Genomic DNA, 57,671 nt, shown 5'->3' with positions numbered 1-57,671 from the left:
ACGAAAGCTTATTCCCGATGCCAAGGGACGTATTGTTACAGCCTTTCTTGAAAATTTTTTTAATCGCTATGTAGAATATGGTTTCACAGCAGATCTTGAAGAAAAGCTGGATCTTATCTCTGATGGCAAACTTTCTTGGAAAGACGTATTGCGAGATTTTTGGGATGGATTTAATGCATCTATTAGCAATATCCAAGAACTCCGTATAACCAATGTTCTTGATGCTTTAAATGTAACATTAGCACCTCTCGCCTTTCCTGAACGCGAAGATGGAAGTGATGTGCGTTCCTGTCCTCTTTGTAAAAATGGTCAATTATCATTAAAACTTGGGCGTTATGGTGCTTTTGTTGGCTGTTCCAATTATCCCGAATGTAAATACACACACCAACTTGGTACAGATACTGGAGAAGAGAATGAAGCTGTACGCAATGATGAACCTGTTATACTTGGTATTGACCCTGAAACAGGAAAAGAGATCTCTCTTCGTAATGGCCGGTTTGGTCCCTATATTCAACTTGGTGAAAGCAAAGAAGTTAAGCGTGCAGGATTACCAAAAGAATGGCAGGCAGAAAATGTAACCCTTGATAAAGCCTTGGCTTTACTATCCCTTCCCCGTGAAATTGGCATTCATCCTGAAACCGGAAAAACAATCACGGCTACGATTGGACGATATGGTCCCTATCTTAGCCATAATGGAAAATCTGCGCGCCTTCTTCATGCAGATGAAGTTTTTGATATTGGTATCAATCGTGCTATTACAGTATTAGCAGAACAACAAGAAAACAAAACCAGGCAAAGCAGAACAACACCTGAAGCATTGGCAACATTAGGAGAGCATCCCGAAGGAGGAACCATTACCGTGCGCAACGGGCGTTATGGTCCTTATGTCAATTGGGGTAAAATTAATGCAACATTGCCAAAAGATAAAGATCCCATTAGTGTAACACTTCCAGAGGCACTAGAACTTATATCGGCTAAAGCATCGAGTAAAAAAACAACTTCAAAAAGAGCTTCTTCTAAAACAAAAGCAAAAATAAAAGAGACATAAATTTTGGCTAAAGGTGAAAAAAACATAAAATATCTCTCTTCATTCAAGGGGAAAACTTTTCCCAATAAGGAAGCAATCCTTTCCTTTATAATTGAGAATCCTAACCACTCAAGTAAACGAGAAATCGCTAAAGCTTTTAACTTAAAAGGCGATTCTCGTATCTGGCTTAGAGATATGTTACGTGAGTTAAAGGATCAAAATCTCATATCTAAACACCACAAAAGAGCAATAAACAAAGGAAAATTACCCCCTGTTTCTTTAGTAAAAATTAGCGGACGTGATAAAGATGGAAGTTTTATTGCACAACCTCTTGAATGGGAAGATTCTCCAAAGCCCAATATTGAAATACACTCTTTTCATCACATAACAGGAAGTAATATTGGTGTTGGAGATCATATTCTTGTAAAAGTTTTTCGAAATAAAAATTCTGAAAGCTCAAGCCATCCTTATACGGGACGAATTATTCGTAAAATTGATGTATCTCCCAAAAGCGCATTTGCTATTGTACGAAAATTGGAAAATAATCAATGGCGCCTTGATCCTATAGACCGCAAAACCAATGAACTCATTGTTGAAATGTCTCCAGAAATGAAGATTCAAATTGGTGATCTCGTTGAAGTCGAAATAAAAAAAAATACTGGTTACGGATTAAAGAGCGCAAAAATAAAGAATGTTTTAGGGCACATTAAGAGTGAGAAAACACTCTCAATGATAGCGCTTCTTTCGAAAGGAATTCCTTATATTTTTCCTGAAAGTGTTCTTGAGCAAGCCAAACATATCAAAGCTGCCAATATGGATAATCGTGAAGATTGGCGACAATTACCCTTTATTACAATTGATCCACCAGATGCAAAAGACCATGATGATGCAGTTTATGCAACCAAGGATAAGGATCCAGCAAATAATGATGGTTGGATTATTATTGTAGCCATTGCAGATGTTTCTTATTATATCAAAACAGGAAGTGCTTTAGATAAAGAAGCATTGAAACGTGGAAATTCTGTTTATTTTCCCGATACCGTTGTGCCAATGTTACCTGAACGCCTTTCTCATGATTTATGTTCTCTGCGTGAAGGAAAAGAAAGACCAGCTTTAGCCGTTCGTATGATTTTTGATGCAAACGGTAATAAACGAAAACATAGTTTTCATCGTACTATGATTCGTGTAAGAGCCAAACTTTCTTATCAAGAAGTACAATTGGCAATTGAAGGTAATATAAATGAAAAAATAACCCCTCTTTTTGAGAGCATTTTGCACCCCTTATGGGAAGCCTATGCATGCCTTAAAGCTGCGCGAAATCGTCGCCAACCACTAGAATTAGAAATTGCAGAAAAAAAGATTATTCTTGATCAAAATGGATGCATAAAAGATGTTGTGAGTGAAACACAATTAGAAGCGCATCGTTTAATTGAAGAGTTTATGATACAAGCTAATATTGCAGCTTCTGAAACATTAAAACAACATCACCAGCCGCTCATTTATCGTATTCATGAAAAACCTTCTCTTGCTAAGCAAGAAATACTTCGGAGCTTTCTTCAAAGTTTGGGGATACCACTCTCCCGCGGAAGCGAACTTACCTCAGCGCGCCTTAATAGAATTTTAGAAAATGTCGCTCATACTCAACAACAAGAACTAGTCAATCAAGTTATTTTGCGTTCACAATCACAAGCAGAGTACAACCCTAAAAATAGTGGCCATTTTGGTTTAAATTTGCAGAACTATACACATTTTACATCACCAATCCGTCGTTATGCTGATCTCATTATTCATCGAGCACTCATTAAAGCTCTCAAATTAGGAAATGATCAATTAACAGATACACAAGAACAAAATCTTGCAGAAATTGCTACGCAAGTTTCTTTATACGAACGCCGTGCAATGATGGCTGAAAGAGAAACGATTGATCGGCTTGTTGCTCACTATTTAACGAATAAAATCGGTCGTATTTTTACAGGTCGCATTTCCGGAGTTACAAAAGCAGGTCTTTTTATCTCACTTGATAAACTCAATACAGATGGTTTTGTCCATATTTCTACACTTAAAAATGATTATTATCATTTTGATGAAGCACAACATGTTCTTGTAGGACAGCGTAGCCATAAAGGCTATCAGCTCAGTGATGTTGTAGAAGTAAAACTTATAACGGTACAACCTTTTGCTGGCGCTTTATGCTTTGAACTGTTAACAAAACCTCGTCCAATAAAATTTTCACCGACATCCTACCATAAAAACAAATTAAAAAAACAAAAGTATACTTTTTATGGGAAAAGAAAAAATTAAGCTTCTTGCCCTCCATTAAATATAATTTGAATAATAAATTCAATTTAAGAAATGGCTTATATTATATAATATTTATATTATTTTATATGTACAATCTTCTTTCTTTAGTATACAAGAGGATAAATTTTATTGTTAAGTCTATAATAACCATATAAAAATCTTGCAGTTTTTTATACTTAGGAAATAAGAGAAACTGCAAAGGATAGTTTTGGCTCCCTTTCATTTCAGCTCATCTTTTCATTGTTTAAATAAACAAGAGTACCTTAAGCCATTCTCATGAAAAAAAAACCTTTTGACTCTCAAAATAATTCTTTGCGTGCAATTATTGCCGCTATTGCAACCATTGGCACTGTTGGAACAGCATTGGCAATGGGAACACAACTTGTCTCTCTTCTTATGGCAGAGAAAGGACTTTCCAACAGTACAATCGGCTATAGTGGAACAGTTGGTGGAATCGCCACAATTATTGCAGCTATTTTTACGTCTCGAATTGCCTTATGCTTAGGAATCGCTCAAACAATATTGCTTATGATGGCGATAGGATCTTTAAGTTTTTTAGGATTCTATTTTTTTGATCCCATATGGGTTTGGTTTATTTTAAAGTTTATATTACATTTCAGCATGACAGTTATGTTTATCCTGTCAGAGTTTTGGATCAACAGTTATGCTCCTCCCAAAAAACGCGGTTTTATCCTTTCTATTTATGCTATTGTCTTAGGATTAGGGTTTATAATAGGTCTAACGCTGCTAGCAAAAGTGGGAACACAAGGATTTATTCCTTTTGCTGTTGGATATAGCCTTATTATACTTGCTACTATACCAATTCTTACCGCTTGGAAATTAAGTCCAGAATTTCAAAAAAATCAATATATGCCATTTTTTCGTTATTTTTTTCACGTTCCAAGTGCAATGATGGCGGTCCTTGTTTATGGGGCCATTCAAATGGGCGTATTAACTCTTATAATACCCTTTAGTTTATCCATTGGTTATAATGAGAATGAAGCAGCACATTTTATGGCAACCCTTGCACTTGGGAATATTTTCCTCTTAATTCCTATCAGCATTATAAGCGACTACGCCAAAGATCGACGCTACCCGCTGATGAGTTGCGCTATTTTAGGTTTTATAGGAACTTTTATAGTACCATGGATTCTTCAATATCCATGGATTCTGATGCTTGATTTGTTTTTTCTGGGTGGTGTATCAGCGAGCCTTTATACAATTAGTCTTGCACATTTAGGAGCCCGTCTCAAGGGGCAAGAGCTTGCTGCTGCTAATTCTGCTTTTATTTTTTGTTATGGAATTGGTATGCTCATCGGACCGACCTTTATCGGAAAATCCATGGATATCTTTAAACCCTTTGGTTTTTCAATAGCCATGGCTGTTTTTTTCGGTTTATATGTCATTTTCGTGTTTGTCCAACTTATGAGAAAATTAATCAGCTCTTGACTTTTTTGAGAACATCCGTAGTGTTGCGGGAAAATCTGATGATGTCGGAAATAAGTTTTGACAGCAATAATATTTTTTTCAGTATAAATAGGGTACTTACATTATGGCTAAAGCAGCAACCATTAAGATCAAGCTTTTATCAACTGCAGATACTGGTTTTTTCTATGTAACAAAGAAAAACAGCCGTACAATGACAGATAAAATGAGCAAGCGTAAATATGATCCAGTTGTAAAAAAGCACGTTGAATTTAAAGAAACAAAAATTAAATAAATAAAATTATTATTAAATTGATAGATTTTATACTCCAAAAGAAATGTGGAAGTATTGCTCTTCAAAGTTATTTTTTGAGGTGTGTTTTTTTATTTCCTTAAGTTTAAAAAGTTTACTTTAAACTTTGTATGTTTTGTACGGATTTGGATAAGTTGATTTATTATTTAAGTTGCTTACATATATTCTGTATGAGTATTTGATTATTGTGATATCTAATGAAAATTTTGTCATTAAAACGAAACATTGTTTCGTCATATGAATAAAGTTTCTCGATACTAAAATAGAGTTATAATAATGTTAGCAGTTTCTTTATTTCATGAAAAAATCTTTTTCTCATTTTAATCTAAGAAGCTTTAATCTAAAAGTTATCGGTTTCAGTATTTTTGTCGCTGCTAGCATTCTTATCATTATGTCAACTTATTTTAAGAAAACTCAGCTGTTGCCTCAAAAAGAAAAATTTCCTTCTCAAAACACTGTTGAAGGAAATGCATTAATCATTGATGGCGATACCATTATGATTTCTTCAATTAAGATTCGACTAGCTGGAATTGATGCTCCTGAACTCCACCAATTTTGTGGAAAAAAAGAAGCTCGCTACCCTTGTGGGCTTGAGGCAAAGAAATATTTAGAAAAACTATTAAAAAATCAAACTGTTACATGTCACTGGCAAAAAACAGATAAATATCGCCGTATTCTTGCAACATGTAAAACAAAACAAGTTAGCAATATCAACGCAATACTTGTACATAATGGTTGGGCTGTAAATTATTATGAATACCCCAAAGAAGAGCAAGAAGCTAGAAAGAAAAAGAAAGGAATATGGGCATCAAGTTTTCAACGACCAAAAGAATGGCGCAAAGCAAATCCTCGCACAGAATAAAAAAATATTTTTAAATTTTATTTACTAATGAAACAATGTAGCCCAATTATCAAACTTGAAAAAGAGATCTATTCCTGTCGTGTTTGCATCCAACAACCCCATTATTTTCCTCCTCTTCCTCATGAACCAAACCCTGTCGTTTATTTATCCGATACTGCTTCGATTGCAATTGCAGGCCAAGCACCAGGGTTGCGTGTCCATGAAACTTCTATCCCTTTTAATGATCGCTCTGGTGAAAAATTGCGTAATTGGCTGGGTGTCACGAAAGAAGAATTTTATAATAAATCTCTCTTTGCTATTGTTCCTATGGGATTTTGTTTTCCAGGTTATGACAAAAATAAAGCTGATTTACCACCAAGACGTGAATGTCGAGAAATATGGCATGAAAAGATATTTCAGGCAATGCCTCAAATAAAGCTTGTTCTTGCTATTGGCAGTTATGCGCAAAAGTGGCACATTACAGAATTAAAACATAAAACCGTTTCTGCAACTGTTGGTGATTGGAGAAATATTCTTTCCATTCCTCAACCTCGAGGCTATAATGTTATGCCTTTGCCTCATCCGTCATGGCGAAATACTTCTTGGTTACAGAAAAACCCATGGTTTAACGATGAGCTTATTGTATATCTGCGTTGTTTAGTGCGTAAATTTTTATAAATTAAAATATTGAGAAAAAATATGGATCGTCTTGACCGAAAAATTTTACATCTTTTGCAAGAAAATGCGACACTTTCTGTTGCTGATATTGCTAAAAAAGTGGGACTTTCGACCACTCCTTGCTGGCGTAGAATTCAAAAACTTGAAGAAGATGGCGTCATTCAGCGTCGTGTTGCTGTTCTTTCTCCAGAAAAAGTAAACGCACACGTCACTGTTTTTGTGTCTATTCGCACAAATACACATAGTCATGAATGGTTTAAGCGTTTTTCAAAAATTGTGCAAGAATTCCGTGAAGTCATTGAATTTTATCGAATGAGTGGAGATATTGACTATTTATTGCGTGTTGTTGTGCCCAACATTGAAGCTTATGATCTTTTTTATAAAAAATTAATTTCTAAAATTGACATCCGTGATGTCTCTTCTTCTTTCGCAATGGAACAGATTAAATATACAACAGAACTTCCACTTAATTATATTAAATTACACGACAAGACGCATGAACAAAGCTCTTAAGATTTTTTATATCCGTCTTATGATCTTTTAGGCATTCAAACTTTCTTGTTAAAAAACCACCATTTGTGCATGTGTTAAAACAGCAGCTTTGACAATACCAGCTGCCATAGCTGCTCCTGTCCCTTCACCAAGACGCATCCCTAAATCTAGAAGTGGTTCTTTGCCAATTTTTTTTAAAAGTTTACGATGAGCTGTCTCAGAAGAAACATGTCCAACAAGGGTATGATCAAGAGCTTTTGGATGCATTTTATAAAGAACCGCTGCAGCTGCTGTTGCCACAAAACCATCTAAAATAACGGGTATTTTTTCTATTCTTGCTGCTAAAATAGCACCAACCATAGCAGCAATCTCACGTCCTCCTAAGCGACGCATTATCTCAAAAGGATCATTAAAATAATCCTTATGCAAAGAAATGGCTGTCTTAACCGCTGCAATTTTACGCTGATAAAAATCACCTTCTGATTCCATACCATTTCCTGTCCATTCTTCCACTTCCCCTCCAAACAATGCTAAGCATAAAGCTGAAGCTATTGTTGTGTTTCCAATTCCCATTTCTCCAATACATAAAAGATCTGTCCCACCCGCAATGGATTCCATTCCAAATGCCATTGTAGCAGCCGCACTCCGCTCATCCATTGCGGCATCCTTCGTAATATTCATTGTTGGATATTCCAATGCTAAATCAAAAATTTTTAATCCAAGATCATAAGCAATACAAATTTGATTGATAGCAGCTCCACCAGATGCAAAATTTTCTACCATTTTTTGTGTCATAGATTGTGGAAATGGTGTAATATTCTCCTCTACAATACCATGGTTTCCAGAAAAAATAGCAACCAAAGGTCGCGTTACGATAGGTTTTTCTGTACCCCTCCACCCCGCATACCAAACAGCAATATCTCCTAGTTTTCCCAATGTTCCTTGCTCTTTTGTTAAGTTTTTTTGCCGTTTTTTTGCCAAAATTATAGAAAACTCATCAGCAACAGGTAAATTTGTAAGCAAAGCACGAAAATCATCAAATGGACTAGCGATCATAAGGATACCTTTTAAAATCTACAATATTTATGAAAATCACGTCATATATACAGGATATAAATAATTTATTGTTTTTTTAACAGTGCTTTAAAAAAGTTAAATACTATGAAGGCAATAATTTCTATATTCTATTTTCTACCCCAATAACAAACGTGCAAGATTCAAAATGTTATTAATATCTTATGACTACCTTTACAGTGATACCCTTAAACTATTTTTTATTTAATAGGCATAATCAGCATGCCGTTTAATATATAAATTCTAACATTCTTATTCATAATAAAAGTTATAAACTTTCAAAAACTTATAAAATTGAAGGGATCAAAATTATCGCAAAGAAATCAAAACGCAAAGGATCTCAACTTTAATATATGTTAATTGTCTGACTGTTATTAAATGAGAGCATAAAAAGCTTCTTTTAAAGTACATATATCTGCGTTTGGTTTTGTCGCATCATTTGATAGTATTTGCCGCCATCGACGTGCCCCACCCCGCCCATGAAATAAACCAATCATGTGACGCGTCACATGAGAAAGCCGCCCCCCCGATGCAATATGTCGAGCAGCATAATCACACATAACCTCAATAAGATCACTCTCACTTAGACTATTCTGCGACTCACCATAGAGTTCAAAATCAATATGTTTTAACAAAGTTGGATCATGATAAACTTGGCGACCAACCATGACAGCATCACAGAAAGTTAAGTGTTCTTTGATCTCATCAATCGATTTAATTCCACCATTTATCCCAATGAATTTATGAGAATATAGACGTTTTAATTTGTAAACCCTTTCATAATTAAGGGGCGGAATATTGCGATTTTCTTTCGGACTCAATCCTTGTAGCCATGCCTTGCGTGCATGTATCCAGAGCGCATCACATCCAGCATTCCAAACCTGATTAGCCAAAAGATCTAACGCTAACTCTTCATCTTGTTCGTCCACTCCAATCCGACATTTGACAGTTACAGGTATAGTAACCTCTCGTTTCATCGCTTCTACGGCATTTGCCACAATGTCTGGATGTAGCATCAAACAAGCTCCAAAGACACCTGCTTGAACACGATTTGATGGGCAACCAACATTGAGATTTATTTCGTTGTAGCCAAAATCCTCAGCAATTCGTGCAGCTTCTGCTAACTTTTTCGGATCTGCGCCCCCTAATTGTAATGCAACTGGACATTCTTTGTCGCTAAAAGCCAACAATTGTTCGCGAACACCATGAATGACAGCATCTGCTACCATCATTTCCGTATAAAGGAGAGCTTTTTTCGTTAAAAGACGATAAAAAAATCTGCAATGTCGGTCTGTCCAGTCCAACATTGGTGCTACTGCAAATTTTATAGGCGATGGAAGGTTGTAAAATATCATGAGGGTATTACTCTCATGTCCCTATAGCTCTCTCTTTATACATAAAAAAATACTTACTTTTAGTTTACGGAAAATTTTATTCTCTTATACTATCATGAGTATAATAACAGCTCATTATTTTCAATTGATATCAAGGTTTACTACAATCAATCATGCCACAACACAATATCGCATTTCTCATAGATTAGTGTTCAGGTATATAAACATGAAAAAAGAAGATTTTTACTATAATATAAAAAACTCATTTATAAGTTCTTCTTACGCTCTTCAAGCCTCTTCCCTTACATGATTTAGTACAGCGTTTAAGATAATAAATGCTAAACTAACACATTATAGAATTTTTCATGATCGATTTAATTTTCTTTAGATTTTTTTAACTCATTGTGTAAATAAACGATACAGAAAGTAGCTTTTATCTTCTCTTAAAGAAGGAAAAACCCTTATTTCACACGAATCTAATTATAAATTATTTTTTATCAATGAGTTCTTTTTGGTAATATTCTTAGATTTCACTTTATAAGATAGACAAATTTCATCTTAAATATTCTATCTAATTTTGCCATTTTGTGATTCTTGCAAAAAAAAACTAAAATCAGGGTATAGACAACCATTGCCTTTTTAATATCTATAACTAATATCAGTATCTCTCGAAGGAAAATATTTTACAATATTGCAGATACAATCTGTAAAATGAAATGATCATAAACGTTGTTCAATCTCTTGTTGGCTTTGCATATAGGAAGAAAGAGTATCAACCTCTTGTTCATTAAATAGGAGCCCCAGTTTTGAACGACGCCATAACACATCTTCACATACTTTAGCCCATTCTTTTTCCATCAACCATTTTACTTCTACTTCATAAAGCCCATGTCCAAAATTTTTTCCTTTATTTGCCTTACCATGTGCAAAGATCACCAATGCTTCCGTACCGTAGGAGCGTGCAAGCCTGCGATGTGTAAAAGCATCTAAATCTGGCATTAAAAGAGCAATCCTATTTTCGATTGTATCTAATTTGTTATAGGGAAAATCACCCCCTGGAAGTACTGCCTTAGCCGTCCATGATGCTCCCTTTTTACCAAGCTCTTTTTCAACAAATTTCATCGCATCTTCAGCCAACTTACGATAAGTTGTAATCTTTCCACCATAAAGATTAAGTATCTTTGGTGTCGTTCCTGTTCCCATTTCTTTTAAAACATAATCGCGCGTAATTTCTTGTGCTTTTGAAGCTCCATCATCATAGAGTGGACGAACTCCCGAGTAAGACCAGACAATCGTTTCAGGCAACACTGGTTGTATGAAATATTCACTGGCTGCTGCACAAATATAATCAATTTCTGTATCAGTAATATGAACGTCAGCCGGATCTCCTTGATAATTACAATCTGTTGTTCCAAGTAAGGTAAACTCTTCTTGATACGGAATAGCAAATATAATACGCCCATCACCATTTTGAAAAATATAAGCACGATCATGAGTATAAAGCTTGGGAACCAAAATATGAGAACCTCTAACAAGCCGTACTGGTGGATGTTCTTTACAATCTAATATGCTTGCTAAAACATGATCAATCCAAGGACCTGTCATATTCGCGACATAAGAAGCTGTGACACTATATTCTTTGCTACTTAACTTGTCTTGAAGAAAGATACGCCATTTATTGTCTTCTTTTTTTAAAGAGAGAACTTCTGTTCGTACTTTTATATCAGCTCCCCACTTTTCTGCATCACGAGCATTGCCAATAACTAAACGCGCATCATCTACTCTTGCATCAGAATATTCAAAACCTCTCTGATATTCTTTCTTCAGTGTAGAGCAAAATTTTTGTGAAAAATTAATCGTTTTACTGCGCCACAATTTCTGATTCCAATTCCCTAAATAATCATAAATAAAAAGTCCAAAACGCAACATCCAAGCAGGGCGCAATTCTTTATGATAAGGAAGGAGAAAACGCAAAGGACGCACAATATGTGGAGCCATACGTAAAATAATCTCGCGTTCTTTCAATGCTTCACGAACAAGTTTGAACTCATAGTGTTCAAGATAACGAAGCCCACCATGAATAAGCTTTGTTGACGCACTTGAGGTCCCAGATGCAAGATCGTTCATTTCAGCCAATCCCACTTTAAATCCGCGTCCTGCTGCATCTCTTGCCAATCCACAGCCGTTTATCCCTCCTCCAATGATAAACAGATCATAATGTGTTGTGGTTTTCATAATTTCACTTTTCATTATTTAATTTTGTTTCTCAGTACTCAATAAAGCAACAGGAAAAAATAATACAAATGTTCTTCATTGTATTATCAACGTACTTTTTCCTAAAATAAACACGCACAAAAAGCTTTTGATACCCTTATACATCAAAACAACATTTGACAAATTAAAGAGAATTTTTTTATCTTTTACAAAACATAATCCTTACCAAGCCAAGGTTTATCATATGAAATCTTTTTAGAGAAAAATTGATGTTTTTTCTCATTCTTAAAGATACACTATAACTAAATGCTTCATTGCACATAGATAGCGCTTTTCATATAGTTCACTCAATGACACCCTAAAAAATGTGAAGGTATACAAATGAATTATCACTCTCAAAACTCGAAAATAACACTTTTTTCAAAAATTTTAGTCATAGTTATGTCGAGTATTTTAATCTTTTTACCTTCTTTATCAAACGCAACATCACACTCAAAAACAGCAAATGATTTAAGCTTAGAAAAGCTTAAATCACAACTTTTGGAAGATTCTAGCTTTTTATCTAAGCTTAAAGAAAAAATGATACCACATACTGATTCTCATCATATTCAACAAATCGTCAGAGAGTATCTTCTTACTCATCCAGAAATTATGATTGAAATGCAGCTTATTCTTCAAGATAAGCTGGAAAAACAGAATGAATACGAAAGCCAAAAACAAACTTCTGTCATTCATTCATTAGAAAAAGAGATTTTTCATTCTCCTCATGACGCTGTTTTGGGAAACCCAAATGGTAAAAGAGTGCTTGTCAATTTTTTTGATTACAACTGTGGTTATTGTAAAATTTCCTATTCAAATATAGAAGACTTGATAAAAGAATATCCAGATTTAAAGGTTATTATCAAGGACTTACCAATTTTAAGCTCTGATTCTATGGCAGCCCATACTGTTGCCTACGCATTTCGAAAACAATTTCCAGAGAAATATCCTCAGTTTCACAAAACGCTTTTAATGTATCAGGGTCGTGCAAATGAAGCTAAAGCTATTAAAGTAGCTGTTTCATTAGGAGCAGATGAAAAAAAACTACATAATGCAATAAAAGATCCCACTCTGCAAAATGCTTTTAAAGAAAACATTCAAATTGCCTCTGCACTTCATATTACGGGAACACCTTCTTACATCATTGGTGATAAAATATTCATCGGCGCAGCCAGACAAGATATTCTAAAACAAGCGATAGATAATACACAGTGAATACCTGATCCGTTTTAGGAAGAATACTGTAAATGAGGTAATTTTATGCTTTCTCTTTTTTGATAACAGGCTTATAAGTGCAATTTTACGTAAAGCAGATACAAGTTTTAAATTGCAAAGTATAATGATTTAAAGGAAATAAAAATCTTTAAAGCCTCAAAAGATGTCATCCCTAATCTAGAGATATTCGGTCATAAAATGAGATAATGACGATCTTCATTGATCAAGGAGTTAGAAATAAAATGGCAACAAAAAAAATGGATTCGGCAAAAACCGCAATTGATACGAAAATTATTCGTGATCTTGCTGAAATTTTGAATGATACAAATTTAACGAACATTGAAGTTGAACAAGGGGAGCTTCGTATTTGTGTCTCTCGCCAAAATACCTTAACTTCTTCTGAGCAAGCAATCTATGCCCCTGTTTCTACTCCTACTTTTTCTGTAACATCTTCTCCAGTTCCAACAGCTGAATCTCCTATACAATCTATCCAAGAAGATAAATCAAAAAACACAATAACCTCTCCAATGGTTGGAACAGCTTATCTTGCACCCTCACCAGGCGCACAGCCTTTTGTAGAAGTAGGACAAAATGTTTCTGAAGGGGAGACATTACTTATTATTGAAGCCATGAAAACAATGAATCAAATTTCATCACCGCGCTCCGGTACGGTAACCACTGTTCTTGTCAAAGATGGTCAACCTGTTGAATTTGGTGAACCACTTATTATTGTTGAATAAAGCGAGGGGCAACCATGATTCGAAAAATCCTCATTGCTAATCGAGGAGAAATTGCTCTTCGCGTTTTACGTGCATGTAAAGAACTTGGCATAAAAACCGTGGCTGTTCACTCTACCGCTGATGCAGATGCAATGCATGTTCGTCTTGCTGACGAAAGTGTTTGTATTGGCCCTCCTCCCGCTCGTGATTCTTATTTGAGTATTCAGCAAATTATTGCTGCTTGTGAAATTACAGGAGCGGATGCTGTTCATCCAGGTTATGGCTTTCTTTCTGAAAATGCAAAATTTGCAGATGTTCTAGAAGCCCATGATATTACATTCATCGGTCCAACAGCTACTCATATCCGCATCATGGGCGATAAAATCGAAGCAAAGAAAACCGCCAAAAAACTTGGTATTCCTGTAGTTCCAGGTTCAGATGGAGCAGTCACTGAAGAATCAGATGCTTTACGCACTGCTCGTGAAATTGGTTATCCAGTTATTATAAAAGCTTCTGCCGGTGGTGGCGGACGTGGTATGAAAGTCGTTCATTCTGAACAAGAATTTTCTATAGCTCTCAAAACAACGCGTTCAGAAGCGAAAGCTGCTTTTGGTGATGACGCTGTTTACATAGAAAAATATTTAGAAAAACCCCGTCATATTGAAATTCAAGTCATAGGTGATGGTGCGGGAAATGCTATTCATTTAGGAGAACGCGATTGTTCACTTCAACGACGGCATCAAAAAGTATGGGAAGAAGCTACGTCACCTGCACTTAATGAAACTGAACGGAAAAAAATTGGAAATATTGTTGCAAATGCCTGTGCCCAACTTGGATATCGTGGAGCTGGTACTATTGAATTTCTTTATGAAAATGGCGAATTTTATTTTATTGAAATGAATACACGTTTACAAGTCGAGCATCCTGTAACTGAAGCAATTACAGGTATAGATTTAGTCCACGAACAAATCCATATTGCATCAGGCTGTAAACTTTCAGTAACACAAGATGAAGTCTGTTTTTCTGGTCATGCCATTGAATGCCGTATTAATGCAGAAGATCCCATTAATTTTACGCCATCACCTGGAACCATTACACATTTTCATACACCTGGAGGTTTAGGGATTCGTGTTGATTCAGGCGCTTATTCAGGTTACCGTATTCCTCCTTACTATGATAGCATGATTGGAAAGCTGATTGTTCATGGACGTACCCGTTTAGAATGTATGATGCGTTTACGGCGTGCTTTAGATGAATTTGTCGTCGATGGGATAAAAACTACACTGCCTCTTTTTCGCGATCTTATTAATAATCAAGATGTTGCTGATGGTAATTATAATATTCACTGGCTAGAAAATTACCTTGCTCATCAATCAAAGTCTTCAGATTCGTAATTCGATAGCAAAACGGTGCATTCTTATAAAAGATTCTATAAGATATCAACATAAGGATAGTTCCAACCTTGCTGTAAAAAGTGGAAAAAAGGAAATAAATTGGTTATTTTTTATATAGTTTTCTTTTAATATGTATAAAATTTAATAATTTTCTGTTTTCCTTTTTGTTAGTTTGTGCTAACTCCTACATGGTTACGCCCTTATAGCTCAGTTGGTAGAGCACCTGATTTGTAATCAGGGGGTCGGGAGTTCGAGTCTCTCTGGGGGCACCATATGTTTTTTTAATTACGTGTAGCTTATTCATTTTCCGAGTGTTTTTAAATTCAAGAGAAGGTAGAGGTGAACGTGAATTTACAAAACATGTTATTTTTATCAAACTTCTTTTTAATGCTTTAAATTCAGCTAATTTCTACCAAAGTTTAAGTTTCTAATGAATATACTAACAACTTCATAACATTGGTAAAATTATCCGGCGGACTATTATTAAAAGAATCAGAAAGTTTTTTGTAAAATTCTTTCCACAAACATTTTTTTCAATAAAGCCACCTAATTCATCAGCCTTAACTTTAGCAAAGATATAAGGTATGTGTTTCATTTATTAAAGCAAATTCTTTTCTTTAAAAAGGTTATAGCCTTCTATCTAACAGCGTTTTTGCTGTAAAATTCAAATTATCTATCTGCTCAACTAAAGAACTTTTATTGTTTAGCTTTTGTGCTTTTTTCAAAGAGATGTGGGCTTTCAAGAATAAGCTTTTCTCGTGCTTTTTGTAACTGTTTAATGACTTCATCAATCTTTGATGGAGAACAAAAAGATTCTTGGCTATTCAACAAATGCAGCCTCTCCTTTCCCTCATACAAACATTGCATCTGAGATTGAAGTATTCTAACTTCTTGAAAAAAAAGACGTCCTGTTTCCTTAAAACCATTATTAAGTGCAAAAAGTTGATCAGAAATGGATAGCAGAATTTGTTTTAAAAAACGCTCATTTTCTTGGCGTTTACGATATTCTAAAATAAGAGCATGGCTTATCTCATCTAACTGTTTTTTTGTAGAATCAATTTGACGCAATAAATTTGGTTTTTCCCCCATATCACCTTTTCTCACCTTCACAAGCATAGCATGAATATCTAATAACTTAATTGCGGAATGAGATAAATAATCAACAACTGTAGGCGTATTAACATAGCGTTTCCGTGCAATCATCACAAACTCACCTAATGACTGTTTTTTACATTCATCCCGCTATTTATTTTTCATTTTACAAGACCATTCTAAAGAAAGTGCTAAAAAATATTACCTCCAATACATTATTCGATGGAGCCCCTTCTCTCTTTTCACGATCAACGTGGAATCCGTGGAGAGAGAAAACGTACAGGTGTATAAAGGATAAGATGTGTTGTTTTTTCCAACACACTACTACCATCAGCAAGAAGGGCTTGACTAGGTGACAATTCTGTACCTTGCATAATTGTGGAAGCCAAAGAACCTTCTCGAGAAAGAGCCATCAACGTTGGCGAAGATGCAAAGACATTGTGTGCTCCCCCATCCACATGAGAAAAATCAAGAACAGCTATTCCATTTTTACGCAACATTTCAATATCTGAGCCATCGCCCACACGATGATGTCCACCCGTAAGACGTCCTGAAACTGCAAGAGCTTTATCCGCTCTGGATACTAAAATAGCGGTTGGCTGCGGAAGTTTTTTTATATCATTAAGTTGGCGCTCAAATACATCAACATCAATATCTGGTGCAGCCATTAATAAACTTGTAATACGACGAATAGGCCTATATTTTCCCTGTAACGCTAACGTTCTAAATGCTTCCATTATAACAAAATTGCCCATAGAATGTGCAATAACCGAAATTTGATCAGCATTGGTTTCACTAATAAGTGTTAAAAGCTCTATCAATCCGTCACGGGCAAAATTAGCACTGTCACGATCATAAATATAAAGAGGAACTGATCCGGCCGAAGGCCAAGAATAATGCACAGCGACAACATTTAAAGAATAATCGTGTGTAAACTGTGCTGTACGAAATGTACCATCTGCAAAATTATTATTATACCCATGGATAAAAAGAAAAATTTCTCTTTTTCCTTTTGGCTTTTTTGCTAAAGCAGCATTTAATTGCTGTTTAAACTGTTCTTTATTATCGTATTTTTGCAATGCTACTGCTGCAAAATACTTATCATGCGTAGGTTTATAGGCATTTATTTCAACAACTCCCTTTACATGTTGCTGAGGAATTCCTACGTCAACACGATTATAATGAACTTTATTTGATCGCTCTGCACCATAAGGTTGAGCGTAATTATTTTGCATCATACGACTCGTTGCAACATACACTGGAACGATGGCTTTTGGAGAAACTGGTTTCCCTTCAACTTCCCTTTCTACGGCAGTCATAGAAGGTGTTGCATGCACCCCATGCCAAAGTACAGCACGTGAATCACTACACGCTGATAATAAAGAAATACAAATAAGAAGTGTTAAATATCTCAGAATCATTATACTTCTCACTGCAACTTCACCCCACCTTATAAAAATATAACATTTCAAATGCATAGATAAAGTAATAAAAAACGAAACATTATTGGCAACACACCAACAAATAACATACAAAAAAGATTTTTCTATAATGCCTATAAATCCCCTCTCTCTAACATAACTTCATCTCATTATGGAGAGACTCACTGCTCTGGTGCGGTCGAGAAGACTCGAACTTCCACGGGTTGCCCCACAGCGACCTCAACGCTGCGCGTCTACCAATTCCGCCACGACCGCACGTGGAAAGAAAAAATCTTGGTTTTTAGCCTTTAACAAATCATAAAGAAAGGTACAAGCCAATTTTCTTTTTCTCATAATTTATTTTATCCGGATGCTTTATAACTTAATAAAGATTACGAGAAATATGGGCTTTACTATGACCTTTGAACCATCATCATAAAATGTGCTTGTGCCGCTTGATCTTTTTCATAATAACCATGAAAGTTTTTTGTAATTGTTGTAGAGCCCTGTTTTTGGATTCCTCTCATAGCCATACACATGTGCTCAGCCTCAATCAATACTGCTACACCATGAGGCTTCAGATACGTTTTTAACGCGTGAGCCACTTGCGCTGTCATAGCTTCTTGAGTTTGTAAACGACGAGAAAAAATATCTACAACACGTACAATTTTTGAAAGACCAACAATTTTTGCATTAGGAAGATATGCTATATGTGCTTTCCCAATAATTGGGATCATGTGATGCTCACAGTGTGAATAAAAAGGTATATTCTTTACGATTACGGCTTCATTGTATCCTGAAACCTCTTCAAAAACTGTACCTAAGGTTTCTTTAACCGATTGACTATAACCATTAAAAAGCTCGCGATATGCCTTGGCTATACGTTTTGGAGTATCTAAAAGCCCTTCTCTATTTGGATTTTCCCCTATCCATAAGAGTAATGTACGAATCGCTTCTTCCACCTTTTCAATACTCGGACGCTTTTCTTCAGATAAATTTGCGTCTTCTTTAACAACATTACGCATTCAAAAACTCCAAGCTTACTCTATACAAAGCATTTGCTCCATACCTATCTCATTTTGTATAATCTCTATATAAGCGAATTAAAAGTTTAAACAATCACGACTTTCAAAATTTCAGGCAATAGCGCATGATTGATACTATCTATAATGATAAAATACTTAAATATGCTGCACATATAGGCAAAATTGGGCGTCTTAATAATCCTGATGCAACATCAAGAAAACATGCACACCTTTGTGGTTCGACAATCACTGTAGATTTAAAAGTGGAAAATAGTATTATTACCGATTTTGCTCACGAAATACATGCATGTGTGCTAGGGCAAGCTTCAGCTTCACTTTTAGCATCTCATATCATCGGACAAACAACTCAAGATCTTAAAATATTGCGTGAAGTTATCTACCAAATGCTAACGCAAAATGGTCCTTCTCCTCAAGCTCCATTTGAGGATTTTTCTTGCTTACAGCCCATTAAAGACTATAAAGTGCGCCATGCAGCAACACTACTACCCTTTGATGCAATGATAGACTGCATTCAAAAAATTGAAGAAAAATAAATGTTCAAATCACAATCTAGACAAAAAAAGTTGACTCGGAATTACACAGGCACTTGGAAAAAAACACCCGGACGATTATTGGGTATTTTCTTAATACGGTTCTATCAAATAACACTTTCGAGCCTTATAGGCAATCAATGTCGCCATGCTCCGACTTGTTCAGAATATACATATGAAGCGATTGCTCGCCATGGGCTTTGGGCTGGTGCATGGATGGGACTCTTTCGTATCATGCGTTGTGGGCCCTTTGGAACAGATGGCTTTGATCCAGTCCCTCCATCGCTTGGAAATTCTTGCTGTTTTTATAAACCTTGGCGTTACTGGAAAATTTCTGACAAACACAACAAATAATCCTTTTCTTTTTTCACATGTATTGATAAAAAATTAGTCTATAAGCTTTTTACTCAATTTTCACGAAACCATCCGCAATCGTTAGCGGAATTGGATTAAAAGGGTGTTTTTATGTCTTGCTCTATTTCTCTTTTTTTTCCCGATGGTTCAAAACGTAATTACCCCGCCGAAATGACAGGCTTGGAATTAGCAGAATCTATTTCTAAATCACTTGCAAAAAAAGCAGTCGCCTATAGTCTTGATGGTATCACGCGAGACTTATCGGATCCATTGGGACAATCTGGTCAAGTAGAGATTATTACCCGAGAAGATTCACGCGCTCTTGAGCTCATAAGGCATGATTGCGCCCATGTCCTTGCTGAAGCAGTGCAAGAGCTCTTTCCTGAAACGCAAGTAACAATAGGTCCTGTCATTGAGAACGGATTCTATTATGATTTTGCACGCCAACAACCTTTCACATTAGATGATCTCACCGTCATTGAAAAGAAAATGCGTGAAATTATCCAACGCAATAAACCTTTTAGAAAAGAAATTTGGTCTCGTGAAAAAGCAAGAAAAGTTTTTTCTGAGAAAAAGGAATTTTATAAAGTTGAACTTATTGATAGCATTCCTGAAAATCAAGATTTAAAAATCTATTATCAAGGGGAGTGGTTTGATCTTTGTCGCGGACCGCACATGCAATCTACAGGGCAAATTGGGAATGCTTTCAAATTAATGAAAGTTGCAGGAGCTTATTGGCGTGGCGATGCCAATAATCCAATGCTCACGAGAATTTATGGAACAGCATTTGCAAATGAAAATGACTTAAAAGCCTACCTCCATATGCTAGAAGAAGCTGAAAAACGTGATCATCGCCGCTTGGGACGTGAAATGGACTTATTTCACTTTCAAGAAGAAGGGCCAGGAATGATTTTTTGGCACAAAAAAGGTTGGAAAATGTTCCAAAATTTGATCAGCTATATGCGTAGACGCCTTGATGATCATCAATATGCTGAAGTTAATGCACCACAAGTTCTCGATAGGTCACTCTGGGAAATATCTGGCCATTGGGGTTGGTATAAGGAGAATATGTTCAAAGTAATTTCAGCAGAAGAAGATTCAGATCATGGGAATGTTTATGCCCTTAAACCAATGAATTGCCCTGGTCATGTGCAAATTTTTAAACATGGTTTAAAATCTTATCGTGATTTGCCTATTAGACTTGCTGAATTTGGACTTGTTCATCGTTATGAGCCTTCAGGCTCTTTACATGGTCTTATGCGTGTGCGTGGTTTTACACAAGATGATGCGCATATTTTTTGTACTGATGAACAATTAGCCGATGAATGTCTCAGTATTAATGATCTTATTTTATCAACTTATGCTGATTTTGGTTTTAAAGAAATTAGTCTTAAGCTTTCAACACGTCCAGAAAAACGAGTTGGATCTGATGCATTATGGGATCATGCAGAAAGTATCATGGAATCTGTCCTTAAAACGATTGAAACAAAATTTGCAGGACAAATCAAAACAAGCATCCTTCCAGGTGAAGGAGCATTTTATGGTCCAAAATTTGAATATACATTAAAGGATGCTATCGGTCGTGAATGGCAATGTGGAACAACACAAATAGACTTTAATCTCCCTGAACGTTTTGGTGCATTCTATATTGATAAAGATTCAGAAAAACGTCAACCTGTTATGATCCACCGTGCTATTTTTGGATCAATGGAGCGTTTTCTTGGTATATTAATTGAAAATTTTGCTGGACATATGCCACTTTGGCTTGCTCCTGAACAAATTGTTGTTGCAACAATTACATCCGAAGCAAATGAATATGCCCAAAAAATAACAGCAAAACTTAAAGCTGTTGGGCTTTCCGCAACAATAGATCTCCGCAATGAAAAAATTAACTATAAAATACGAGAACATTCTTTACAAAAAGTCCCCGTAATTTTGGTATGTGGCAAACGTGAAGCTGAAACAAACAGCGTAAATATGCGCCGCTTAGGAAGTACAAATCAAACCCTTTTATCTGTAGAAGATGTGATTAAACAACTCTCAAATGAAGCAACACCTCCAGATTTGCAACGTGTAATAAATGCATAATACTACAGAAGATGGTAATACGTTAATTTTTTACTATAAATCTTCAGTTTTTGTACAAAATGAAATAATTTGATATTGTAGTGTGTTTTTGTTTCATGCACAATGACCTATCATCAGAAAGAATAACGTGCTCTTCCTCTACAAGGTAGATTGGTGAAAAAGTTGAATGTAAGCTATGAGCTGTTTAAATTGCAAAAATCATAGACAATTGAATATTAATAATAACATTAATCTTTTACCTTTATAATGAAAAGATGCTGCTATTATCATGGATAGATCATTACAATAATTATAGCAACATCAAGCAAGAAAACTGAAAACAAGATTATATTTATTAATAAAAAATATGTAAAATTAGCTGAACAATGATATTTCTTATTCGTAAGATAAGCCCTTATAAAAATGACAAGATATTGATTTATAATGATAATATATCGTTATTCATATTAAATAAGGTTTCGAATATCATAGGCTTCTCTTATTTTTAATATGTTTATGTTGAATCTATCAAAATCATTTGCTTGCACGAAACAAGCGGAATGAGTGTGTGGATAAAAATTATTGAGAAAGGACTTTTAAAATGCCTACAATGAACCGCCTAAAGTGCTAAGAATTGTTGCAGTTATTGAGAACAGGCTATAATTATAATGATGATGCCGACTTGAACCTTCATAAGTATAAAAATAGCGGTACTCAACGAGTTTACCATTAATCATTCACGAGGCATTATGGTAAAATAAGATTAAGAAGCCTTAAGAAACATCTCTTTAAAACAAGCACATGAATTGGTAAGCTAATGGCATTCTACATCCCGCAATCTACACTGATGAGATATTGCCTTAATTTTTATAAAGCCAAATCAAAAAAAATGGCAAAACTCAGCGTTTATTCTTTCTCTTCTTCATGTTTTACCAAATGAAAAACTCTTATAAAAAACTCGTTAAATATACACATACGATATATGACTACTCGTTGAACGTATAAACTTCTGGGCACATCCATAAAACATCTAAATATCTACGAAACACATATAAAATAAAAAAATATTATTATCGTGCTCTATCAAGAACACGCTTACATTCAATGAGTTCAAACAGAATTTCTTGTAACAATGCTTTATCAGTTTTATCTTTGTAAAGATTCACAGAACCGACAGATGTTTCTCCCTCATTCCTCATGAAACTCAAAAGCCCAAAAGAAGATTTCTTAGGCTTATTGCTAGCATTTTCAGAAGTTTGTCCTGCATGTTTCTTCTCTATGACCACATTCATAGCATCAAGATCACCATTACCCAATGCAGTCACAAAAGCAACACCATTTTCTTTCAAAAGGCGTTGCACACCTTTTATCGTATAACCCTGATCATATAGTAACTGCTTAATACCATTGAGCAAATCAACATCGACCGGACGATAATAGCGCCTTCCTCCCCCACGTTTCATTGGTTTAATCTGCCTAAAACGTGTTTCCCAAAATCTTAAGACATGCTGCGGAAGCTCCAATAACTCCGCTACTTCGCTAATTGTGCGAAAAGCATCAGAGCTTTTATCCATTTTGTAACACCTTATTTAAAACAAAATAAATTACTTCACAATGACTCATTCTGTCTCAATTTCTCAACAAGATTAGTCAAAAATAAGACCATCATTGATACCTTACTCACCAGTCTTTTTCTAAAAAATAAAGACCCTTATTTTATACATTTCTTTAACAAATACCAAACATACCATGGCATTTATTTATGAGATATCATTTTTTCTGTTTTGCACGATGCGAATCTAAAATTCTCTGTTTAAGGACATTGGCAGCCTTAAACGTCACAACACGTCGCGGCGGAATCGGTGCTTCAACACCTGTTTTTGGATTGCGTCCAACACGTTCATTTTTACTGCGAACCTGAAAAGTTGCAAAAGAAGATAATTTAACCGCTTCACCTCTTACAAGTGAGTTGCAAATCTCATCCAAAACCAATTCGACTAAAGCTGCTGATTCAGTATGTGACAAGCCCACTCTTTTACAAACTACGCTCGCTAAATCTGCACGCGTTACTGTCTTACTTGTCATTATAACCACCTATTAAAATATTAAAAATTACAAAATGACTTATACGTTTTCTTGAAATATGGTCAAGTAGCCATAATTTACCAACGAATAAGAATTGCTCCCCATGTAAATCCACCTCCCATGGCTTCTAACATGATAAGATCTCCTTCTTTTATTTTTCCATCGCAAACAGCTGTTGTTAAAGCCAACGGAACTGATGCAGCAGACGTATTACCATGTTGATCAACGGTAATCACAACTTTATCTAGTGAAATTCCCAGTTTTTTAGCAGATGCTTCAATAATGCGCTTATTAGCCTGATGAGGTACAAACCAATCTAGTTGTGAAGAATCCATACCTGCAGCTGCAAAACAATCATCAACCACATCCGTTATCATACCAACAGCATATTTAAAAACTTCTCGTCCTTCCATACGCAAATAGCCTGTCGTTTGTGTTGTTGAAGGTCCACCATCAACATATAGCTTATCTATATAAGCACCATTAGAGCGCAATTTCGCAGACAATATACCACGCTCAAAAGCAATACCACCCTCAGTTTCTAGTGCTTCCAAAATAACAGCACCAGCACCATCACCAAACAAAACACATGTCGTACGATCTTCCCAATCTAAAATTCGAGAAAATGTATCAGATCCAATAACTAAAATTCTTTTAGCCGCTCCACATCGTAAATAAGAATCTCCTGTTGTTAAAGCAAAAATAAAACCAGAGCAAACAGCTTGAATATCAAAAGCAAATCCATGGCTCATTCCCAAAGCATGCTGAATTTCAACAGCAGAAGCAGGAAAAGTACGATTCGGGGTGGACGTTGCTAAAATAATACAATCGATGTCTTTTATTGTTAAACCAGCATTTGTAAGTGCTGCTTGCGCAGCCTCAACTCCTAAAGAAACAGTTGTTTCATTTTCACTGGCAATATAACGTTGGCGTATTCCTGTACGCTGAACAATCCATGAATCTGACGTTTCAACAAACTTTGCAATCTCATCATTTGATAAACTTCTTTTCGGCAAAGCACTTCCTACACCACGTATAATTGACCGAATCATTCAGCTCTTACCTTTTCTTCAAATTTTTTATTTCTATTATAAGAGCTTATCATAAGGACTCTCCATTCATCACCGCTTCATCTTCTTGGTCAAAAAGTGTTGCTTTATTTTCATGAAATCGCCGTAAATCAGCCGTTATTTTTTGTAAAAGTTCATTATTAACCATTTTATAACCAACGCGGATAGCAGAAGCAAAGCCATTAGCATTAGCACTGCCATGACTTTTTATAACAACACCATTCAAACCTAAAAGAACTCCTCCATTCACCCTATCAGGATCCATTTTATGTTTCAGTATACGAAAAGCACCCCGTGATAAAAAATAACCAAGAGATGTTAAAACAGAACTGCGCATTGCAGAGTTTAAAATCTCTCCTATCTGTCGCGCGGTTCCTTCTGCGGTTTTTAAAGCAATATTACCAGAAAACCCCTCTGTCACAACAACATCGACTGTTCCTTTTCCAATGTCATTGCCCTCAACAAATCCTTTATATTCCAATCCTTCTAATTGCACTTCACGCAATATCATTCCTGCTTTTTTTATTTCATAAAGTCCTTTAACCTCTTCCACCCCCACATTTAAAAGTCCAACACTTGGTCTTTCAGTGTGATATAAAGCGCGAAACATACCTGCTCCCATAACCGCCAAATCAACCAACTGACTAGCAGAGGCACCAATTGTTGCTCCAATATCTAAAACAATACTCTCACTGCGCAGTGTTGGCCAGATACCCGCAATACCAGGACGTTCAGCCTCTGCAAGCATTTTCAAACAAAAATAAGACATGGCCATGAGTGCACCCGTATTACCAGCAGAAATGCAAGCATCAGCTTCACCATTTTTTACCGCTTCAATGGCGTACCACATTGATGATTTACCACGTCCATTACGAAGTGCTTGGCTTGGCTTTTCATCCATGCGTGTATAACTTTCTGTAGGGCAAAAGCGCGATACAGAATCCAAACAGGGATATTTTTTTAAAACCGGACGAACAGCCTCCTCTACTCCATAAAATAGAAAATAAATATTTGATAAATATTTTTGTACAATTGCTGCTCCTGCAATAGCTGCTTCTGGACCGTAATCACCGCCCATGACATCCACAGAAATTCTAATCACGCTTGCATATCCCACATCTTTTCATTTACATCTTTAAATACATATTATGATTTTTAGCTCCTGAATACTCACACAGCACATCTTGCGAAAATCGCTCCGCAGAAAATACCGTTTAGCATACAATAGATATTTTTTGTATGTTTTTACAATCACTTCCAATTTTTCAAAACAGAAAATGGAGAGAATTTTCGCTCTGCTTCTTCTAAATTTTCAACCATATTCATCTTTATCCCTTCTTTACGTGGATAATGATTAATAGACAACTCAAAAAACTCTTCCATGATTGCGCCAATATCAATTTTATCATCATAAAACACTTCAGGAGTATCAAGCCCCTCCACATCTAAAAACAATTCCCCTGTATCCTCTGATATTTGGGGCTTCATCAAATTTGAATCTTCAGGAACGAAAACAACCTCAATATTTTCACAAAGGATATTTTCTAATGGTTCTAATGTAACAACACATAACTGTAGTATACGCGCTTGCAACAGACCTTTTATACGCACTCCGCGTTTTTTCCACGGGAAAATATGGAATTTTCCCTCACAAGATTTTACTTCAATTAAATCATGGTTCTGGGCTAAATGTGTACATTCTTTTTTGTTTGCACAAAAATGAACCCTTATACCTTTAGCAGGTAGAGAACGTACAGATATTGGATAAGCCAAAGCAAATGTCATTTGAGGAACATTTTGAACATTCATTGACAACTCCCAAACATAAAAACGCGTAAAGCACTATGTTTTTATTTATCTCAAGTATTTATGCATTTTTTTCTTTTCTAAAGAAATTCTATATGGCATAATTTGCTTTATAACAGGGAAACTCAGTGTAAGCTACGGTAGATTAAGTTAAAATTAGAAAAAACTTGAGGTTGCCTTCTTGTCCTACATCTCAGTATAAAAAGGAGATACCATTGTTTCAAATGCCTCACATAATAGCCTTAATCAAACGTAAATTATTGATTGGTCTATCAATAGCAAGCATAGGAATGCTTGCTGGGTGTAGCCTTCTTGATTCTTCAGGTTCGAGCCAAATTTATAGAGAGGGCTATGTTCTTGATAAAAATGCTCTAAGTTCTATCTCTATTGGCTCAAGTCAAGAGCAAGTTCTTTTAACTTTAGGGACCCCTTCATTAAAAACAAAATATGATAATGAAGTTTTTTATTACATCTCACAGACACGTTATCGTGGGATGCAGTTTATGAAAACAAAGATTATTGATCGCAAAGTTTTAGCCATTTACTTCAATAAAAATAATCAGGTTGCAAAAGTTGCAAATTACGGATTACAAGACGGTCAAGTGTTTGATTTTATTACACAAACAACGCCAACTGTAACGAAAGAACATCCTTTCTTAATTCAAATTATAAAAGGCCCTGTGAATTTGCCACCCCATAACTAAATTATATAGTCTGCATACCGTTTCAATATTATAGGTCTGATAATATCAGATCTATAATAGGGGGGGATTTGTAACTCTTAGAGGCGAACTTTTTTTGCCATACTGTCAAGAACTGCATTAACAAGTTTTGGCTCATCACCTTCAAAAAACGCCTTTGCTATGTCAACATACTCATTCATGACAACCGCAACGGGAACATCTTTACGGTTGATCAACTCCCATAAACCTGCTCGTAAAATTGCTCGCAATATAGAATCAAGACGTGAAAGAGACCACTCTGCAGAAAGCTGTTGATGAAGCAGCGGATCAAGCTGCTTTTGATCTTTTACAACACCCGTTATAATAGCCAAAAACCATTGAAAATCAGCTTCAAGATATTGATCTCCATCAATATCTTTTCCCAAACGATAAGCCTCATACTCAGCTGCCGTTTCCATCACCCCCGAACCCACGATATCCATTTGATAGAGTGCTTGAACTGCAGCGAGTCTTGCTGCTCCACGTTTATTGGCTGAACGCGGAAAATGTCTGCTTTTTATATCAGCCATATTTAACGATTATCTCCAAATCTCTTTTTTAGAGCGATCATACATAAAGCAGCTTCAGCCGCAAAACCACCTTTATTTTTGTCATCTAGTTTTGCACGCACCCATGCTTGTTCTTCGTTTTCAACAGTCAAAATACCATTTCCAATAGCCAAGTGCTGATGAACAGTTAAATCCATCAATGCACGACAAGAATCATTAGCAACAATTTCAAAGTGATATGTTTCACCCCGAATAACACAACCAAGAGCAACATAACCATCATACGATATCTTGTTTTGTTCAGCAAAAGCTATTGCACTTGGTATTTCTAATGCTCCAGGAACCGTTACAACATCATAACTTGCTTCAGCTTTTTGCAAAGTATTCACTGCACCTCTCAAAAGTGCATCAGAAATCCCCTCATAAAAACGTGCCTCAACAATCAATACGTGAGGCTTTTTACCTATCTCTTTCATCATAATGGAATTCCACAAAAAACGAATCAAAAAAATCAAAGTTATAAAGCATAAAATTCTGAAAACGATCAATAGAGTGTTGGTTTATTCATCTTCTCTTTTTAAAGCAAAAAGTTTTGCAGCATAACGAGCAAGTTGATCAATTTCCAAATTGACCCGATCTCCAATTTTAGCTTGTCCCCACGTTGTCATTTCAAGTGTATGGCGAATAATAAGAACATCAAAAACACAATCCTCAACACCATTAACAGTCAAAGATGTCCCATTAAGTGCAATAGATCCCTTATTAACAATGAAAGGCATAAATTGTCTTGAAACTTTTAAATAAAAGCGAATTGCATCCCCTTCATTTTTTTGATCAATGATTTCAGCCAAACCATCAATATGACCAGAAACTAAATGTCCTCCCATTTCATCACCCAATCGAAGCGAACGTTCCAAATTAACAAAAGTTCCTTTTATCCATTGTGCCAGATTCGTTAAACGTAATGTTTCTTCCCACGCCTCGACAATAAACCAATTGGAATCTTCTTGCTTTAATCCTCGCTCTACAATTGTCAGACAAATTCCTGAACAAGCAATTGACGCCCCAATTGCTAAGCTTTCTATAGCATAGCGGGTAGAAATCTTTAAACGCATCCCCTGCTTTAAAGGTTGAACATCTTCAACACAACCAATATCCGTTATAATTCCTGTGAACATAATGTCTTACGTCTCCACTTATAAAAACGGTCATTTCCAAACATTCTTGTCTCAATCTCATGAAACTGCGAGAGATAATTTCCAAAATGAGGGGCTTCAATACGATTTTTGCCTAAAACAATGGGGGTATGAAAACATATCAAATGATCAACACAACCAGCATTCAAAAATTTTTCCCCTGTCTTAACGCCCCCTTCCAATAAAACACTATTAATCCCATGTTTATAAAGCATCTGTAAAAGAGCAAAGGGTTCTACACAACCATTGTTCATCTCGACCGAATAAACAGACACACCATATTGCTCCAATACATTTTTTTTGCTTTTCTTTGAAATATCCACATCACAAATAACCCATGTAGGAATTTTTATGGCTGTTTGGACAACTTTTGCATCAAGGGGGATAGATAAATCTGCATCCAAAATAATACGAATTGGTGAGCGCATCTCCATCCCTGGCAAGCGGCAATTGAGTTGTGGATCATCTGCTAATATAGTACCAATACCAACGAGGATAGCATTATTTTGAGCACGTAGAATATGCGTATGGGCATGAGAAAGTGTTCCACTAATTTTTACGCTGCCCTTCTCTCTTTTTCCAACACCATTATCGGCAGAAATTGCCATTTTAAAAGTGACCGCACAGCGTTGTATCTTCCTTATGCACCAATGCGTCCATAAGGATTCAAAAGCCTCTTCAGCTAAAATGCCCTCAACCACTTCAATACCCGCCGCTCGCAAAAGAGCAATACCATGACCATCAACACGCTTGTCACAATCAGTCAGCGCAATAACAACTCGAGAAACACCTGAATCAATAAGCGCATTCACACACGGCGAAGTTTTTCCATAATGCGCACAAGGTTCTAAAGTAACATAAGCAGTCGCTCCTTGAGCCAAAGAACCTGCCATGTGTAAAGCTTGCACTTCCGCATGAGGACTCCCATGAATAGCTGTTACGCCATAGCCAACAATAAAAGCCCCCACAGCACCATTATCGTTTCGCACAATTAACGTACCAACGGAAGGATTCTCACCTGTAAGACCGACATGACGTTCTGCTAAACGAATAGCTGCAGCCATAAACCGTTCATCTTGCACTTTTTTATTCATCAAAACGAGATTCTGTATCCGCGATACCCTTTGACAATTCATCTATAACATCGTGAAAATCGCTTGCATTACGAAAATCTCGATACACAGAAGCAAAACGAATATAAGCAATATCATCAATTCTTTTCAATGCTTCCATTACAAGATGCCCAATTTTTTCTGAAGAAATCTCTGGTTCTCCCAAACTTTCAAGCTGGCGTACAATGCCAGAAATTGCTCGTTCAATATGATCAGGATCAATATTGCGCTTACGTACAGCCACATCAACTGATCGCATTAACTTATCACGATCGAAGGGTTCACATCGTCCACTTTTTTTAGCAACCAAGAGCTCACGCAACTGAACACGTTCAAAAGTTGTAAAACGACCACCACAAACAGAACACACACGGCGGCGGCGAATCACTGCCCCCTCTTCTGCTGGACGTGAGTCTTTGACCTGTGTATCCTCATATTGGCAGTAAGGACAGCGCATCCTTTGTATCCTTAACGAGTGGTAAGATAAGAGTAAAGAGGAAATTGATTCGTTATATCTTTTACCTTTTTCTCAACAGCCATTTCAACGGCATGATTATCTTCATCACTTTTTGCACTCCGAAGACCATCAAGAACTTCTGAAATCAGATGACCAACTTGAATAAACTCTTTTTCTAAAAAACCACGCGTCGTGGCAGCAGGTGATCCCAAACGAATTCCCGATGTTATAGATGGCGTTTCAGAATCAAAAGGAATGCCATTTTTATTGCAGGTAATATGAGCGCGTCCCAAAGCCAATTCAGCACGTTTACCTGTTAGATTTTTGGAACGTAAATCAACCAACAACAAATGATTATCTGTACCACCAGAAACAATATTAAAACCATTACCCTGTAATGTTTTTGCTAAAGTTTTCGCATTAGCGACAACATTGGCACTGTAACTCTTGAAAGAGGGACGCAAAGCCTCCTCAAACGCAACAGCCTTTGCGGCAATCACATGCATTAAAGGACCACCTTGAAGACCAGGAAAAATTGCAGAATTAATTTTTCTGGATAAAGCTTCATCATTTGTCAATATTAAACCACCCCGGGGACCTCGAAGCGATTTATGTGTTGTTGTTGTTACAATATGCGCATGTGGAACAGGTGAAGGATGCACGCCACCAGCAACAAGACCAGCAATATGAGACATATCAACGAGTAAATGAGCACCAATCTCATCTGCAATTTCACGGAATCTTTCCCAATCCCATAGCCGTGGATAAGATGAGCCCCCTGCTATAATAAGTTTTGGCTTACGTTCTTTTGCAAGCTGCTCAACCTCCTCCATATCAATAATCTGATCTTCTTGACGCACACCATAGGAAACAACATCAAACCATTTTCCTGACATATTAACAGGTGAACCATGCGTAAGGTGACCTCCAGCATTTAAATCCAACCCCATAAATGTGTCACCAGGCTGAAGTAAAGCTAAAAAGACAGCTTGATTCATTTGGCTACCAGAATTAGGCTGTACATTCGCAAACGCAGCACCGAAAAGCTGTTTTGCCCTTTCAATAGCTAAATCTTCAACGACATCAACAAATTGACACCCACCATAGTAGCGCTTTCTTGGATAACCTTCTGCATACTTATTGGTTAAAACAGACCCCTGTGCTTCAAGGACCGCTCTTGAAACAATATTCTCTGAAGCAATAAGCTCAATTTCATGTTGTTGACGCTCAAACTCCCCTCTAATTGCGTCAAAAATTGCACCATCAACAGTTTGTAAATTATCATTAAAAAAGCGCTTTTGTGCGTCATTTTCTTGCTGAGTCATAAAACACATTCCTAACATAAAAAAAATAAAGTCAAGGAACGATAACACAGCAAACCATGCAAACCAAACATTTTAAACTACTTACACTCAAAAATAATGAGGCAAATATTTATCTTATTCTTTGTTATAAAAACAGCGAAAAACTTTCCTCTCGAGAATAGTAAAAAATGAGATTACATTTCTTTTTTTACACTCTTATTTGTTTACACCTTTTACAAAAAATATCTATAATCTAAAGAAATTCAATAATTTAATGATTAAAAATAATTTATAATGTGAAAAGCTGAATATAATAGGCAAAGTTAATACGAAGGCAAATAAGAATGCTAACCAAAGTTTTTATTGATGGTGAACATGGCACAACCGGACTACAAATACAAAAACGCTTAGAAAGGCGTACAGATTTAAAACTACTCTCTCTTGCTCATAAAGATCGCCATAATGTTCATCTGCGACAAGACTATCTTAATCAAGCCGATATTGCTATTTTGTGTCTTCCAGATGATGCTGCACGCGAAACAGTTCATTGGCTTAAAAAAAATAAAAACATTAGGATTATTGATAGCTCGACAGCCCACCGTGTTGCACCAGACTGGGTTTACGGTTTTCCTGAAATGACAGCAGGACAAAGAAAGCGCATCCAAGCAGCACATTATATAACCAATCCCGGATGCTATCCTACCGGTGCCATTAGTTTGATTCGCCCACTCCGTGAAGCAGGACTGCTAGACGCCGATTATCCCATCTCGATTAATGCAATCTCCGGCTATACCGGTGGTGGAAAACAGTTGATTTTACAAATGGAAAATCAATCTCAACAAAATATTCAGGACAATTATTTTATCTATGGTCTTAATCTTGAACACAAACATGTGCCAGAAATTAAAATCTATGGACAAATCAATCAACCCCCAGTTTTTATACCAAGTGTGGGTCGTTTTCCCCAAGGAATGATTGTGAATCTTCCTCTGCATCGCCATTTATTCACAAAATCAGCAAACTGTTCTGATTTGCGCGAAATTCTCGCAAACCATTACGATGGACAAAATACCATTTTAGTTGCATCACAAGAAGAAACTGCTTCACTTCAAAGACTTAATCCAGAGTGTTTAGCCAATAAAGATGGTATGAAACTGTTCGTATTTGGAAATGATCGTGAAGGTATTTTTAATCTCAGCGCCATATTCGATAATTTAGGAAAAGGCGCATCAGCTGCAGCTATCCAAAACCTCGATTTAATGCTTGCAAGCGACTAAACCTCCCTACCCACAAACTTTTATTCAACAACGCGATAAGCCCCTTTTGTTGCTCGCCAATGTGCAACAACAAAACACAACACGACTAATGCCATACTTTGATGAATGAGCCCCAAACTTATCGGAACCTCATGTAACAGTGTTAAGATACCCAAGACTGCTTGGATAATAATCATAACACAGATAAGAAATGCACGACGAGAATGAGTTGAATGTGGAGCATTTTTTTGTACATAGAAAGCATGAATAGCCGAGGCAATCAATAAAAAATAAGCAAAAAATCTATGAATAAACTGAACCGTTAAGGGATTTTCGAATAAATTGAGCCAAACAGGACGATGCTGCAACAATCCATCAGGAATAATCTGACCATCCATAAGGGGCCATGTATTATAGACTTTTCCAGCATGAAGCCCTGCAACCAAAGCTCCGAAATAAATCTCTATCAAGACGAGAATAACAAGCCATGCCGCAAAATATTGCACCTTTTGATTTGCTGGCTTTTCTGAGTATTCTTCAAGTCCTCGAGATAAATAAGTAACAAAAACAATAACAAAACATGCCGTTATAAGATGAAAGGCCAAACGATATTGGCTCACACTTGTTAAACTACTTTGCCCAATCCCTGAAGCAACCATCCACCAACCAATAAAGCCTTGAAAGGCGATAAGAATAGGTACAACAATAAGCGGGAGTAAGATATTTTTTTCAACACGCTTAGTCGCCCAAAACCAAATGAGCCCCAATAAAGCGACAAGACCAACAAGACGCCCAAGAACACGATGCGCCCATTCCCACCAAAAAATGACCTTAAAAGCACTTAAGGTCATATCAGGATTAAGCAGCTTATATTGTGCTATCTGTTGATATTTTAAAAATTCCTCTTGCCATTGATCCACACCAATCGGTGGAATAACGCCGTGTATTGGCTTCCATTCCGTTATAGATAATCCTGATCCTGTCAAACGAGTAGCGCCACCCACTAAGACAATTGCCAAACACAGCAATAAAATAGAGTAAAGCCACACCTGTATATGTTTTCTATTTTCCTTTTGCACAGGCGTTAAAATGCTATTGTTTAATCTCTTTACTACCATCTCTGATTGCCCCACGCTTCTCTCCAACTAAAATGCATTTTAAAATTTAAACATTAACTCTTTGTCTATTTTAGTATGTACTACAACTTTAGCAAAAAACAAGCGTACCACTATAACATGCGATACATATTTCTTTTTTACGAAACTTATGATGCTACAACGCGATAAACAGTCTTTGGAAAGCTGTCTACCATACGCATCATCCATTCTTGTTCATTAAGAACAGTATTACAAATATAATAGTCTGTTAGCTCTGCAAATTGCTCAACCCCATATTTTGGTTCGCTTGCCATCTCTAGGATGATAAAATCATATTCTTTTTTAAATTCTTGTAATATATGAAAAATATCATTTGAAAAATCTTGTGCTGAAATGGCACTTGTTAACCCCTGAGGAAGAATATCAACCCCCGTATCATAATCACGGTAAATAACATCATGCAACTTGGCATTGCCCGTTAAAATATCACTCAGTCCGCGATGTGGGCCAATGACTTTCTCTATTTGTTGACCAGAAACATCGACCAACAAAATTGTTTTGTTCTCTTTTGTGAGATGAAGTGAAAGCTTTGCCGCTGTCCGTGCAGCTTCTGGTCCAATGATTGAAATAATGGTTGAAGCACGCCATTTCAAAACATCAGATAATCCCTCTATCGTAATAAAAGCTTCAAAATTTTTCATTTCTTGAGAGACTAAAATACTCTCATTCTTCTTAAGATCATTTTCTTTTGATCTCAAATCCTCTTCTGAGATTTGGTCTTTTTTCCTTTTAAAGCACGGATAGAATAACAATATTCCTAGCAAAAGAGTAAGGAAGCTGACCAATGCACTCACAAGAATATTTTTTCCATAAAGAGCCATAAAAGAAATTGGTGCTAACGTTGTTGGCGTGACCACGTGAATATTTGTATTTTGTAAGAGAAGAGGATCATCACTCAATCTCCGATATGAATCAATAATTTTTTCTCTTCGTTGAGCAGACTTGCTCATCGCTTCATTTTGGGCATCGACTGCTGCTTTTATTTTATTTTCAAACTCGTTAAATATTTCATTCAAAGATTGGGATTGATCTTTTACAAAAAAGTTCATTCTTTTTTTGAGCTGTTTTTCTAATTCCGTTGCAATAACCTCATCTGAATGAACTTGATAAACGATTTGTAAAATTTTATTTTTTAATTGATGAGAAACTGTCTCTAATTCTGCAGTCATCGCTTTAATTTGAGGATGTGTCCACCCTAATTGCACAGCCATATGTGCTCTTTGTGTTTCCAAGAGATCACGTTTAGATTCCAGAGCAGCAATTGCTGAATTGCCTGCAATAAACGATAAAGACAGTAAAGACTGCCCATTTTCACGCATCATGTTAATCGTTGAATTCAAACTTGTTAAATGAATACGCTTTAAAGTTGCTTGCGTTAATTGCATCGAAAGATCATGAAGCTCTGTTTGTTTTACACCACGCTGAATAAAAGAATCAATAGATTTACAAAATTCCTGCACGATATTAAGGATTGCAATATTATCATATTGTTTGTCTTCTAATTTATCATTTAACAAGAATTGTTTCTGTTTTATGATTGCTTGTGAAAATGCGGAAAACCAAGTTTCCAACCCACGTTGAGCTGCTTCAAGTGTCTCGGCTTCAAAAGTAAGATCGATAAAATCACCATGACGCGATAAACGGATATTTTCATGATTTTTTTTCTTATAAGAAGCACTTAAAGAAAAATTCGAATCATTGAAGAACATAGGCTGTGAAAACAAAAAGGCGATAACATTGTCTTTCTTTTTAATTGGTAATGGCTTTCCTACAGAATCAGATAATGAAAATGTTAAAGTTGCTTGGTAACCACGAGGCTGGACAAAATAATACAACCAAATCAAAGATACACATAGCATTTGTAATAGCAAAACAATCAAAATGCTTCGCCATACGGTACGTACGAATAGTCTTTTATTACATGTAAGACTCATCTTTATTTTAACCAGCAAAATACTTCTTCATATTGTTTTATTAAGAGAAAGTAGTAACTATCCTCTTAACTTGCTGTCATATTATTTTGAGCTAATAAAAATATAAAATTTAAGAACAAATGTTCAAAAATAGCTTTAAAGAACTTAATTCATATTTTTTTTGAGGCTCTCTAGTTGTTTTTTTGCTTCAGAAGTAACAACCGCTCTAATGGTAATAGACCCATCATCATGCCCTTCTTGCACTATTTCCGCAGAGTTTTCATAAAACCAATCAATAAGCGACATTTCATGAGGTTGTAAAAGATATTCAATGCTTTGCACCTCTCCAAAAATTCGCTTTTCAATGGCTCTTAATAATTGATCGAGTCCATCCCCCTTAAGTGCTGATACCATGAGAGCAGGATTTAATCGCGTCTTTGCGCTTGTTTGTAAAACATTCAATGCTTGCTCATCTAACATATCAATCTTATTCCAAACTTCTATGATATGCTCCATATCATCAATATCGATATCAAGACTTGAAAGCACTTCTAAAACATCTTGGGCATGTGCTCGATGATCAAGATCTGACATATCTCTTATATGAAGAATGAGATCCGCTTCAACCACTTCTTCAAGGGTTGCTCTAAAAGCTGCAATCAAATTCGTTGGCAAGTTAGAAATAAACCCTACAGTATCAGACAAAAGAACAGTTTTTCCATGGGGAAGCACAACTTTGCGCAAAGTCGGGTCAAGCGTTGCAAATAACATATTCTTTGCTAAAACATCTGCACCGCTTAAACGGTTAAAGAGAGTTGACTTTCCTGTATTCGTATATCCTACCAGTGCCACAACAGGATAAGATGTTTTTTTCCTTTTTGCTCTATGAAGTGCACGTGTTTTAATAACCGTTTGCAATTCGCGGCGAATACGAATAATTTTTTCTTGTAAAAGACGCCTATCTGCTTCAATTTGCGTCTCACCAGGTCCACCTAGGAAGCCACGCCCCCCCCGTTGCCTTTCCAAGTGCGTCCAACTCCGCACAAGCCTCCCTTTTTGATAGGACAAGTGCGCTAACTCTACTTGCAAAACTCCTTCTTTTGTTCGTGCACGGTCCCCAAAAATTTCAAGAATCAAAGCCGTTCTATCGATAACTTTGCAATTCCACAATTTTTCTAAATTACGCTGCTGTACTGGCGTTAAAAAGTGATCTACAATCGCAAGCTCAATAGAATATTCATCTATATAACAGGTTAACGCATCTACTTTACCTTTTCCAAAGAGAGTCGCAGAGCGAGGCGTTGCAATATTAATCGTTTCATAATTAACAACTTCTAACCTTATAGCACGCGCTAACCCCAATGATTCTTTAACACGAGAAGATATAGAACACTCTCTCAAAGAGCTTTCACTTCTATTTTCTTGAAAAATCGGTATCAGAACAAGTGCGCGCACCTGTTCTGTATTCTGCGAAAATACCCCTCCTAATCTCTCATTTTCATTTATCATAGCAATCTAAGTACTTTTAAATGGGATAAGAGGTCTATCTTAAAATGATATGTTTACTCAGGACTTTCACCCTCAAACATCTGTACAGGCTGTCCAGGCATAATCGTAGAAATAGCATGCTTATAAACCAATTGCGCGTGTCCATCTCGGCGCAAAAGAACACAAAAATTATCAAATGAAGTTACAATACCCGTGAGTTTAACGCCATTGACAAGAAAAATTGTAAGGGAAATTTTTTGCTTACGCACCGTATTTAAAAACACATCTTGCAGGTGTTGTGATCGCTCTGCCATTATTCTTACACCTTTATCTAGATTGCATAAAATATTCGTGCATGCATATCGACTGAAAAATATCCAATTGTCAACGTAGAAGCTTAAAAATTCAGCAACAAACAACTGAAATTAGAGAAAAAACAGCTCTTTAAGACAATAATAAAGTACAACTTACGAAAAGCTATATTAAATTAAAAATTTTTCCACGTTTACTTTTTTATGAGCTTACAATTCAAAGGCATACTTTTATACATCCTAAGCTATTACAGACTATATGTGATGATGAATCTGCTTCGTTTAGAATCAATAAAAGTAAGCGGACAACAACATTTATTAACGATTATCGATATTAAAGAGAGACATTCGCAGCTTACTGTATATATAACCGCTATTAAATTGTCCTTATTTCAAAGACTGCCGGCTTATAAAGCTTTCTATAAACACAAGTTGTAAACAGTATTTTTGTTTTAGTTAGATTTAAATAATAAATTGTTTTTACTATATTTTATAACATTTTTAAACAGGGTACAAGAAACCGCGTTAACTTTATCTTGATAAGTTTTTAAAATTTTTCCCTAAGCATATTCCTTTCTAAATAATTAACAGCTAGTATGTAGAAATTATGTGGAAGAGGACGTATCCCTTTTCCAGCTGTAAGAGTACGAGGCGAGTATGGCACGCAGAACAAAATTGCAAACATTTGAAGTTGAAGTTGAAGAAGCCCTCACAAAAGCTATGAACTTTGATTTCGATGACACAGGATTTGAAACGATATCATCCAATAATTCTGAAAATGTTGTTAATGTCGATGATCTGATTCAAAAAATTGCAATGGCAGAAGAAGAATTTTTTGCTGAAAACGGTACGTCAACTTTTGTTTCTAATATTCATGATGAAGCTGTTGTTGATAAATCCGTTGTTGAACAGCTTTTTGCTCCAAAACCTTCACCTGATATTTCAGGTGGAACTGTTCATAATACATTATTGCCTACAAAACTTCTTCCTGCAAATGATGATATAACAACCCCTGTAAATTTTGGACCATTCAAGCAGCGTTCTTCCTCTCGAGTCTACTGGTATACAACAGCGCTTAGTGCTTTATGGGCAACGGGAGGAGCTTTTATTGCGCATAAACTCGCACCTACCGGACTCAGCTCCTTATCCAATATCAGCACTTTTGTTACATCCCCAACAGGACTTGCTGTAGCAGCCGGAACAGCAATTCCTATCCTTATATCTTGGGGCGTTGCTCAATTAACAAAACGTTCAAACGACTTGCATAATATTGCGCTTCTTATGACCAATGCTGCACAGCGCCTTAGTGAACCACAACATCTATCTGAAAAACAAGCTATTGCTATAGGGCAAACCATTCGTGAAGAAGTAGCGGCAATGAACGAAGGTATTGAACGTACCCTCGGACGTGCTGTTGAACTTGAAGCAATCATACAAGGTGAAGTTCACAATCTAGAACAAGCCTATGCTGAGAATGAATCACGCATTCACACATTAATCAAAGAATTGAGTAATGAACGCATAGCCATTTTGAATCACGCAGATCGCGTACAATCAACAATTAAAGGAACCCAAGAACAACTGAGTGATGAATTTGGTTTGGTTACCTCTAACATTGTGACCAATGTTGAAAAGCTTGCACAAACCCTTTCTCAAACTTTACAAAAACAAGGTGAAGACCTTGTTGAAAAACTTTCCTATGCCGGTGATGGCGTAACAAATCAACTTGTTGAAAAATTTAACAAAACAACAACACAAATTCAGCAGAAAAACACGGAGTTTTTTCATGAATTAGGAAAAAACTTTGATGGTTTTGCAAAACGATTTGATCATAATGAAAAACAAATAGAAAAAACCTTTAATGAAACAGCTGAAAAAGCGGAAGTACATGTTGCTAAAATTGCAACACATATACAAGCAGTAACAGATCAAACTTTGCACGCTGTCGATGAAAAGTTTAAAGCCTTGGATAAAGCTCTTATTGATCGTAATAATCAATCTCTACAGAATTTTGATGAGAAGATCTTAAAGCTCGACGACCAAGCACATAAACTCTCTTCTAAATTTGATAACGTAACCTCGCAAGCAATTGGAGCCTTTGAACAACGTTTAGCAACTGTTGATCTTTCTCTTAAAGAACATAGTGATTCCATCATTGATTCCTTTATAGAACGCAGTCAGGCTTTAGAGGATAATGCTGAAAAACTTGGTAACTTCTTGGAAGCTCATGTCTTGAAAATAAATGAGAACCTCCAAGAAAAAACAGCAGACATTACCCATGCATTTACAAATGGACGTGAAGCTATTCTTTCTGCAATTGATAAAAGTAAGGAAAGTCTGAGAGAAGAAATTCAATATGTCGACAATGCCATTGTTGATATCATACAAGAACGTTCACAAGATTTTAAAGTACAACTTTCTGATCAACGAGCTCTTATGGCAGACATGCTCGATAACGAGAAAAATAAAATTGCGGATACATTAAGAAATCAAATTGATGTTTTGTCCCAAAATACTTCTCATATTGAAAAAGTTTTGGCTGATAATGTTCAAGTCGTTGATAAACAAGCTGAAAATCATATTACAAACATCATTCAATGCACTGAAAAGTTACAAGATGTCATTGTACAAAGTTGTAATACAACCCAAGATGCTTTAGAAGCACAAGCGAGAAATATTGATATCCGTGCCGATGCTCTGCGCGATTCTTTAGCGATTAATAGTTTTTCTCTCAATGAAGTTCTTGCCGATCAAGCACGCACACTTGAACAACGCATGGAAACAATCCATAATCTCATTGCAAAAAGTGATATACGTGTCGATGTTGCATTGAAACAACAAATAGATTTAGTTGAGAGTGCAATTGTCGCCAATAATAAAAACATTACTGAAACGGTTCAAGATCATATCAAAAACCTTGAAAGCCATGCCGAAATTTTAAAGAATACTCTCTCTCAATCGAGTGGTGTTTTCTTTGAAACCCTTGAAACACGTATGGAATCATTCGATACAGATCTAGAAGATCGTGCACACAAAATTTTTGAACGGACAACAACGCTAGAGGAAACATTATCTGAAAAATTTAGCCAAATCTGTGAAGCCATTGATATGCAAACATCTGTTATTGAGGAACGTTCTGACACATTAAAAACGTCTCTCATGATTAGTAATGAGCAAAGTCAGATAATTCAACAAGCGCTGGAAAGCAGTGTTGACAATATGCGTGTAACCTTAGAAGACTCTGTTAATACAGTGACAGATAACCTGCATAATAAGATTATAAAAGCTTCTGATATTCTTTCTTCTACGAGTGAACAAATTCTTTCATCTGTTACAAATGTTACTGCACAAGCAGAAAATATTCTCTCAGAATCAGGCAATCGCATTGTATCAAATGTCAAAAAAACTGTTTATGATACCAGTGAAAAAGTTCTGTCAGTTCTGTCTGAACAAACAGCGCATACTGTCGAAGCTTTCGCAACAGCCAGCCATAATGCACAAGCATTATTGAATGAAACTATTCACACATCAACAACAGCAATAGAACAAGTTCTTAATGAACGCTGTGATGTTCTTCATCACTCTATGCAAAATCTTAAAAATAATTTAGGATATCAGCTCTCTGATGTAACGAGCCGTCTGGAAGATGCTGGAAATCAAACAACAACACAAATTTCACAACATGTTGGAAAAATAACAGAGCTTACAAATCACTTAAATCAAGCAGCGCAAAATACGACAGAATCAATTGATTCTTTAACACAGCATATCGGTGAACAACTCTCTCTTTCCACACAAGATGCTGAACAAAGAATTTATGCACATAATGAATCTTTAGTGAATAGCTTAACCAAAGCTAACTCTGAAACACTTCAAACAATAACGATTATGAAGGAAGAGCTTGTTAATAATGTCTCATCCATCTTAACACAGTTGAATCAATCAATTTACAATTTTCAGGAAAATAGTAATGTTTTATTATCGGCTGTTCAAAATATTGATGGGCAGTTTAATGAGAGTACGAATAATTTTTTCCGCAACACGGACCAAGTAGCAGAGCGTTTGTCAGCTTCAAATCAAGCGCTCAATACTAATGTTGAAATTCTGCAAGGACTTTCAAAGAGTACCTTTGAACAAATTAATCATATAACGAGCAGTTTTGGTGAACATGCAAAGACACTTTCCCAAACTATTCATGTTCTTGAACAGTCTGAAAATTCACTTAGTGCAACACTTGAAGAAAAACATAATACGCTTTCTGTATTAAGTGATGCTCTTGTTTCAAAGTCTCATGAAATTAATCAAATGATTGGGCATTATGAAAAAATCTTCAACTTAGCACTTGAACGCTCTGATAAGAATGCGCGTAACTCCACAAATTCATTCCAACAATCACTTAATAAGCTTGTTAGTGAAGCATCAACGCGTTTTTCAGAAGCAGCAGAAGATATACGTCGCTCCGCTGATGAAGTTCGTTTAGAGCTTTCAAAGATTAATAATGATATCAATGAAAATGTAAAAAAACTTCCAGAAAAAACAAAAGAAACAACGCAAACAATTCGCACAGCTTTGAATGAACAGATTACAGCGTTACAAGATTTAGTCAGTGTTATACAAAATGATCAAAAGAGCGCACAAAAACAGCTAATGTCAGCATTTCCTACATCATCAATGTTTAATCAAAAAAGTGACAGTTCCACTGAGTCTGTTAAAAAGATTGTGCCACCTAAGCCTATTTTGCAACAAGATCAAAGCAAAAAAAGACCAAATAAATGGGTATCAAATCTCTTAGAAAGAGCTTCACGTGAAGAAACATTTTATGATGCTCCCCCTAGTGATGATGTTTTAACATCAGTGCAAACAAAACCATCTCCTGCAAACTGCTCTCTTAATTCATTAGCTTCTGGTATAGTGCAAGCTATTAATCACAATGCCATTGTTGAGCTATGGGATCATTATCAACGTGGACAAAAAAACATCGTAACAGAACGCCTTTATACCTTAAATGGACAAAAAATATTTGAAATGATTAAGAAAAAATATATGAGCGATTTTGGGTTTAAACGTTCAGTGAATCAATATGTTACAGATTTCGAAAAGCTCTTACGTGATATATCGCGCAGTTCTGGCTCTTCCAACTCAGTTCGCAAGTACTTGATATCAGATACCGGAAAAGTTTATACTATGCTTGCTCATGCAAGTGGTCGAATCCAATAACAAATAAGAAAGTGGAAAAAGATATTTTTTCCACTTTCTCTCTCCAGTTGTTTTAATGGCTCATCATAGAATGCTTTTTTTTCAACTGTAGCTTTGTACTTCAAAGGTTGGGATAATTGGCATGCGGTTTTCTTTGATATCCTAAGCAATAACCCTAAAGAAGCGTAATGGCTTATCAAACAACGTATCATTCCAAGAATGATAAAGCATGTTTTCTATTTCCTTATCTTTTTCTTAACTCCTTTATTTTTCATAGTTTCATAAAGGTACAAAATCGGTAATAATTATTTTTATTAATTGTGAAAAAAATTCATGCTTTTGTATTAAAATAGCTCATAGAAACACTTCTATTTATTTTTTTAATGTTTTTTATCCACATATTACTCTCGTTTGAATTATGTAAGTAAATATTTTTTATTATATTAGATGAATTTGAGCTAAAAGAATCTTATTGTATTCAAATTTCTCATTCAACATACGAGATGATTCATTATAAATTATAAAGTTTGCATTATTAAGAGTTCAATTGAATAATAAACAAAACAACTCCCATTTTTAAAGTTCCAATTTCCTTTTAAATAGCTGCAAAAATAATTTATAAATTGCAAATTGTTATTTAAAATTTCTTCTACCTCCCTATAGAAATTTAAATAAAGAAGATGAAGTTAATAGAAAACACTCTTCTTTTCTTTCCTTAAGTTGTAAGCATTGCAAAAAAAATAATGGCTTGGTAATGTAATTATTAGTAATATTTTATTTGTTTGTAGACTAATCAATTTTTACGGGTTTTATTAAGGAAAGAAAAAACTAATCGTGCTGCTATCAATGAAATTATTCATGCACACAAACAAAAAGAATCATCAAACTGGTTTTACGATCCAGAAGAATTTTCTCATACTCATGCATTTTGATATTCAGAGAAATGAGGATTTATTAGTGGACAAAACCTTATCGTAGATGGAACATCTCATATACACATACGCTAACTTGGATATCATAAAAATGTCTAGAGAACGAAATAGTGATTTCAGTTCACCAAAAGCTGAACTTGACAGTGCCGCACTTTTTTATCACCAGTACCCTAAACCTGGAAAATTGGAAATACAAGCAACAAAACCTCTTGATAACCAACGTGATTTAGCTCTTGCTTATTCTCCAGGTGTTGCTGCACCATGTCTTGCAATTCATGAAGATCCTAATCTTGCTGCTCAATATACCTCCCGTTCTAATTTAGTCGCTGTTATATCCAATGGAACTGCTGTTCTTGGTTTAGGAAATATTGGCCCTCTTGCTTCAAAGCCAGTTATGGAAGGTAAAGCCGTTTTATTCAAAAAATTTGCGAATATTGATGTCTTTGATATTGAAATTGATGCATCCGATATAGAACAAATGGTACAAACGGTATCGACTTTAGAACCTACATTTGGTGGTATTAATCTTGAAGACATTAAGGCTCCTGAATGTTTTGACATCGAAGAAAAGCTTCGTGCTAAAATGAAAATTCCAGTTTTTCATGATGACCAACATGGAACTGCCATTATTGTTTCTGCCGCTGTATTAAATGCCTTAAATCTTTCAGGAAAAAAAATTGAAAATGCAAAAATAGTTACCTCAGGTGCAGGTGCTGCTGCCCTCGCTTGCCTTAATCTTTTGGTTCGTCTTGGGGCAAAAGTTGAAAATATTTGGCTTAGTGACTTAGAGGGTGTTGTTTATGAAGGTCGCAAGACCCTTATGGATCGTTGGAAAATCAATTACGCACAAAAAACGGACGCACGAACTTTATCTGATATTATTGATGATGCGGATATTTTTCTAGGCCTATCTGCAGGTGGTGTTTTAAAGCCTGAATATCTTAAAAGAATGGCTCAAAATCCACTCATTTTAGCACTGGCTAATCCAGTACCAGAAATTATGCCTGAAGAAGCACGCTCTATCCGACCAGATGCAATGATCTGCACAGGACGCTCTGATTATCCCAATCAAGTTAATAATGTCCTTTGTTTTCCCTATATCTTCCGTGGTGCATTAGACGTAGGTGCTAGTGCAATTAATGAAGAAATGAAAATGGCCGCTGTTCATGCGATTGCTGCCCTTGCACGTGAAGAAACTTCAGATGTTGTAGCACGTGCATACTCAAAAGAACCACCCAATTTTGGACCAGACTATCTAATCCCCTCTCCTTTTGATCCGCGTTTAATACTGCGTATTGCCCCCGCTGTTGCTAAAGCAGCAATGACAACTGGTGTCGCCATTCGTCCCATTGAAGATATGGAGGCCTACTATGATATCCTCAATCGATTTGTCTTTCTTTCTGGTTTAACAATGAAACCTGTTTTTGCTGCAGCAAAAACAGCAAAACGTAAACGCGTCATCTATGCCAATGGTGAAGATGAACGCGTCCTTCGTGCAGCACAAGTTGTCATTGAAGAACAAACAGCAACGCCCCTCCTTATCGGCCGTCCACATGTCGTAGAAGCAAGATTGAAACGCTTTGGTTTAAGAATTCGTCCTGGTATAGATTTTGAATTAACAAACCCTGAAGATGATCCACGTTTTCGTGATTATGTTAATTTATTTTTTCATTATACAGGAAGGCGTGGTGTTACGCCTGAAATGGCAAAAACAGTAGTGAGAACATCAACAACGGCTATTGCTGCCCTTGCCGTTATGCGTGAAGAAGCAGATGCAATGATTTGCGGCTTAGAAGGACGCTTTGAACGCCAACTTGAATTGATTGAACAAATTATCGGTCTTGATCCTCATGTTCACCGTTTTTCTGCTATGAGTTTGCTTATCTCTCAACAACGTACTCTTTTCCTTACAGATACTTACGTCAATGAAAATCCTTCTGCAGAAGAAATCGCTGAAATGACTGTGTTGGCAGCTCAAGAAGTTGAAGCATTTGGAATAACACCAAAAGCAGCCTTATTATCACACTCAAACTTTGGTTCTAAAAACACAGAAAGTGCGCGTAAAATGCGACGTGCAACAGAAATTCTTGCCAAATTACACCCTGATTTAGAAGCAGATGGTGAAATGCATGCTGATGCTGCCCTTTCCAAAGTTTTTCGTGATCGTGTTTTTCCTAATTCTCGTCTTAAAAGTGAAGCTAATTTGCTTGTCTTTCCAACACTTGATTCAGCCAATATCACGCTCAACACTGTTAAAAGCCTCACAAATGCACTCCATGTTGGTCCTATTCTAATCGGGGCAGCACGTCCCGCCCATATCTTAACGCCTTCAGTAACTTCTCGGGGAGTTGTTAATATAACAGCCCTTGCTGTCCTTGCTGCCAATAGAAAAAATAGTCTTGTAAAATAAATGCGCAATAAAATTTCAAAGTTTTTTAAATATTGAGATATAGTATTTCATGTACTGTAAACCTCTTTTCTCTATAGATAAAGACAGCTATATTCTGGATTAAGTCTTTTTTTTAAAGAGAAAAAAGGCTAGAAGAACAATATTAAATGTATTTTGAATTTACTAACTCTATAATAAGGAATCCGTACATTGCCTTCCACGTTTGATAAAGTTGCTGATATCATTGCAGAAATCAGTGAAATTGATCGCAATACAATTACACCTGAGAGTCATACAATTGACGATTTAGGAATCGACAGTCTTGATTTTCTTGATATTGTTTTCGCTATTGATAAAGCTTTCGGAATAAAAGTCCCTCTAGAACAATGGACACAAGAAGTCAACGAAGGTACCGTTGCAACAGAAGAATACTTTGTTCTTAAAAACCTTTGTGCAAAAATTGATGATCTCGTTGCCTTAAAACAGGCAGAGTAGTTTTTTCGCCATGCATGATCAATCTGTATTCATCACTGGTATAGGTCTCATAAGCTCTCTGGGGGAAGGAACTGATCAACATTGGAATCTCTTAAATGATCCAATCCGTACACCAAACCTAGATTATACAACTTTTTCACCTTATACGGTTCATAAATTGCCCGAAATTGATTGGAGTTTACAAATTCCTAAAAAAAGTGATCAACGGCAAATGGGAACATGGCAGCGTCTTGGTACCTATGCGGCTGGTCTTGCTCTTGATGATGCCGGCATGAAAAATAATGAACAACTCACTTCAACAATGGATATGATCGTAGCGGCAAGTGGGGGAGAACGTGATATTACTGTTGATACACAGATTCTTTCTAAAGCGCGCGCAGTTGCCGATCATGCTTCTATGTTAAATGTTGCTCTTTCAACTGAACTTCGTCCAACATTATTTTTGGCACAACTTTCAAACCTTTTGGCAGGAAACATTTCAATTGTTCATAAAGTCACTGGATCATCTCGTACATTTATGGGAGAAGAAGGCAGTGGTCTTTCTGCACTTCAAATTGCTGTAGCTCGTATTAAATCAGGTCAAAGTACCCATGCTCTTGTAGGAAGTTCCTATAATGCACAAAGTTATGATATGTTGTTGGCGCATGAGCTTGGTGGTCTTTTAACCCATAATGGATGGAGCCCAGTGTGGGATCGTGGAATCTATCCAGGCGGCGGTGTCATAGCAGGTTCTGGTGGGATCTTCCTAGTTATTGAAAGTGGAGAACATGCCAAAAAACGCAACGCACGTGCTTATGCTGAAATTAGCCAAATTATTACAGACCAAACAGATAGAACCAAAATTCCACTTAGAGATTCAATTGCAACAATGTTAAAAACTGCGGGCGCTAAATCTGCCTTAGCCATTTCAGCAGCCTCAGGAGCTCACGAAGCAACAAAAGCAGAACAAAATGCTCTTGATAATGCTGATCTATCTTACCGTGGCATTACAACATTATTTGGTTATATGCGGGAAGCACAATTTCCTCTAGCTCTAGCTCTTGCAGCACTTTCAATTGAAAAAAAACGCGGTTTTCCAGCGTTAAGTCCTCATGAAAAACCTTTTTCTAAAGAAGTACGTGAAATATTTGTTACAACGATTGGTATAAAAAGAGCTGAAGGTATTGTGCGTCTTACTGCTGTTTGAAGGGGAATTTCTATAGTGAAATATCATGATCATTTTGGGCGTCCACTTGTAGCAATAACTGGTGCAGGCATTGTCACATCACTGGGACAAGGGAAACATGAAAATTGGCAAAAATTAACAAGCGGTGTAAGTGGTATCCACAAAATAACACGTTTTCCCGTTGAGGGATTAAATACATATATTGCTGGAACAATTGATTTTCTTAAAGAAAGTACACTTGGTGCTTCAGCTCTCTCTGAGAAGCTTGCACATCTTTCTGCTGAAGAAGCTTTAGAACAAGCTGCTATTGATAAAAAAAACTTTAATGGACCACTCTTTCTAGCTGCTCCTCCTGTTGAACTTGAATGGAAAGCACGTTTTAGTCTTGATCAAGAGGAAGAATTCAATAATGAGCCTTCTTATGCACATCTTCTTAAAGTCTGTAAGGATAAACTCCATGAGACGCTTTTTGAATCCACACAATTTGGTGCAATTGCAGAAAAACTTCAAAAAACATTTGGCACAAAAGGACTTCCTGTTACACTTTCCACTGCCTGTGCATCTGGTGCAACAGCAATTCAATTAGGTGTTGAGTCTATTAGACGGAGAGAGACAAATAGAGCTCTCATAATTGCGACAGATGGATCAGTTTCAGCAGAATCTCTTATTCGTTTTTCGCTACTATCTGCTCTTTCAACTCAGAATGAGCCTCCAGAAAAAGCAGCAAAACCCTTTAGCCGTGATCGAGATGGTTTTGTTATGGCAGAAGGCTCAGGCGCTCTTGTTCTTGAATCTCTTCAAAGCGCATTAAACCGTAATGCTACAGTTTTAGGAATTTTAGCTGGCTGTGGAGAAACCGCCGATGACTTTCACCGTACACGTTCAAAACCCGATGCATCACCAGCAATTGAATCCGTTCGCAAAGCTTTAGACGATGCAAAAATAACCATCAATGAAATTGACTATATTAATGCCCACGGAACTTCAACACCTGAAAATGAAAAAATGGAATATCTTGCATTATCAACAGTATTCGGTGATCTTTTAGAGCATATTCCTGTCTCTTCTAATAAATCAATGATTGGGCATACATTAACTGCTGCTGGTGCAATAGAAGCGGTTTTTTCGCTTTTAACCATTCAATCGGGAATACTTCCACCAACAATAAATTATGATAATCCTGACCCTACTATCCCCTTAGATGTTGTTCCTCATCATAGCCGTAAGGCCTGTGTCAATGCGGTTTTGTCAAACTCATTTGGATTTGGTGGTCAAAATATGAGTCTTGTTATCACTACATATAAAGGATAATCCTGTAATAATAAAATTTTATAACGCTAACCAATAATATATTTAAGGGGGATGATAATGCGTGCACTGCAACTCTTCGATGATCGTCGGCTTGAAATCACCAATATTTCCCCGCCATCTTCACCTAGTATAGGTGAAGTAACTGTGCGGATAAAAGCCGTTGCTCTTAATCATATTGATGTATGGGGATGGCGTGGCATGGCTTTTGCGAAAAGAAAAATGCCACTCATCATTGGTGCAGAAGCCTCTGGTGAGGTTATACAAATAGGAGATGGCGTTGAACATCTCCAACTTGGACAGATTGTCTCAATTTATGGTGCACAAACCTGCGGAGTATGCCAAGCTTGTCATGAAGGACGGGATAATCTTTGCAGTAATGTAAAGGGAGTCTACGGTTTTCACCTTGATGGATTTGCGTGTGAGCTTGTCAATTTGCCAGCACGTTTATTAGTTCCATCACCTCCCCAATGTGATGAATTGCAAGCAGCAGTTGCTCCAATTACTTTTGGTACCGTAGAACATATGCTTTTCGATAACGCAAAACTACAAGCAGGAGAAACAATCCTGGTACAGGCTGGTGGCTCAGGTATTGGTTCTGCAGCCATTCAACTTGCAAAACACATGGGCTGTACAGTTATCACAACTGTAGGTTCAGATGAAAAAATTGCAAAAGCGCACTCTCTTGGGGCAGATCATGTGATTAATTATCGTAAAGATCGTTTTGAAGGTGTAGTGCGTAAATTAACCCAAAAAAAAGGTGTTGACGTTGTTTTTGAGCATGTTGGTGTCGATACATGGAACGGTTCTCTGTTATGTATGAAAAAAGGAGCACGCTTAGTGACTTGCGGTTCTACCTCTGGTGTTTCAGCACCAATAAATCTCATGCAATTATTCCAGCAACAGCTTAAAATATTCGGTTCATTTGGCTGCCGTATGGAAAATATGAAAAATGCCATGCAAAAAATGGCACAAAAAGCCGTACACCCTGTCATTGATACAATTGTTGGGCTGGATGAAATTGATACAGCTTTAAAACGAATGGAAAGTCGTGATGTTTTTGGTAAAATTATCCTTAAAATCGATTAAATCATGATGAAGCTTTCTCTTAAAAATCTCATATATCGTATTAAAATTATAGCTAAAAAAATATCCTACTTGTTATGGGCATATCTACTCTTTGGTTCTTTATTTATTCTAAAATGTTTTCCAGCCAAAATGGGAATTTCTTTTTTTGCTTGGTTAGCAAAAAAAATTGGTCCCCTTGTACATCGTCATCAAATCACACTTGCAAACCTTAGGAGTGCATATCCAGAAAAAACAGAGCAAGAACTCCGTGCGATTGCAATAGAAATGTGGGAAAATATAGGACGTTTCCTAGCCGAATATATTTTTCTTGATAAAATTTTTGATTTTGATCCTCATGCAGACGAGCCAGGTTTCATTGAGGTTAAAGGCATTGAAATATTTGAGCGATTAAAAAATGAAAAAAAACCACATATTTTTTTCACCGCACATACTGGCAATTTTGAACTTCTGCCTATTTGTGCACAAAGTTTTGATCTTAATGTTACGGTATTATTTAGACCACCCAATAATCCCTATGTTGCCAAACGAATCCTTAAAGCACGACAAACTTCTATGGGACATCTTGTTCCCTCCAAGGCCGGTGCCGCATGGGCATTAGCAGCCAAATTAGAAGAAGGTGAAAATGTTGGTATGCTCGTTGATCAAAAATTTCGCCGCGGTATCATGGGAACATTTTTTAACAGACCTCTTAAAACAAACCCCTTAATTATAAAACTTGCTCGACAATATGACTGTGATATTTATCCAGCACGTTGTATTCGTTTGCCTAGAGGACGTCATCGTTTAGAGTTATATGAACATGTAGAACTTCCACGTGATGAAAAAAATGATATCGATATAGCTGCTTCTACGCAAAAATTAAATGATATTGTTGAATCTTGGGTCCGTGAATATCCTGGACAATGGATGTGGTTACATAGACGTTGGGACATCTAAAGCTCTATTGCTTACAAAGGAAGTGCAAAATGTTAGCCTCAAAAGATATCAAAGATCTCACTGCAATTATCACTGCATTACGAAACTCTGATAATGGTTGTATCTGGCATAAAAAACAAACTTTTGAATCCCTCATACCCTATATGCTCGAAGAAGTTTACGAAGTCATCGATGCCATTGAACGAAAGAATCGAAAGGATCTCTGTGAAGAACTTGGGGATCTTCTTTTACAAGTTGTCTATCATGCTACCATAGCACAAGAAGAAGGCAGCTTTACTTTTGAAGATGTTGTTTATGCAATCACGGAAAAAATGATTCGACGCCATCCTCATGTTTTTGGAAATACCGAGCAAAAAAAACGAGGATTTATAAAAGAGGAGTGGGAATATATAAAAAAAAGAGAACAGGTTGAACAAAAAAGAATGTGCGAAGAAAAAAACAACAATTCCTCCATAAGCATACTCGCAACAGTAAAACAAATCCAGCCAGCAAACCAAGAGGCACTTGCTTTACAAGAAACAGCAGCTAAAGTAGGTTTTGATTGGCAAAAAAGTGATAAAGTTTTTGAAAAAATAGAAGAAGAACTGGAAGAGCTCAAAGAAGCCATCAAAAATAAACAAAACTCAGAGATAGAAGCAGAGTTTGGAGATCTCTACTTTATACTTCTTAATCTCGCGCGCCACTTAGCGATTGATTCACAAAAAGCATTAAAAAAAACGAATATAAAATTTCGAAATCGTTTCGCCTATATTGAAGAAAAGCTATCCACTCAATCTAAAACACTCACTGACGCATCCTTGAATGAAATGGAAGCACTTTGGAAGCAAGCTAAAAATGAACGATAAAAAATAGTAGATTTCTTCTACCTAAAAGAACAAGCTCCTCTAAAATTACTTAATTATAATTTAGCTCAGCTCAATTTGTTTTATATTGATCCTGCGTAGCAGGACGAAGTTCCACCGATTCGCCACACCCGCATGCTGAAACTTGATTAGGATTTTTAAAGACAAAACCAGACCGCAGCGTTGTCACTTCATAATCCATCTGCGTCCCTAATAAAAATAATACCGCATCATGTGCTACAAAAACACGGGCACCATTCACTTCAACAACATCCGCATCTATCCCGTTTTCTTTGACAAGAGTAATTGTATACTCCATCCCTGCACAGCCACCTTTTTTGATACCAACAAGAATACCCTGTGCATCTTTTGCATCCATAATCGCTTTAACACGATCCACTGCTGCTTGCGTCAAATTTATTACCGAAAAACGGCTCATCCTTTATACTCTTTTCTTAGTTCAATAGACACTTTGAAAGTTTTTCCTCTATAATATTTTATCTGATATTTTAGAAAAAAAACAACAAAACATAAATTAAAGCATTCTGATCTTGTTTATTTGGATAAAAATACATACCCGTAAAATGAGATTTGTGATTATACAATCCAGAACTTACAATTTTTTATCCATATAAAATGAAAATGCCTCGTCTATAAAACTCTAAAAAACGAAAACTTTTCAAAACCATACATTCACTCCTCTTCTTTTGAAAATCTTTATCTTTTTAGAAAAGTAACGATTAGGTAAGAAAAAAATATACCTTCAGCACTCATTTGCTCCAATTCATACCTCTACACCAATCTTACCCCCCTCCTCACAATCTCAAAAGTAATTAAATTGCATACATCTATTAACTATAGAGCTAAAAATTTAATGATCACAAAGAATTTTACAAATTCGTTATTTATCTTGAATTAACAACAAAATATTGATGTCCAAAATTTTTACTTTCAAAAGCTCTAAGTGCAAGAGCATTTTAGATTTTATTCTGTTTATTTTTTCTCTTGCCTTTAAAGAAACAGTCATTTAATCGTTTTACACGAACTCGGAGCGTAGCGCAGCTTGGTAGCGCACTTGACTGGGGGTCAAGGGGTCGTGGGTTCAAATCCCGCCGCTCCGACCATTTTTAAAATGCTATAAAATAAGCTTACTTAAAAAGTGAATTATTATGCATTTCAATTGCACACACATGAACTTTTTCTTCAACGTAGAATAATGTGCAATGATATTTTATCATAAATTCGAGATAAGCTGTTTTATTAAAATGCGCTTCGTTCTTAGGAAAACACATACGAAACGCGAGACCTTTTGCCTCGCGTTTTTTATTTTTCAGAAAAATTTATAATTATCCGATCTCATATTTTCTAAATTTTCTTTACACGATAATGTCGCTGTTATCATTTTTTGTAATGGATGGTGACATCTGTACGGTTATCTTTTTGGGTTTTAATTCAGCTGGCATTTCCCTTTTAAGCTGAATATGAAGAAGCCCATCTCCAAGTTCTGCCCCAATAACCTTAACATGATCAGCCAAATGAAAACGCCGTTCAAAAGCACGCGAAGCAATACCTCGATAAAGAAATTCTCGCTCTTCATCATCATTTTTAGACTTTCTGTCTCCCTTAACGATCAGCTGATTACAATGCGTTTCAATATCAATTTCATCTTGAGAAAAACCAGCAACAGCCATAGAAATTCTATAAGAATCTTCAGTTAAGCGCTCGATATTATAAGGGGGATAAGAAGAAACTTCGTCTGGTTGTGTTCTAGAATCAAACCAGTTAAAAAGATGATCAAAACCTACTGTGGAACGATAAAATGGTGAAAAATCTACTTGACGCATAATATTGCCCTCCTCTAGAGCGACTATAATTTATAATTAATTCACAAAGTTCCCACATGGCAAACTTACTTGTGAACCTGCGGCCCCATCATGGCAACCGCATTATATTATCTAGTAATCGTTTTTCTTTATTTCAACTCTTTGGGACCTAAATTGATAAAAACTATCTAAGAAGCAATATACCCCTTTTTTAATCCTCTTTCTTCATTACATAAATGTCAAAGCACTAAGCGGCAAATACACTGTAAAGGAATTTCAATTGGAAACACCTCTTTATCCCATAGACTGGGGTTCCACTCCTCTTAATATCCATCATGGTACTCTTAAAATAGCAATAGATCACGAAATTTGTTTTGCTATAACATATCCTGAGGTGGAAAAATCTAAGGGAACAATTGTTATTCTCAAAAGCTACGCAAATACTTTAGAAAAATATTTTTTATTAATAAATGAAATTTCTAGACGCGGTTTTCATACAGCAATATTTGACTGGTTTGATCAAGAAAAAATATCCCTCAAGATAAGAAAACAAAGCCGACATCAATATTTTGATATAAATAATGATATTAATGACTTATATAAATTTCTTACAAATATTGTTTATCCTAATTGTCTGCCACCTTACTCTATGCTCACCTATGGCATAGGTGGATTGATAGCACTTAGCGGATTAGATCTCATTAATCATCAGTTTAATAGATTGCTCTGTGTTTCTCCCCTTTTTGCTCCATTCGGCAATAAAACGAATGGTTTTCAACATAAATTAACACAATTTCTTTCTGATATAGGTCTTGGCTTTATACCAGCGAAAGATAGTAAAAAATTAAACAAGACAAAACAAAAAAATATACAATTAGGACACATACATAAAGTGCCGCTCCCTTCCATTAAGCCCCCAACATCCCAATGGATGGCTTCAGTATTTAATGCGATTGATTCTATGAAGAGAAATGTACTTCATGGAGATTTACGAATCCCAACACTCTTTATTCTTGCCAATCAAAACAATATTGCAAACAACATTGAAGTGCGGCAATTATGCCAACACACACGTCTAACAGAAAGTATTACTATTACAGGCGCTGAACTGGATACAATTATGGTTAACGAAGATTATAAAAAACAATTTTGGGCTGCATTTGATGCCTTTATTCCCGATAATGTATCTGTAAAATAACACTAAACCTTAATTTCCGCTCCGCCCCATCAAAAAAGAAAGTTTCTACGAGCATTGGATCTACAAACACTTTTAAATATAATAGATTTTTCTTTTCAACCACTCATATGATTTGTTTTCTAGCCTTTACAGGCAAGCCATAACCTAAATATTCACCACGCATTCTAATAAAAAACTAATATACAAAGTATATCATTACATTAAACAATATTATTTTACATCATAAAAACTAACTTAATAAAAAAACTATTTATATAAATAAAAATAATAAATCTATCTTAATATAACATGATACATATTTACAAATAAAGCATCAAAATACTATTTTTGATCTGTTATTAAGTGATAATTTAATATTATATCTAGGAAAACAATAGTTTTCATCTATTTAAGAAAAAACTGGAAATAAAGCGCATTTATAATATTTATTACAAATCTCTATAAAAACAAATAACTATAAAATTTCTATTTCTTAGGAGAACTTTTTAAAAACAATAAATTAACATAATATTCTTCTAATTTCTCGATATATGAAAACCCTACAATAACGGTTTTCATAAGTTTTTAAATGGAATTCTGATAATAATCAGTAACTTTAAAAGAAAAGATAGTAATGAATCATCTTAGTAGTTTTAGAGAACCCCTTCTTTTTTCAAAATCACATATATTTCGAATTTAACCAACTCACAACGAATATGCTGTATTTTGAATCAGAATGTAAGAATTAACCATTTTGCCATTCATTTCAATTATGAGCATTTTACCATCTTTTTTATAAATACTCTATATTGTATAATTGATGCGGCAAAACTCTGACAAATGGAGCCATTGGAATATAATCATGAAACGAATCCTGCTCGCAGAAGATGATAACGATATGCGTCGCTTTCTCGTAAAAGCCCTAGAACGTGCAGGCTACGAAGTCGCCGACTTCGATAATGGTATTAGCGCATATGAACGTTTACAAGAAGAGCCATTTTCCCTTCTCCTGACTGATATTGTGATGCCAGAGATGGACGGAATCGAACTCGCACGACGTGCTACTGAGATTGACCCTGATTTACGAGTAATGTTCATTACAGGTTTTGCAGCGGTAGCACTCAATTCAAATAGTGATGCCCCTCCTGATGCAAAGGTTCTCTCTAAGCCATTTCACTTACGTGAACTCGTCAATGAGGTTGAAAAGATCCTTATCGCTGCTTAAAAAGTATTTTTTAAAGTTATTTGCATCTGTTGAAAGAGAAAATAAAATTAGGCATTGACGTTTGGCATTCTATATGGTGTATGCAACATCAATGAATGGGCGTGTAGCTCAGCGGGAGAGCACTACGTTGACATCGTAGGGGTCACAGGTTCAATCCCTGTCACGCCCACCATTCAACTTTATAGTATAAATAAATTATCGAATTATCGTATTCTTCCAAGGTACGGGATGCGTAAATAAAGATTCGGAAATAAGATTTTGCAACATGCCTCTACAAAGGGCATACTTTACGGAGTGTTTCTAATATTTTTTACGTTCTGATAGCGCCTCTTAGGGGAAGCCATCTAAAAGTATCACAAACGTAATAACAGCCTCATTTTGCAACAGATTAGAAGTTTGATTTTAAAATTCTTTCCACAAGCATAGGCTTCCGTTCTAAAAAATATTGTTTGTTTCCTGATCTATCCCCTGTTTTTCTTAATTCTTTCATGTCTATTGGTATACAACTTGTTGTCCAAACAGTTAGATATAACCACAGTCACTTCGATAGATATAAAACACTTAACCTTAGAGCTGTATTTTGAGTTTACCAATTACAGATTATAATAAAATATTAAAAAGAGTAAAAAAACACGATAAAAGCAAATTTTTTCATTCTAAAAATACATTTGATTTATAATCATGTTTTATTGTTTGCCATGTTGAATGAGAAATCCGAATATCGTAATGTTTTCTCATTTCAAACCTATTTATATTGAATTAAACAAAACCGTCTCTCTTACACGTCATAAGAGGAATTAATATTAAGTAAAAATTGTATAAAAAAGCACAAAAATGCCGATAAATGCCTCAAGTGCTGAGATCTATTGCAACATCGGAGGCTGACAAATAGGCAAAGTGTATGATAATGTCAGTTTATTTCTTCATAAGTGTAAAGATGATGGAGCTCAATGGATTTATCATTGTACCATTTATGAGCGCCAGCGTGAAGTGAGCTTTAAGAGATATCTCTTAAAACAAAGCCTGTAAAATGGCATTCTCCTCACACTGTATTCTTATTGAAATAATGATCACCTTGAACCGTGTGAGTTTAGATCTTCAAAGCTCATCTGCATAACATTTTAATGTGATT

Annotated in this window: 48 protein-coding genes and 4 tRNA genes (1 of these 52 only partly in view); 28 read left to right on the top strand and 24 right to left on the bottom strand. The window is 36.0% G+C overall.

What is annotated here, in order from left to right:
- From topA to ACFINH_RS04070, 7 genes are all read left to right on the top strand, one after another.
- On the top strand, nt 1–1,048 hold the final stretch of the coding sequence (topA, locus tag ACFINH_RS04100) for a type I DNA topoisomerase (protein ID WP_375632213.1). 1,526 nt of this gene lie to the left of the window's left edge; 1,048 of the gene's 2,574 nt are visible here — the last part of the coding sequence; its start codon lies beyond the left edge, outside the window; its stop codon occupies nt 1,046–1,048.
- 3 nt (nt 1,049–1,051) lie between these two features.
- Nucleotides 1,052–3,328, top strand: coding sequence for a ribonuclease R (gene rnr, locus ACFINH_RS04095; RefSeq protein WP_375632212.1), 2,277 nt, complete (start codon nt 1,052–1,054; stop codon nt 3,326–3,328).
- 276 nt (nt 3,329–3,604) lie between these two features.
- Nucleotides 3,605–4,777 carry an MFS transporter gene (locus ACFINH_RS04090; protein ID WP_375632211.1) on the top strand — a complete coding sequence of 391 codons (1,173 nt, stop codon included), beginning with the start codon at nt 3,605–3,607 and terminating at the stop codon, nt 4,775–4,777.
- A 103-nt stretch (nt 4,778–4,880) separates the two neighbouring features.
- Complete coding sequence (gene rpmG, locus ACFINH_RS04085; protein ID WP_004864083.1) at nt 4,881–5,048, top strand: 50S ribosomal protein L33; 168 nt, start codon at nt 4,881–4,883, stop codon at nt 5,046–5,048.
- A gap of 316 nt (nt 5,049–5,364) precedes the next feature.
- Nucleotides 5,365–5,928: a thermonuclease family protein gene (locus ACFINH_RS04080; RefSeq protein WP_375632210.1), complete on the top strand. Its 564-nt coding sequence runs from the start codon at nt 5,365–5,367 to the stop codon at nt 5,926–5,928.
- A gap of 27 nt (nt 5,929–5,955) precedes the next feature.
- Entirely contained in the window at nt 5,956–6,585 is a 630-nt protein-coding gene (locus tag ACFINH_RS04075; protein ID WP_375632209.1) for a uracil-DNA glycosylase family protein, read from the top strand.
- A gap of 21 nt (nt 6,586–6,606) precedes the next feature.
- Nucleotides 6,607–7,098 carry an Lrp/AsnC family transcriptional regulator gene (locus ACFINH_RS04070; RefSeq protein ID WP_375608344.1) on the top strand — a complete coding sequence of 164 codons (492 nt, stop codon included), beginning with the start codon at nt 6,607–6,609 and terminating at the stop codon, nt 7,096–7,098.
- Between the two features lie 48 nt (nt 7,099–7,146).
- Here the strand turns inward: ACFINH_RS04070 and cobT are convergent, their stop codons facing one another.
- From cobT to glpD, 3 genes are all read right to left on the bottom strand, one after another.
- Complete coding sequence (cobT, locus tag ACFINH_RS04065) at nt 7,147–8,133, bottom strand: nicotinate-nucleotide--dimethylbenzimidazole phosphoribosyltransferase (protein ID WP_375632208.1); 987 nt, start codon at nt 8,131–8,133, stop codon at nt 7,147–7,149.
- A gap of 392 nt (nt 8,134–8,525) precedes the next feature.
- Nucleotides 8,526–9,506, bottom strand: a complete 981-nt coding sequence (dusA, locus tag ACFINH_RS04060) for a tRNA dihydrouridine(20/20a) synthase DusA (protein ID WP_375632207.1) — start codon at nt 9,504–9,506, stop codon at nt 8,526–8,528.
- A 699-nt stretch (nt 9,507–10,205) separates the two neighbouring features.
- Nucleotides 10,206–11,735 (bottom strand): glycerol-3-phosphate dehydrogenase, encoded by a 1,530-nt coding sequence (gene glpD / locus ACFINH_RS04055; protein ID WP_375621286.1) that lies wholly within the window; start codon nt 11,733–11,735, stop codon nt 10,206–10,208.
- 345 nt (nt 11,736–12,080) lie between these two features.
- On the opposite strand from glpD, the gene ACFINH_RS04050 reads away from it, so the two are divergent.
- The 4 genes from ACFINH_RS04050 to ACFINH_RS04035 all read left to right on the top strand — a co-directional run bounded on the left by ACFINH_RS04050 (nt 12,081) and on the right by ACFINH_RS04035 (nt 15,338).
- Nucleotides 12,081–12,953: a DsbA family protein gene (locus ACFINH_RS04050; protein WP_375632206.1), complete on the top strand. Its 873-nt coding sequence runs from the start codon at nt 12,081–12,083 to the stop codon at nt 12,951–12,953.
- Between the two features lie 242 nt (nt 12,954–13,195).
- On the top strand, nt 13,196–13,693 hold the full coding sequence (gene accB, locus ACFINH_RS04045) for an acetyl-CoA carboxylase biotin carboxyl carrier protein (RefSeq protein ID WP_375613403.1): 498 nt from the start codon (nt 13,196–13,198) through the stop codon (nt 13,691–13,693).
- Between the two features lie 14 nt (nt 13,694–13,707).
- On the top strand, nt 13,708–15,066 hold the full coding sequence (gene accC, locus ACFINH_RS04040; protein WP_375613402.1) for an acetyl-CoA carboxylase biotin carboxylase subunit: 1,359 nt from the start codon (nt 13,708–13,710) through the stop codon (nt 15,064–15,066).
- A 196-nt stretch (nt 15,067–15,262) separates the two neighbouring features.
- Nucleotides 15,263–15,338: transfer RNA gene (locus tag ACFINH_RS04035), tRNA-Thr, on the top strand.
- Between the two features lie 424 nt (nt 15,339–15,762).
- Here ACFINH_RS04035 and ACFINH_RS04030 read toward each other — a convergent pair.
- The 4 genes from ACFINH_RS04030 to folE form a co-directional block, all read right to left on the bottom strand.
- On the bottom strand, nt 15,763–16,269 hold the full coding sequence (locus ACFINH_RS04030; RefSeq protein WP_015856440.1) for a hypothetical protein: 507 nt from the start codon (nt 16,267–16,269) through the stop codon (nt 15,763–15,765).
- Nucleotides 16,270–16,406: 137 nt separating this feature from the next.
- Complete coding sequence (locus ACFINH_RS04025) at nt 16,407–17,579, bottom strand: alpha/beta hydrolase (RefSeq protein WP_375607121.1); 1,173 nt, start codon at nt 17,577–17,579, stop codon at nt 16,407–16,409.
- Nucleotides 17,580–17,770: 191 nt separating this feature from the next.
- Nucleotides 17,771–17,855: transfer RNA gene (locus ACFINH_RS04020), tRNA-Leu, on the bottom strand.
- 137 nt (nt 17,856–17,992) lie between these two features.
- Nucleotides 17,993–18,604, bottom strand: a complete 612-nt coding sequence (folE, locus tag ACFINH_RS04015; RefSeq protein ID WP_375611579.1) for a GTP cyclohydrolase I FolE — start codon at nt 18,602–18,604, stop codon at nt 17,993–17,995.
- A gap of 125 nt (nt 18,605–18,729) precedes the next feature.
- On the opposite strand from folE, the gene ACFINH_RS04010 reads away from it, so the two are divergent.
- The 3 genes from ACFINH_RS04010 to thrS all read left to right on the top strand — a co-directional run bounded on the left by ACFINH_RS04010 (nt 18,730) and on the right by thrS (nt 21,597).
- Complete coding sequence (locus ACFINH_RS04010) at nt 18,730–19,158, top strand: iron-sulfur cluster assembly scaffold protein (RefSeq protein WP_375632205.1); 429 nt, start codon at nt 18,730–18,732, stop codon at nt 19,156–19,158.
- Complete coding sequence (gene yidD, locus ACFINH_RS04005; RefSeq protein ID WP_375632204.1) at nt 19,159–19,509, top strand: membrane protein insertion efficiency factor YidD; 351 nt, start codon at nt 19,159–19,161, stop codon at nt 19,507–19,509.
- Nucleotides 19,510–19,620: 111 nt separating this feature from the next.
- Nucleotides 19,621–21,597 (top strand): threonine--tRNA ligase, encoded by a 1,977-nt coding sequence (thrS, locus tag ACFINH_RS04000; RefSeq protein WP_375611577.1) that lies wholly within the window; start codon nt 19,621–19,623, stop codon nt 21,595–21,597.
- A 1,049-nt stretch (nt 21,598–22,646) separates the two neighbouring features.
- Here thrS and ACFINH_RS03995 read toward each other — a convergent pair.
- The 5 genes from ACFINH_RS03995 to ACFINH_RS03975 form a co-directional block, all read right to left on the bottom strand.
- Complete coding sequence (locus tag ACFINH_RS03995) at nt 22,647–23,150, bottom strand: MerR family transcriptional regulator (RefSeq protein ID WP_375607116.1); 504 nt, start codon at nt 23,148–23,150, stop codon at nt 22,647–22,649.
- A 196-nt stretch (nt 23,151–23,346) separates the two neighbouring features.
- Nucleotides 23,347–23,661 carry an integration host factor subunit alpha gene (locus ACFINH_RS03990; RefSeq protein WP_273791377.1) on the bottom strand — a complete coding sequence of 105 codons (315 nt, stop codon included), beginning with the start codon at nt 23,659–23,661 and terminating at the stop codon, nt 23,347–23,349.
- Between the two features lie 77 nt (nt 23,662–23,738).
- Nucleotides 23,739–24,713, bottom strand: a complete 975-nt coding sequence (locus ACFINH_RS03985) for a beta-ketoacyl-ACP synthase III (protein WP_375632203.1) — start codon at nt 24,711–24,713, stop codon at nt 23,739–23,741.
- Between the two features lie 49 nt (nt 24,714–24,762).
- Entirely contained in the window at nt 24,763–25,833 is a 1,071-nt protein-coding gene (gene plsX / locus ACFINH_RS03980) for a phosphate acyltransferase PlsX (protein ID WP_375632202.1), read from the bottom strand.
- A 149-nt stretch (nt 25,834–25,982) separates the two neighbouring features.
- On the bottom strand, nt 25,983–26,540 hold the full coding sequence (locus ACFINH_RS03975) for a DUF177 domain-containing protein (protein ID WP_375611573.1): 558 nt from the start codon (nt 26,538–26,540) through the stop codon (nt 25,983–25,985).
- A gap of 221 nt (nt 26,541–26,761) precedes the next feature.
- Here ACFINH_RS03975 and ACFINH_RS03970 point away from each other — a divergent pair, with 221 nt between their 5' ends.
- Nucleotides 26,762–27,241, top strand: a complete 480-nt coding sequence (locus ACFINH_RS03970) for an outer membrane protein assembly factor BamE (RefSeq protein ID WP_375611591.1) — start codon at nt 26,762–26,764, stop codon at nt 27,239–27,241.
- Nucleotides 27,242–27,318: 77 nt separating this feature from the next.
- On the opposite strand, the gene nusB is transcribed toward ACFINH_RS03970, so the two are convergent.
- From nusB to glyA, 6 genes are all read right to left on the bottom strand, one after another.
- The gene (gene nusB / locus ACFINH_RS03965) at nt 27,319–27,789 is read right to left on the bottom strand and encodes a transcription antitermination factor NusB (RefSeq protein ID WP_015856452.1); all 471 of its coding nucleotides are present in this window, start codon (nt 27,787–27,789) and stop codon (nt 27,319–27,321) included.
- A gap of 2 nt (nt 27,790–27,791) precedes the next feature.
- Entirely contained in the window at nt 27,792–28,247 is a 456-nt protein-coding gene (locus ACFINH_RS03960) for a 6,7-dimethyl-8-ribityllumazine synthase (protein ID WP_375611572.1), read from the bottom strand.
- An 81-nt stretch (nt 28,248–28,328) separates the two neighbouring features.
- Nucleotides 28,329–28,946: a riboflavin synthase gene (locus tag ACFINH_RS03955; protein WP_375632201.1), complete on the bottom strand. Its 618-nt coding sequence runs from the start codon at nt 28,944–28,946 to the stop codon at nt 28,329–28,331.
- Nucleotides 28,928–30,058 (bottom strand): bifunctional diaminohydroxyphosphoribosylaminopyrimidine deaminase/5-amino-6-(5-phosphoribosylamino)uracil reductase RibD, encoded by a 1,131-nt coding sequence (gene ribD, locus ACFINH_RS03950; protein ID WP_375632200.1) that lies wholly within the window; start codon nt 30,056–30,058, stop codon nt 28,928–28,930. Before ribD ends, ACFINH_RS03955 begins: the two co-directional genes overlap by 19 nt.
- Entirely contained in the window at nt 30,051–30,533 is a 483-nt protein-coding gene (nrdR, locus tag ACFINH_RS03945) for a transcriptional regulator NrdR (protein ID WP_375611570.1), read from the bottom strand. The genes ribD and nrdR overlap by 8 nt, the downstream gene beginning before the upstream one ends.
- A gap of 11 nt (nt 30,534–30,544) precedes the next feature.
- On the bottom strand, nt 30,545–31,858 hold the full coding sequence (glyA, locus tag ACFINH_RS03940; protein WP_375632199.1) for a serine hydroxymethyltransferase: 1,314 nt from the start codon (nt 31,856–31,858) through the stop codon (nt 30,545–30,547).
- Nucleotides 31,859–32,181: 323 nt separating this feature from the next.
- Here glyA and argC point away from each other — a divergent pair, with 323 nt between their 5' ends.
- Nucleotides 32,182–33,114, top strand: a complete 933-nt coding sequence (argC, locus tag ACFINH_RS03935; RefSeq protein WP_375632198.1) for an N-acetyl-gamma-glutamyl-phosphate reductase — start codon at nt 32,182–32,184, stop codon at nt 33,112–33,114.
- 20 nt (nt 33,115–33,134) lie between these two features.
- Here argC and ACFINH_RS03930 read toward each other — a convergent pair whose 3' ends face one another.
- The 4 genes from ACFINH_RS03930 to hfq form a co-directional block, all read right to left on the bottom strand.
- Nucleotides 33,135–34,211: a COX15/CtaA family protein gene (locus ACFINH_RS03930; protein ID WP_375632197.1), complete on the bottom strand. Its 1,077-nt coding sequence runs from the start codon at nt 34,209–34,211 to the stop codon at nt 33,135–33,137.
- A 146-nt stretch (nt 34,212–34,357) separates the two neighbouring features.
- Nucleotides 34,358–36,184, bottom strand: coding sequence for a hypothetical protein (locus tag ACFINH_RS03925; RefSeq protein ID WP_375632196.1), 1,827 nt, complete (start codon nt 36,182–36,184; stop codon nt 34,358–34,360).
- 144 nt (nt 36,185–36,328) lie between these two features.
- The gene (hflX, locus tag ACFINH_RS03920; protein WP_375632195.1) at nt 36,329–37,672 is read right to left on the bottom strand and encodes a GTPase HflX; all 1,344 of its coding nucleotides are present in this window, start codon (nt 37,670–37,672) and stop codon (nt 36,329–36,331) included.
- Nucleotides 37,673–37,725: 53 nt separating this feature from the next.
- The gene (gene hfq, locus ACFINH_RS03915) at nt 37,726–37,965 is read right to left on the bottom strand and encodes an RNA chaperone Hfq (RefSeq protein ID WP_005773461.1); all 240 of its coding nucleotides are present in this window, start codon (nt 37,963–37,965) and stop codon (nt 37,726–37,728) included.
- Between the two features lie 654 nt (nt 37,966–38,619).
- Between hfq and ACFINH_RS03910 the strand changes: the two genes are divergently transcribed.
- From ACFINH_RS03910 to mazG, 8 genes are all read left to right on the top strand, one after another.
- Nucleotides 38,620–43,179: a hypothetical protein gene (locus ACFINH_RS03910; RefSeq protein WP_375632194.1), complete on the top strand. Its 4,560-nt coding sequence runs from the start codon at nt 38,620–38,622 to the stop codon at nt 43,177–43,179.
- 1,002 nt (nt 43,180–44,181) lie between these two features.
- Complete coding sequence (locus tag ACFINH_RS03905) at nt 44,182–46,500, top strand: NADP-dependent malic enzyme (protein ID WP_375611563.1); 2,319 nt, start codon at nt 44,182–44,184, stop codon at nt 46,498–46,500.
- Nucleotides 46,501–46,689: 189 nt separating this feature from the next.
- On the top strand, nt 46,690–46,974 hold the full coding sequence (locus ACFINH_RS03900) for an acyl carrier protein (protein WP_005773457.1): 285 nt from the start codon (nt 46,690–46,692) through the stop codon (nt 46,972–46,974).
- A gap of 10 nt (nt 46,975–46,984) precedes the next feature.
- Nucleotides 46,985–48,160, top strand: coding sequence for a beta-ketoacyl-ACP synthase (locus ACFINH_RS03895; RefSeq protein WP_375613070.1), 1,176 nt, complete (start codon nt 46,985–46,987; stop codon nt 48,158–48,160).
- A 15-nt stretch (nt 48,161–48,175) separates the two neighbouring features.
- Nucleotides 48,176–49,450: a beta-ketoacyl-ACP synthase gene (locus ACFINH_RS03890; RefSeq protein ID WP_375632193.1), complete on the top strand. Its 1,275-nt coding sequence runs from the start codon at nt 48,176–48,178 to the stop codon at nt 49,448–49,450.
- Nucleotides 49,451–49,507: 57 nt separating this feature from the next.
- Nucleotides 49,508–50,536: a zinc-binding dehydrogenase gene (locus ACFINH_RS03885; protein WP_375613072.1), complete on the top strand. Its 1,029-nt coding sequence runs from the start codon at nt 49,508–49,510 to the stop codon at nt 50,534–50,536.
- A 6-nt stretch (nt 50,537–50,542) separates the two neighbouring features.
- Nucleotides 50,543–51,472 carry a lipid A biosynthesis lauroyl acyltransferase gene (locus ACFINH_RS03880; RefSeq protein WP_375632258.1) on the top strand — a complete coding sequence of 310 codons (930 nt, stop codon included), beginning with the start codon at nt 50,543–50,545 and terminating at the stop codon, nt 51,470–51,472.
- 29 nt (nt 51,473–51,501) lie between these two features.
- On the top strand, nt 51,502–52,317 hold the full coding sequence (gene mazG, locus ACFINH_RS03875; RefSeq protein WP_375632192.1) for a nucleoside triphosphate pyrophosphohydrolase: 816 nt from the start codon (nt 51,502–51,504) through the stop codon (nt 52,315–52,317).
- A gap of 70 nt (nt 52,318–52,387) precedes the next feature.
- On the opposite strand, the gene ACFINH_RS03870 is transcribed toward mazG, so the two are convergent.
- The gene (locus ACFINH_RS03870) at nt 52,388–52,753 is read right to left on the bottom strand and encodes an iron-sulfur cluster assembly accessory protein (protein WP_375632191.1); all 366 of its coding nucleotides are present in this window, start codon (nt 52,751–52,753) and stop codon (nt 52,388–52,390) included.
- 608 nt (nt 52,754–53,361) lie between these two features.
- Here ACFINH_RS03870 and ACFINH_RS03865 point away from each other — a divergent pair.
- Nucleotides 53,362–53,438 (top strand) — tRNA-Pro (locus tag ACFINH_RS03865).
- 252 nt (nt 53,439–53,690) lie between these two features.
- Here the strand turns inward: ACFINH_RS03865 and ACFINH_RS03860 are convergent.
- Nucleotides 53,691–54,158: an Hsp20 family protein gene (locus ACFINH_RS03860; RefSeq protein WP_273791398.1), complete on the bottom strand. Its 468-nt coding sequence runs from the start codon at nt 54,156–54,158 to the stop codon at nt 53,691–53,693.
- A 259-nt stretch (nt 54,159–54,417) separates the two neighbouring features.
- Here ACFINH_RS03860 and ACFINH_RS03855 point away from each other — a divergent pair, with 259 nt between their 5' ends.
- From ACFINH_RS03855 to ACFINH_RS03845, 3 genes are all read left to right on the top strand, one after another.
- Nucleotides 54,418–55,335: a serine aminopeptidase domain-containing protein gene (locus ACFINH_RS03855; protein ID WP_375632190.1), complete on the top strand. Its 918-nt coding sequence runs from the start codon at nt 54,418–54,420 to the stop codon at nt 55,333–55,335.
- Nucleotides 55,336–56,176: 841 nt separating this feature from the next.
- Nucleotides 56,177–56,539, top strand: a complete 363-nt coding sequence (cpdR, locus tag ACFINH_RS03850; RefSeq protein ID WP_005773448.1) for a cell cycle two-component system response regulator CpdR — start codon at nt 56,177–56,179, stop codon at nt 56,537–56,539.
- A 97-nt stretch (nt 56,540–56,636) separates the two neighbouring features.
- Nucleotides 56,637–56,711: transfer RNA gene (locus ACFINH_RS03845), tRNA-Val, on the top strand.
- The last annotated feature ends 960 nt before the right edge of the window (nt 56,712–57,671 follow it).

Origin of the sequence: Bartonella sp. AA74HLJMH, from assembly GCF_042197045.1 — a bacterium.
Taxonomy (GTDB): domain Bacteria; phylum Pseudomonadota; class Alphaproteobacteria; order Rhizobiales; family Rhizobiaceae; genus Bartonella.
Note: the sequence above shows the minus strand (reverse complement) of the source record. Positions and strands in the feature narration are given on the sequence as shown.

What these genes read in the sequence shown, in the direction of transcription:
- ACFINH_RS03975 (WP_375611573.1), bottom strand. Translation starts at nt 26,540, where the DNA reads ATGAATGTTCAAAATGTTCCTCAAATGACATTTGCTTTGGCTTATCCA.
- cpdR (WP_005773448.1), top strand. Translation starts at nt 56,177, where the DNA reads ATGAAACGAATCCTGCTCGCAGAAGATGATAACGATATGCGTCGCTTT.
- ACFINH_RS03885 (WP_375613072.1), top strand. Translation starts at nt 49,508, where the DNA reads ATGCGTGCACTGCAACTCTTCGATGATCGTCGGCTTGAAATCACCAAT.
- mazG (WP_375632192.1), top strand. Translation starts at nt 51,502, where the DNA reads ATGTTAGCCTCAAAAGATATCAAAGATCTCACTGCAATTATCACTGCA.
- ACFINH_RS04090 (WP_375632211.1), top strand. Translation starts at nt 3,605, where the DNA reads ATGAAAAAAAAACCTTTTGACTCTCAAAATAATTCTTTGCGTGCAATT.
- ACFINH_RS03990 (WP_273791377.1), bottom strand. Translation starts at nt 23,661, where the DNA reads ATGACAAGTAAGACAGTAACGCGTGCAGATTTAGCGAGCGTAGTTTGT.
- nusB (WP_015856452.1), bottom strand. Translation starts at nt 27,789, where the DNA reads ATGGCTGATATAAAAAGCAGACATTTTCCGCGTTCAGCCAATAAACGT.
- ACFINH_RS04070 (WP_375608344.1), top strand. Translation starts at nt 6,607, where the DNA reads ATGGATCGTCTTGACCGAAAAATTTTACATCTTTTGCAAGAAAATGCG.
- folE (WP_375611579.1), bottom strand. Translation starts at nt 18,604, where the DNA reads ATGCGTAATGTTGTTAAAGAAGACGCAAATTTATCTGAAGAAAAGCGT.
- yidD (WP_375632204.1), top strand. Translation starts at nt 19,159, where the DNA reads ATGTTCAAATCACAATCTAGACAAAAAAAGTTGACTCGGAATTACACA.
- ACFINH_RS04010 (WP_375632205.1), top strand. Translation starts at nt 18,730, where the DNA reads ATGATTGATACTATCTATAATGATAAAATACTTAAATATGCTGCACAT.
- hfq (WP_005773461.1), bottom strand. Translation starts at nt 37,965, where the DNA reads ATGGCAGAGCGATCACAACACCTGCAAGATGTGTTTTTAAATACGGTG.
- ACFINH_RS03955 (WP_375632201.1), bottom strand. Translation starts at nt 28,946, where the DNA reads ATGTTCACAGGAATTATAACGGATATTGGTTGTGTTGAAGATGTTCAA.
- nrdR (WP_375611570.1), bottom strand. Translation starts at nt 30,533, where the DNA reads ATGCGCTGTCCTTACTGCCAATATGAGGATACACAGGTCAAAGACTCA.
- ACFINH_RS03985 (WP_375632203.1), bottom strand. Translation starts at nt 24,713, where the DNA reads ATGATTCGGTCAATTATACGTGGTGTAGGAAGTGCTTTGCCGAAAAGA.
- ACFINH_RS04080 (WP_375632210.1), top strand. Translation starts at nt 5,365, where the DNA reads ATGAAAAAATCTTTTTCTCATTTTAATCTAAGAAGCTTTAATCTAAAA.
- dusA (WP_375632207.1), bottom strand. Translation starts at nt 9,506, where the DNA reads ATGATATTTTACAACCTTCCATCGCCTATAAAATTTGCAGTAGCACCA.
- rpmG (WP_004864083.1), top strand. Translation starts at nt 4,881, where the DNA reads ATGGCTAAAGCAGCAACCATTAAGATCAAGCTTTTATCAACTGCAGAT.
- ACFINH_RS04050 (WP_375632206.1), top strand. Translation starts at nt 12,081, where the DNA reads ATGAATTATCACTCTCAAAACTCGAAAATAACACTTTTTTCAAAAATT.
- cobT (WP_375632208.1), bottom strand. Translation starts at nt 8,133, where the DNA reads ATGATCGCTAGTCCATTTGATGATTTTCGTGCTTTGCTTACAAATTTA.
- ACFINH_RS03910 (WP_375632194.1), top strand. Translation starts at nt 38,620, where the DNA reads ATGGCACGCAGAACAAAATTGCAAACATTTGAAGTTGAAGTTGAAGAA.
- accB (WP_375613403.1), top strand. Translation starts at nt 13,196, where the DNA reads ATGGCAACAAAAAAAATGGATTCGGCAAAAACCGCAATTGATACGAAA.
- ACFINH_RS04075 (WP_375632209.1), top strand. Translation starts at nt 5,956, where the DNA reads ATGAAACAATGTAGCCCAATTATCAAACTTGAAAAAGAGATCTATTCC.
- ACFINH_RS03925 (WP_375632196.1), bottom strand. Translation starts at nt 36,184, where the DNA reads ATGAGTCTTACATGTAATAAAAGACTATTCGTACGTACCGTATGGCGA.
- thrS (WP_375611577.1), top strand. Translation starts at nt 19,621, where the DNA reads ATGTCTTGCTCTATTTCTCTTTTTTTTCCCGATGGTTCAAAACGTAAT.
- ACFINH_RS03860 (WP_273791398.1), bottom strand. Translation starts at nt 54,158, where the DNA reads ATGCGTCAAGTAGATTTTTCACCATTTTATCGTTCCACAGTAGGTTTT.
- ACFINH_RS03905 (WP_375611563.1), top strand. Translation starts at nt 44,182, where the DNA reads ATGTCTAGAGAACGAAATAGTGATTTCAGTTCACCAAAAGCTGAACTT.
- accC (WP_375613402.1), top strand. Translation starts at nt 13,708, where the DNA reads ATGATTCGAAAAATCCTCATTGCTAATCGAGGAGAAATTGCTCTTCGC.
- ribD (WP_375632200.1), bottom strand. Translation starts at nt 30,058, where the DNA reads ATGAATAAAAAAGTGCAAGATGAACGGTTTATGGCTGCAGCTATTCGT.
- ACFINH_RS03960 (WP_375611572.1), bottom strand. Translation starts at nt 28,247, where the DNA reads ATGATGAAAGAGATAGGTAAAAAGCCTCACGTATTGATTGTTGAGGCA.
- ACFINH_RS03995 (WP_375607116.1), bottom strand. Translation starts at nt 23,150, where the DNA reads ATGGATAAAAGCTCTGATGCTTTTCGCACAATTAGCGAAGTAGCGGAG.
- ACFINH_RS03930 (WP_375632197.1), bottom strand. Translation starts at nt 34,211, where the DNA reads ATGGTAGTAAAGAGATTAAACAATAGCATTTTAACGCCTGTGCAAAAG.
- glyA (WP_375632199.1), bottom strand. Translation starts at nt 31,858, where the DNA reads ATGACTCAGCAAGAAAATGACGCACAAAAGCGCTTTTTTAATGATAAT.
- ACFINH_RS04025 (WP_375607121.1), bottom strand. Translation starts at nt 17,579, where the DNA reads ATGATTCTGAGATATTTAACACTTCTTATTTGTATTTCTTTATTATCA.
- argC (WP_375632198.1), top strand. Translation starts at nt 32,182, where the DNA reads ATGCTAACCAAAGTTTTTATTGATGGTGAACATGGCACAACCGGACTA.
- ACFINH_RS04030 (WP_015856440.1), bottom strand. Translation starts at nt 16,269, where the DNA reads ATGATTGCACGGAAACGCTATGTTAATACGCCTACAGTTGTTGATTAT.
- ACFINH_RS03880 (WP_375632258.1), top strand. Translation starts at nt 50,543, where the DNA reads ATGAAGCTTTCTCTTAAAAATCTCATATATCGTATTAAAATTATAGCT.
- ACFINH_RS03870 (WP_375632191.1), bottom strand. Translation starts at nt 52,753, where the DNA reads ATGAGCCGTTTTTCGGTAATAAATTTGACGCAAGCAGCAGTGGATCGT.
- ACFINH_RS03895 (WP_375613070.1), top strand. Translation starts at nt 46,985, where the DNA reads ATGCATGATCAATCTGTATTCATCACTGGTATAGGTCTCATAAGCTCT.
- glpD (WP_375621286.1), bottom strand. Translation starts at nt 11,735, where the DNA reads ATGAAAAGTGAAATTATGAAAACCACAACACATTATGATCTGTTTATC.
- hflX (WP_375632195.1), bottom strand. Translation starts at nt 37,672, where the DNA reads ATGATAAATGAAAATGAGAGATTAGGAGGGGTATTTTCGCAGAATACA.
- ACFINH_RS03970 (WP_375611591.1), top strand. Translation starts at nt 26,762, where the DNA reads ATGCCTCACATAATAGCCTTAATCAAACGTAAATTATTGATTGGTCTA.